Source organism: Blastococcus sp. SYSU D00813 (genome assembly GCF_054050735.1).
In genome coordinates this window covers 1-55,949 of record NZ_JBJGZX010000022.1, presented here as the reverse complement: position 1 = coordinate 55,949, position 55,949 = coordinate 1, and the positions used below count along the sequence as shown (strand labels likewise).

Sequence of the window (55,949 nt, the reverse complement as noted above, 5' to 3'; positions counted from 1 at the left end):
TCGTCAAGCGGCTGCTCGACACCGGCGTCTCCCTGCAGAACATCCGCAAGGCCGTGGACCACCTGCGCAACCGCGGGATCAAGGACCTGGCCAACGTCACGCTCTTCTCCGACGGCGCCACGGTCTACGAGTGCACCTCCGCCGAGGAGGTCGTCGACCTCCTCGCCGGCGGTCAGGGCGTCTTCGGCATCGCCGTCTCCGGCGCGCTGCGGGAGCTGTCCGGCGAGCTCGCCGAGCTGCCCGCCGAGCGCGTCGACGGCGCACCGGTGCACACCGACGACGAGCTGTCGCTGCGCCGCCGCCGCAAGGCGGTCTAGGGACCCTCGGGCTCCCGCCCGGCGGGACGCCCGCTGGTAGCGTTCCCTCAGTGATCGACCCTGGGTCTGCGTCCACCGATCCCCAGCCGCTGCCGTCGCTGCGGGCGTTGAGCCCGGCCGGCTCCTTCGCCGCCCGGCACATCGGCCCCCGGCCGGCCGAGACCGCCGAGATGCTCGCCGCCGTCGGGTACGACTCGCTGCAGTCACTGGTCGACGCGACCGTGCCCGAGGCCGTGCGCGACCGCCGCCCGCTGGACCTCCCGGCCGCCGCCGACGAGTCCGCCGTCCTCGCCGCGCTGCGCGAGCGGGCCGCCGACAACGAGGTCTTCACCTCGATGATCGGGCTGGGCTACTCCGGCACCGTCACCCCGGCCGTCATCCAGCGGGTCATCCTCGAGAACCCCGCCTGGTACACCGCCTACACGCCCTACCAGCCGGAGATCAGCCAGGGCCGGCTCGAGGCGCTGCTCAACTTCCAGACGATGGTCGCCGACCTGACCGGACTGCCGGTCGCGGGCGCCTCGATGCTCGACGAGGCCACCGCGGCCGCCGAGGCGATGACGCTGGTCCGCCGGGCCGGCCGGGCCAAGGCCGACGCGGTGTTCGTCGTCGACGCCGACACGCTCCCGCAGACCCTCGCCGTGCTGGAGACCCGCGCCGAGCCGCTGGGCATCCGGCTGCACGTCGCCGACCTCTCCGCCGGCTGGCCCACCGACCTGCCCGAGGCCGGCGCCTTCGGCGTCCTGCTGAGCTTCCCCGGCGCCAGCGGCGCGGTGCGCGACCACCGGGCCCTGGCCGCCGCGGCGCACGAGGCCGGCGCGGCCGTCGTCGTCGCCGCCGACCTGCTCGCCCTGACGCTGCTCGAGGCGCCGGGGGAGTGGGGCGCCGACGTCGCCTGCGGCAGCAGCCAGCGCTTCGGCGTCCCGCTCGGCTTCGGCGGCCCGCACGCCGGCTACCTGTCGGTCCGCGAGGGCCTGGCCCGGCAGCTGCCCGGCCGGCTGGTCGGCGTCTCCGTGGACGCCGACGGCGACGTCGCCTACCGGCTGGCGCTGCAGACCCGCGAGCAGCACATCCGCCGGGAGAAGGCGACCAGCAACATCTGCACCGCCCAGGTGCTGCTCGCCGTCATGGCCGGCGCCTACGCCGTCTACCACGGACCCGAGGGGCTGGCCGCCATCGCCGCCCGCGTGCACCGCAGCGCGGTCGCGCTGGCCGGCTGGCTGCGCGCCGGCGGGCTCGAGGTCGTCCACGAGGCCTACTTCGACACCGTGACCGTCGCCGTCCCCGGCCGGGCCGCCGACGTCGTCCGCGCCGCCGCCGAGCGGCGGGTGAACCTGCGCGAGGTCGACGCCGACACCGTGGCCGTCGCCTGCGACGAGACGACCACGCCCGAGGTGCTGCGGCTGGTGGCCGAGGCCTTCGGCGTGGCGGCCGACGAGTCGCTGCTCGACGACGACGGCGCCGACGCCCTGCCCGCCGACCTGCGCCGCCGCACGCCCTACCTGACCCACCCGGTCTTCTCCGCGCACCGCTCGGAGACCGCGCTGCTGCGCTACCTGCGGTCGCTGTCGGACAAGGACCTCGCGCTGGACCGCACGATGATCCCGCTGGGCTCGTGCACCATGAAGCTCAACTCGGCCGTCGAGATGGCCGCGATCAGCTGGCCGGAGTTCGCCGGCATCCACCCGTTCGCCCCGGCCGGGCAGACCCGCGGCTACCGCCGGCTGATCGACGAGCTGTGCGAGGGCCTGGCCGAGATCACCGGCTACGCCGCGGTCAGCGTGCAGCCCAACGCCGGCTCGCAGGGCGAGTTCGCCGGCCTGCTGGCCATCCGCGAGTACCACCGGTCGCGCGGGGAGGAGCACCGCGACGTCTGCCTGATCCCCAGCTCCGCGCACGGCACGAACGCCGCCAGCGCGGTGATGGCGGGCATGCGCGTGGTGGTCGTGGCGTGCGACGAGGCCGGCAACGTCGACCTCGCCGACCTGCGGGCCAAGGTCGACCAGCACGCCGGCCGGCTGGCCGCGATCATGATCACCTACCCGTCGACGCACGGGGTGTTCGAGACCGACGTGCAGGACATCTGCGCCGCGGTGCACGACGCCGGCGGGCAGGTGTACGTCGACGGCGCGAACCTCAACGCGATGGTCGGCCTGGCCCGCCCGGGCCGCTTCGGCTCCGACGTCAGCCACCTCAACCTGCACAAGACCTTCTGCATCCCGCACGGCGGCGGCGGGCCCGGCGTCGGGCCGATCGGCGTGCGCGAGCACCTGGTGCCGTTCCTGCCGGGCCACCCGCTGGCCGACACCGGCGGGCAGGGGCCGACGGTCTCGGCCGCGCCGTGGGGGTCGGCGGGCATCCTGCCGATCTCGTGGGCGTACCTGCGGCTCATGGGCCCCGACGGGCTGCAGCGCGCCACCGAGCACGCCATCCTCGGCGCCAACTACCTCGCCACCCGGCTGCGCGAGCACTTCCCGGTGCTCTACACCGGCCGCGACGGGCTGGTCGCCCACGAGTGCATCCTCGACATCCGGCCGCTCACCAAGGCCACCGGCATCACCAACGACGACATCGCCAAGCGGCTGGTCGACTTCGGCTTCCACGCGCCGACGATGAGCTTCCCGGTCGCCGGCACGCTGATGGTCGAGCCGACCGAGAGCGAGGACAAGGGCGAGCTCGACCGGTTCGTCGACGCGATGGTCGCCATCCGCGCGGAGATCGAGAAGGTCGCCACCGGCGAGTACGACCGGGAGGACAACCCGCTGCGCAACGCGCCGCACACCCTGGCGATGGTGGCGGGGGAGTGGGGCCGCCCGTACCCGCGCTCGACGGCGGTGTACCCGGTGCCCGGCCTGGTGGGCCGCGGCTACCTCAGCCCGGTGCGGCGGATCGACCAGGCCTACGGCGACCGCAACCTGGTGTGCTCCTGCCCGCCGCCGGAGGCGTTCGCGGAGATCGAGGCCGACGCCGCGCCGGCGGCTGCGCCGGCCGGCCGCGTGCCCGGCCGGGGCGAGGGCGCCCCGGACGACCTGGGCACCGCCGCCGACGTGGTCGGGGCCGGCCAGGCCTGACGGAGGACCCCCCTGCGGGGGCCCGCCACCGGCACGCCCGCGGCGGGACCCTGCAGGGGGCCTGGCTCAGGCGCCGGCGAGCACCGGCACGAAGTCGCGGTGGTGCGCCACCGCCCGCCCGTCGGGCAGCAGTTCGCCGTCGTCGTCGAAGAGGACGACGCCGTTGCACAGCAGGCTCCACCCCTGCTCGGGGTGGCTGCTCACCACCGCGGCGAGGTCACGGGTGTCGTCGTCGGCGGCGGGGCAGGGGACTACGTGAGAGCACATGGGGGATCACTCCCGGTCGGCGGCGGGTGGGCCGAGTGGTGACGGTTCGTGCCCGGTCGGTCACCGGACGGGACGAGTGTGCTCCCGATCACGTCATGTGTCAGGGGTGACGACGACGGAGTCACCCCTCCGGGTCGTCGAGACCTGCCATGGCGCGCCCCGGCCGCACGCGCGGACCATGCCGGCCGGCGCCCCCGGCTCACGACTCGACCGTTATCCCCAACAATGTCGCCGCGGAGCGGCCGCGGGGAACGCCATGGGGGAGGGAGCGGCGAGGGTGGGGTCAGATCTTGCGGAGGAGCACCCGGCGCACCGAGTGGTCGGCGGCCTTCTGCAGCACCGCGCGGGCCCGGGAGCGCGTCGGCACGATGTTCTCGCGCAGGTTGGGCACGTTGACCGACCGCCAGATCTCCAGCGCGGTCTGCCGGGCCTGCTCGTCGCTGAGGTCGGCGAAGCGGTGGAAGTAGGCGCCGGTGTCGGCGAACGCCGTGCGGCGCAGCGCGAGGAAGCGCTCGACGTACCACTCCTGGATGTCGCTCTCCGCGGCGTCGACGTACACGGAGAAGTCGAAGTAGTCGGAGAGGAACACCTCGGGCGCGCGGCCGTCGGCCCGCCGGCCGGCCTGCAGCACGTTGAGCCCCTCGAGCACGAGGATGTCGGGCCGGTCGACGTCCTGGGTGGCGCCGGGGACGACGTCGTAGGACTGGTGGGAGTACAGCGGGGCGCTCACCCGGCCGCGGCCGCTCTTCACCTCGGCGAGGAAGCGGACGAGCGCCCGCCGGTCGTAGCTCTCGGGGAAGCCCTTGCGGCCGAGCAGGCCGCGGGCCTCCAGGACGGCGTTGGGCAGCAGGAACCCGTCGGTGGTGACCAGGTCGACCCGGGGTGCGCCCGGTCCGGCGGCGAGCAGCGCCTGCAGGAGCCGGGCGGTGGTGCTCTTGCCGACGGCGACGCTGCCCGCGACGGCGATGACGTAGGGGACCTTGGCGCTGGTGTCCCCGAGGAAGCGGTTCTGGGCCGCCCACAGCCCGCGGCTGGCCTCCACGTGCAGGTTCAGCAGGCCGGCGAGGGGGAGGTAGACGGTCGCGACCTCGTCGAGGTCGATGCGGTCGCCGAGGCTCTTGAGCCCGGCGAGGTCCTGCTCGTCCAGCGGCAGCGCCGAGCCGGCGGCGAGCGCGCGCCACGAGGCGCGGTCGAACACCGCGTAGGGCGAGATGGCCCGGGTCCCTGCCGTCACGCGGCCCATCGTGCCGTCCACCTGCACGGTGTCCGCGCGCCGGGTCACCCGACGGGGGTGCGCGGGTGCCGGGACGCGGGCGGAGGGCGGACGTGGCGCCGGGCGGCGTCTACTGTCGGCCGCGTGGCGGACTCCGGGTTGTTCGACTGCATCGAGCGGTACCACGCCGCCGCTCCGCTGCCGGACGGCCGCGTCGAGCCCGTCGGCGGGCTCGACGTCCCCGTCGTCCCGCCCGCCTGGCCGTACCCGGCCCGGCCGCGGCCCGGCGGCGGGCCGGTGACCGCCGACGACGTCCGGGGCGCCGTCGCGCTGCAGGAGACCGAGGGCCTGCCGGTGGCGCTGGAGTGGATCTGGGAGCGGTCCGCCGGCACCGCGGCCGCCGCACGGGGCGCCGGCCTGACCGTCGAGTACATGCCTCTGCTGGTGCTCGACACCGCGGTCGAGCTGCTGCTGCCCTGGGGCGTCCGCCTGTACCTGGTGGGCGCCGAGGACCCGCAGCTGCCGCGCTACCAGCGGCTGGCGGAGCTGGCCTTCGCCACGCCCGCCGGCAGCGCCGGGGGCGCCACCGCCGTCGAGGAGCGGGTCGCGGCCGGTCCGCGCACCGAGGTGCTGCGCGAGCGGATCGCGACCGGGCGCACCGTGATGATGGTGGCCGTCGAGGACGGCGAGCCGGTGGCCGTGGGCTCGCACCACCCGCTCGACGTCGACGGCCGCGAGGTCAGCGAGATCACCGGGGTGGCCACGCTGCCCCGGCTGCGCGGCCGCGGTCTCGGGGCGGGCCTGACCTCGGCGCTGGCCGAGCACGCCCGCGAGACCGCCGACCTGGTCTTCCTCACCGCCGGCGACGACGACGTCGCCCGCGTCTACGAGCGGGTGGGCTTCGCCTGGATCGGCACCACCGGCGTCGCCGACCTGCCGTCCTGAGCGGCTACTGCTCCTCGTAGGTCACGACGAGCGTGGCCCGCGCGAGCGTGTGCCCGAAGAGGTTGAACCCGTGGAACGCCGGGGAGGCGTCCGCCGGCACGCCCATGTCCTCGGTGTCGAGCGCGTGCACGACGACGAAGTAGCGGTGCGGCCCGTGGCCCGACGGGGGAGCGGCCCCGACGTACCCGGGGAAGCCGGCGTCGTTGCGCAGCTGGACCGCGCCCTCCGGCAGACCGGCGCCGTCCTGGCTCCCGGCGCCCGAGGGCAGCGAGGTGACCGAGGCGGGGATCGCGGTGACGACCCAGTGCCAGAAGCCGCTGCCGGTCGGGGCGTCGGGGTCGAACACCGTGACGGCGAAGCCGCGGGTCTCCTCGGGGAAGCCCGACCACGACAGCTGCGGGGACCGGTCCTCGCCGCCGGCGCCCATGACGCCGCTGACGTGCGGCACCGGCATGGTCCCGCCGTCGCGCAGGTCGGTGCTGGTGACCTCGAACGAGGGGACGGGCGGCAGGAAGTCGTAGGGGCTGGGCGGCACCGGGCGGTCGGGCACGGGGAGGCTCCTCGCAGGTCGTGGGCGGGATCGCAGGCGACCCTAAGCAGGGGAGCGCCCGTCGCGCACCCCGCCGGTCTCGACCCGTCACGGGGCGGCCCGCGCCGGTAGCGTCGCAGCGTGCTCGGACTCCCCGACGGCATCCGTGCCTGCCTCTTCGACATGGACGGCGTCCTCACCCGGACGGCGACGGTCCACATGGCCGCCTGGAAGCGGACGTTCGACGAGTTCCTGCGCGCCCGGGACCCGGGGGCGGCCGAGTTCACGCAGCAGGACTACAACCGCTACGTCGACGGCAAGCCGCGGGCCGACGGCGTCCGCGACTTCCTCGCCAGCCGGCGCATCACGCTGCCGGAGGGGACACCCGACGACGGCCCCGAGGCCGCGACCGTGCACGGGGTCGGCCAGCGCAAGAACGTGCTGCTGCTGCGCGAGCTCGAGGAGCACGGCGTCGAGGTGTACCCCGGCTCCATCCGCTACCTGGAGGCGGCGCGGGCGGCCGGCCTGGCCACCGCGGTGGTCACGGCCTCGGCCAACGGCGAGCAGGTGGTCACCGCCGGCGGCTTCGGGCACCTGATCGACGCCCGCGTCGACGGGGTGGCCGCCGCCCGGGACGGGCTGCGCGGCAAGCCGGCACCGGACACGTTCCTCGCCGGCGCCCGCGCGCTGGGCGTGGAGCCCGCGCAGGCCGTCGTCTTCGAGGACGCCCTGGCCGGGGTCGCCGCAGGGCGGGCCGGGCGGTTCGGGTACGTGGTGGGCGTGGACCGGGTCGGGCAGGCCGACGCGCTGCGGGAGAACGGCGCCGACGTCGTCGTCGACGACCTCGCCGACCTGCTGGACGGCGGCGCGACGACGGGGGAGCGGTCGTGACCGAGGGCCGGGCCACCTTCCCCGTCGAGCCGTGGTCGCTCACCGAGATCGGGCTCGACCACTCGGCGCTGGGCACGCACGAGTCGGTGTTCGCGCTGGCCAACGGGCACATCGGCATGCGCGGGTCGTTCGAGGAGGGCGAGCCGATCGTCGTCCCGGGCACCTACCTCAACGGCTTCTTCGAGGAGCGGCCGCTGCCCTACGCCGAGGCCGGCTACGGGTTCCCCGAGCAGGGCCAGACCGTGGTCAACGTGACCGACGGCAAGCTGATCCGGCTGCTGGTCGGCGACACCCCGCTGGACCTCGACTACGGCCAGGTCGTCGACCACCGGCGCACCCTCGACCTGCGCCGCGGCACGCTGCGCCGGGTCACCGAGTGGCGCTCGCCGGCCGGCCGCACCGTCACCGTGACCAGCACCCGGCTGGTGTCGCTGAGCCGCCGGTCGATCGCCGCCATCGAGTACACGGTCGAGTGCACCGACGGCCGCGGCGACCTGTACGTGGCGCTGCAGTCGGACCTGCTGGCCAACGAGCCGACCGACAGCGGCACGGAGTCCGACGACCCCCGGGCCGCGGCCGCGCTGCGCCGCCCGCTGCTCAGCGAGCTCGCCGTCGCCCGCGGCCAGCGCGCCGTCCTCGTGCACCGCACCGCACGCAGCGGCCTGCGGGTCGCCGCGGGGATGGACCACGTGGTCGACGTCCCCGACACCGCCACCGAGGACATCGAGTCGGGGGAGGACCTCGCCCGCTTCACCCTGGCCGCCCGGCTGCCCCAGCGCCGCGGGCTGAAGCTGGTCAAGTACCTGGCCTACGGCTGGTCCTCGCGCCGGTCGGCGCCGGCGCTGCGCGACCAGGTGGAAGGCGCCCTGGCCACGGCCAAGCTGGCCGGGTTCGAGCGGCTGGTCAGCGAGCAGAAGTCGGTCCTCGACGAGTTCTGGGCCCAGGCCGACGTCGAGCTCGAGGGGGACGACGAGCTGCAGCAGGCCGTCCGCGTCGGGCTCTTCCACGTGCTGCAGGCCGGCCTGCGCGCCGAGCGGCAGCCGATCCCGGCGAAGGGGCTGACCGGCCCCGGCTACGACGGGCACACCTTCTGGGACACCGAGACCTACGTGCTCCCGGTGCTCACCTACACCGCCCCGCACGCGGCGCGCGACGCCCTGCGCTGGCGGCACTCCACCCTCGACCTCGCCAAGGACCGGGCGCGCGAGCTCGGCCGCCGCGGCGCGGCCTTCCCGTGGCGGACCATCCGCGGCGAGGAGACCTCCGGCTACTGGCCGGCCGGGACGGCGGCCTTCCACATCAACGCCGACATCGCCGACGCCGTCGTCCGGTACTGGCACGCCACCCAGGACGACGAGTTCGACCGCGACTTCGGCGCCGAGCTGCTGGTGGAGACCGCCCGGCTGTGGGCCTCGCTCGGGCACTTCGACACCGAGGACGGGTTCCGGATCGACGGGGTGACCGGGCCGGACGAGTACACGGCCGTGGTGGACAACAACGTCTACACCAACCTCATGGCGCAGCGGAACCTGCGCGAGGCGGCCAGGGCGGTGGCCCGCCAGCCCGACGTCGCCGGCCGGCTGCAGGTGACCGACGACGAGGTGGCGCTGTGGGAGCGCGCCGCCCGGCTGATGCGGGTGCCGTTCGACGCGCGGCTGGGCGTGCACATGCAGTCGGAGAACTTCACCCACCACGAGGAGTGGGACTTCGAGGCGACGCCGCCGTCGTGCTACCCGCTGCTGCTGCACTACCCGTACTTCGAGATCTACCGCAAGCAGGTGATCAAGCAGGCCGACCTGGTGATGGCGCTGCACCTGCGCGGGGACGCCTTCACCCAGGAGGAGAAGGCCGCCGACTTCGCCTACTACGAGGCCCGGACGGTGCGCGACTCCTCGCTGTCGGCGGCGCAGCAGGCGGTCGTCGCCGCCGAGACCGGTCACCTGGAGCTGGCCTACGACTACTGGGCCGAGGCCACCCTCACCGACGTGCAGAACCTGCACGGGAACTCCGGCCACGGCCTGCACATCGCCTCGATGGCCGGCGGCTGGACCGTCGCCGTCGCCGGGTTCGGGGGGATGCGCGACCACGACGGGCGGCTGCTCTTCGCTCCCCGCCTGCCGCCGCGGCTGAGCCGGCTGCGGTTCCGCGTGGTCTACCAGGGGCGGATCCTCGAGGTGGAGATCGGCCGCGAGCAGGCCACCTACCGGCTGGTCGAGGGCGAGCCGCTCGACGTCCACCACCACGGCCGGCGGATCACGGTGGGGGAGCGGGACCAGACCCTCGACATCCCGCCGGCCCCGAAGGTGGAGCCGGTGCGCCAGCCGCACGGCGCGGCCCCCCGCCGCCGCGCCCGCGCCTGAGCGGCCCCGTCCAGAGGCTCGTCCCGAGCCTGCGAGGGGTGAGGAGGACGGAATCCTTCACCACGTCACCAGCCAGGAGCCGCCGAGCGCCAGGCAGCCCAGGTCGACGGCGAGCATGACGCCGACCCACACCAGCGCGGGCACGCCGGTGAGGCGGGCCAGCTGGTCGGCGTCGGAGTCGCGGGCGGCCCGGCGGCGCCGGGCCCGCTGCAGCTCGACGACCGCCTTGGGCGCGGCCAGCAGCAGGAACCAGGTCAGGCCCGCGGCGAACAGCGCCTGACCGGAGGGCGGCAGCCACCAGGTGGCCGCGAAGACGACGGCGCTGGTGGCCAGGACCGACCACAGCCCGAACCAGTTGCGGATCTGCACGAGCAGCAGCGCGAGCAGGGCGAGCAGCGCCCAGAGCAGTCCCACCGCGTGCCCGGCGGCGTACAGGGCGGCCGCGCCCAGGCCGAACAGGGCCGGGCCGGTGTAGCCGGCCGCGCAGGTCAGGACCATGCCGGGGCCGGTGGGCCGCCCCGCGGACACGGTGAGCCCGGAGGTGTCCGAGTGCAGCCGGATGCCGGCCAGCCGACGGCCGGCCGCGAGCGCCACCAGCCCGTGCGCGCCCTCGTGGGCGATCGTGACCACGTTGCGCGCCGGGCGCCACAGCGCCGGGACGAGGACGACGAGCAGCGCGGCCGCCGCCGCGGCGAGCAGCCACTCCCGCGGCGGGGCGTCGACCGGGGTGGTGACCCGCGCCCAGAACCGGCCGAGGACGTCCACGGTCGGCTCCCTCCCGGTCGGGTCGGCGGGGACCCAGCCTCGCAGACGGACCTGGGAGCCGGCTGGCAGCACGACCGTTATCCCCAACAACTCCGCCGTCTCGGCGACGAGACGTACGACCGCGACGACGAGCGGGGTCCCCGGCCGGCGAGAACCGCGCTCGTACCCTCGGTCGGGGCGGCCGTCCGGGGGTCGCCGGAGCGGGGGCGGCGTGTCGGGGGCGAGCAGTGGCGGCGAGGTGTCGCGGCGGTCGTTCCTGGCCGCGCTGTCGGCCGGCGCCGGCGTCCTGCTCGTGGGGTGCGGCTCCTCCGGCTCGGGTCCGGGCGGTGCGACGACCGGCTCCGCCGCGCCGCGCACGCCCGGGTACGGGCCGCTGGTCGACGACCCGCAGGGCCTGCTGTCGCTGCCCGACGGCTTCCGGTACCGCGTGCTGGCCCGGCAGGGGGAGACCCGGCTCGACAGCGGCGAGCCCGCCCCCTCGGACCCCGACGGCGCCGCGGCGTTCGCCCGCGACGGCGGCGGCAGCGTGCTGGTGCTCAACCACGAGATCAGCGGCGACGAGCCGTTCCGCGTCCCGCACTCCGAGGGGCTGGTCTACGACCCGGCCGCGCACGGCGGCACGACGACCCTCACCGTCGGCCCGGACGGCGAGGTCCTGGGCCACGCGGTGAGCCTGGCCGGCACGCTGAACAACTGCGCCGGCGGCCGGACGCCGTGGGAGACCTGGCTGACCTGCGAGGAGACCGAGGAGGTGCGGGACCGGCCGCACGGCTACGTCTTCGAGGTCGACCCGCACGACCCGGCGGCCAACCGCGACCCGCAGCCGGTCCGGGCACTGGGGCGCTTCGCCCACGAGGCCGTCGCCGTCGACCCCGACGAAGACGCCGTGTACCTGACCGAGGACGCCATGGAGCCGAACGGGTCGCTGTACCGCTGGCGCGCCCCGGACGCCGCCCGGCCGCTGGGACGCGGCTCGCTGCGGGCGCTGGCCGCCGACGCGGGCACCCTGGAGGCGCTGCGCGCCACGACGTCCGACGGCCGGCACGTGCCCGACCTCTCCGCCGCCACCGAGCCCGGCACCACCTACCGCGTGGAGTGGGTGCCGGTGCCCGACCGGGACGCGACGACCACCCCGGTGCGCCGCCAGCTGCCCGACGACCGCATCACCCGCGCCCGCAAGCTCGAGGGCGCGTGGTGGGGCGACGGCGGCGCGTACGTCGTCTCCTCCTACGCGCGGGCCGACGACGGCAGCGCGGTCGAGCACGACGGCCAGGTCTGGTTCCTCGACCCGCGGGCCGGCACCCTGACCCTGCGGCTGCGCTTCGGCGTCGCGGCCGACCCGGACGCCCCGGGGGAGGGGCCGGACAACATCACCGTGTCCCCGCACGGCGGGGTCATCGTGGCCGAGGACGGCCTGGGCGCCGTCCACCTGCTCGGCGCCACCGACGACGGCGAGACCTACCCCCTGGCCCGCTGCGACGTCGGCGACGAGGCGGCGGAGTTCTGCGGGCCGGTGTTCTCCGCCGACGGCCGGGACCTGTTCGCCAGCCTGCAGGGCCCCGGGTGCACCTTCCTCGTGCAGGGACCGTTCGACGCGCTCGCCCGGGGCGGCGGTCCGGCCGGATAGTCGGTCGACGCGCGTCGCCGGCCGCGCCACCCTGGCCGCGTGGAGCTCGTCGGCACCCTGCCCGCCTTCCTCGCCGCGGTGCTGCTCATCGCCGCCTCGCCGGGACCGGCGATGGCGCTGGTCGTGCGGCGGGCCGCGCTGCGCGGGCTGCCCGGTGCGGTGCCCACCGTGCTGGGCGTCGAGGCGGGCCTCTTCCTGTGGGCGCTGCTGGCCGGCGCCGGGCTCGCCGCCCTCGTCGCCGCCTCCGAGGTGGCCTACCTGGTGCTGCGGGTCGCCGGGGCGTGCGTCCTGCTGTACCTCGGCGGCCGGGCGCTGCTGGGGGTGTGGCGCGAGCGCCGAGCCGGGGTGCCCGCCGACCCGCCGGTGGTCGCCGCGCCGACGGGGCGGGGCTGGTGGACGGCGTTCGGCGAGGGCGTCGTCGTCCAGCTGGCCAACCCCAAGCTCGCCGTCTTCATGGTGGCGTTCTACCCGCAGTTCGTGCCGGCCTCGGGCTCGCCGTTCGCGGCGACGGTCGTGCTGGCGAGCCTGCAGGTCGTCGTGGAGACGTTGCTCTACCTGGGGCTGGCCGCCGGGGTCGCGCGGGCGGGGGAGTGGTTCCGCCGGCCGCGGGTCCGGCGCCGGCTGGAGGTGGCGAGCGGCACCGTGCTGGTGGCGCTCGGCCTGCGGGTGGCCGCCGCCGGCCGCTGACTCACCGGCGCCAGTGCGGGTCGCGGCCGGACAGCCGCAGCGCCCGCTCGAGCGGGGGCGTGTCGTCGTCGGCGGGCAGCGGCGCGGCGAAGCCGTCGTACTGCCGCATCATCTCCGCGCACTGCTCGACGGCCGCGAGCACGCTGCGGGCGGTGGCCTCGCCGACCTCGATCGACTGCCCGGTCGCGGCGGCGACGTCCCAGCCGTGCAGCACGATCTCCGCCAGGTTCATGGCGGCGACCGCCTCGACCGGCATGGTCGTCCCCCCACCGAGGTCGACCTCGCCGCGCCAGGCGGCGGGGTCGCGCCAGGCGGCCAGGGCCCGGTCCAGCTGCTCGGCGTAGCGCTGCGGCCAGTCCGGCTCCGCGGCGAAGTCGCGGCCGACGAGCTCCTCGGGCAGCTCCCTGCCGAGGGCCCGGTGCTCGAGGCCGTGGCCGGTGTAGAGCACCCAGTGGTCGACCAGGGTGCGCAGGTCCCAGCCGGTGGCGGGGGTGGGGGAGTCCAGGGGCGTCCCGGCCGCGCCGCGGGCGACGGCGGCGGCTGCGCGGGCGGCGTCGGCGAGGTCGGCGTACAGGGGTGGCAGGGTCGGCTGCTCGGCAGGGGCGGTGCTCATGGCCCCATGCTCGGCGCCGTGCCCTGCGGGGTCTTGGAGAAAGACGACGCAGTCGCGGCCTCCCGCGCGTAGCGCCCGGGCGGTGTGCCGACGGCGGCGGTGAAGTCGCGCACCAGGTGGGCCTGGTCGGCGTAGCCGAGGTCCGCGGCGACGGCGGCCCAGTCCACGTCCCCGGTCAGCGCCCGCTCGGCGACCTCGCGCAGCCGCGCCATCCGGATCACCTGCTTGACCGGCAGGCCCACCGCGTCGGCGAAGGCGCGCTGCAGCCACCGCACCGACCGGCCGCAGCGGTCGGCGAGCTGGTCGACCCGGGTGAGCTCCCGGTCGCGCTCGACCAGGTCGACCGCCGCGTAGAGCTCCGCCTGCTCCGGCGTCTGCCGCCGGGGGAGGGTCCGCAGCCAGTCCTCGACCACGGGGCGGGCGGTGGCGAGGTCGGGGGACTCCCGCACCCGGCGGACGAGGTCGTCGTCCAGCGCGACCAGGTCGCGGGCGGGCAGCACCCGGTCCCGCAGGTGGGACACCGGCCGCTCGACCAGTGACCGGAAGGCCGCCGGGCGGAAGCGCACGGCGCACACGGCGGCGCGGCCGGTCAGCTCCCGGCGGTAGGTGCCCGAGACGGGTCCGGTCACCCAGGTGCCGTCGGGTTCGAAGGAGACGTTGACCGCGGGATAGGAGAGCACCAGCGACTCGTGCCGCTGCCCGGGCGGGAGGTCCCACGCCACCCGCCAGTGGACGGCGGCGAGGTCGGCCAGGTCGTCCGACGGCGGCAGCCGGTCGAGGGTGAAGACCTCCGGCACGGCGGAGGGCCGGAGGATGCCGCGCGTCCCGTCGGCGGTCACGCCCGGACGATACGGCGCTGCGCGTCCGCTCAGGTCGACGTCGTCAGGTTCACCGCGTTGCCGTCGGGGTCGCGGACGTGGGCCACCCGCTGACCCCACGGCATGTCGTTCGGCGGGCCCTGCGTCGCGCCGCCGAGCTGCTCCACCCGTGCCAGCGCGGCGTCGACGTCGGGCACCTCGATGCTCAGCAGCACCCGCCCGGGCTCGACCGGGGCGTCGGCCTCGGCGACCACCCCGAGGTCGGCGTCGCCGATGCGCAGCCCCTGGTAGAACACCGGGCCCTCCGGCGGCTGGCGGTCGGTGACCTCGGCGCCGGCGACCCCGGCGTAGAAGCGCACCAGGCGGTCGAGGTCGGCGGTCAGCAGGATCGGCTGGACGGTGCTGGGCACGGCGGTCCTCCACGGGTCGGGTGTCCGGAGTCCTGACCGTCTGCGGGGTCGGGACTCATCGGCCGGGACGGCGCTCCGCGCAGGACGGCCGGCGCCGCCACGACGGCGAGCCCGCCGGCGACCGCCCAGGCCGGGCGCGGCCCCGCGGCGGTGGCGACCAGCAGGACCAGGGCGGTGCCGACGGCGGTGCCCAGTTGAGCGGCGGTGTTGAGCAACCCCGAGGCGGTGCCGGCCAGGTGCTCGGGCACCGCGATCCCCATGTCGTTCGCCGCCACGGAGGCGACCCCGAGGCCGAGGCCGCAGAGTCCGGCCGCCACGCCGATGCCCGGCGCGCCGGGCACGACGACCAGCACCGCACAGGCGACGGCGACGACGGCCAGCCCGGCAGCCAGCGCAGCCGCCCACCCGAGCCGGGCCACGACCCTCGGGGCGACGGCCGACCCGACGACCACGAGCAGGCTCGCGCTCAGCAGCAGCGCACCCGAGGCCAGCGGCGAGAGCCCGAGCGGCCCCTGCAGGTGCAGCGTGGCCACGGTGAGAGCCGAGCTCGTCGTCGCGGTGTTGGCGGCCGAGCCGATGACGCCCCAGCGCAGCTGCGGGACCGCCCCGGCCCCCCGCGGCACCAGGGGGTGCTCCGCCCGGCGCTCCACGACCCGGAACACCACGCCGGCCGCGACACCGACGGCGGCGATCCCCGCGCCGACGGCCACCGTCCCGGACTCGCCGAGCAGCGCCGCGCCCGTGACGACGCCCCCGGCGGCCAGCACCAGCGCGCCGGCCGAGGCCAGGCCGATCCCGCCGGCGGGCGCCGGCAGCCGGCCGCCGTCCACTGCGGCACGGACGGCGACGAGCAGCAGGGCGGCGGCCGCGAACTGGAGCCAGAACACCGCCCGCCAGGTGACCAGCTCGGTCGCCAGCCCGCCGACGAGGAAACCCGCCGCACCTGCCACGGCCCCGGCGGCGCTCCACGCGGCCAGCGCGCGCCGCCGGACGGCAGGGCCGGGCGTGGCGGCCGTGAGCAGGCGCAGGGCCGCCGGCACCGACGCCGCCGCGGCCAGCCCCTGCAGGCCGCGCGAGGCGGCCAGCAGCTCCGGCGTCCCGGCGGCGGCTCCCAGCGCGGAGGCGGCGCCGAACACCGCCAGCGCGGCCAGCAGCACCCGCCGGTGGCCCACCCGGTCGCCCAGGCGCGCCCCGATCAGGAGCAGGCCCCCGAACGCCGTGGCGTACGCGGTGACCACGGCGGTGGCCTCCGCCGGCCCGGCCGCGAGGTCCGCGCTCATCCGGGGCAGCGCGGTGACGACCACGGTCACCCCGAGGACGTCCACGAACTGGACCAGGCACAACGTGGCGACCGTCCGCCAGGTGTTACCGGTGTCAGGGCTCATGGCGGGAACGTGCCCACCGGCACACCAGGTGATGCCGGTACAACTGGATCCGATGGCAACGAACCCGCGTCCGCTGCCGGTCCTGGGGGGCCACCTGGCGCTCGACTTCGCCAACACGGTCGACGACCCGCTGGGCCCGGCCCGGCACGACCACGTCGCCGACGCCGCCGGTCTCATCGCCTGGTCCCGGCGTCTCGGCGTGCTGGACGGGGCCCAGGCCGCCCGGCTGGACGCGGCGGCCGCCGAGCACCCCCGGGCGGCCGCCGGCACCGTGCGCCGGGCGCACCGGCTGCGCGACGCGCTGAACGACGTCTTCGGCGCCGTCGTCGACGGCGGCCCCGTCGAGGAGCCGTGGCAGCGACTGCGTCCGTTCGTCGCCGAGTCCCTCGCCGCCGCCGGGCTCGAGCCACCCGCCGGCGGCGCCGCGACCTGGCGCTGGACGCCCGGCGAGGACCTCGCCGTCGTCCTGCACCCGGTCGCCGCGGCCGCCGCCGAGCTGCTGCGCAGCCCGGACCTGGCACGGCTGAGCCGGTGCGCCCGGTGCCCCTGGCTGTTCCTGGACCGGTCCCGCAACCACAGCCGCCGGTGGTGCGACATGGGCGACTGCGGTCAGGCGCAGAAGATCGAGCGGATCCAAACCAAGCGGCGCCGGCGCGCCGGTGTCAGCCGCTCGTCAGGATGACCAGCTGCTGCGTCGCCCGGGTCATCGCGACGTAGCGGTCCACCGCACCGGGCACGCCGTCGCCGAGGCCGTCGGGGTCCACGAGGACGACGAGGTCGAACTCCAGCCCCTTGGCCAGCACCGGCGTCAGCGACCGTACCCGCGGCCGCTCGCGGGCCGGCGCCGCCCCGATGACGCAGGCGACCCCCTCGGCGTGCGCGGCCAGCCACGCGTCGAGCACCGCGTCGAGCTCGGCCACCCGCCCGTGCCGCACCGGGACGCCGCCGCGGCGGATCGACGTCGGCACGTTGGCGTCCGGCAGCACCGCCCGGATCACCGGCTCGGCCTCGGCCATGACCTCCGCCGGCGTCCGGTAGTTGACCGTCAGCGAGGCGAGCCGGACGTCCCGGAGGCCGACGCGCGCCAGCCGCTCCTCCCACGTCTCAGCGAAGCCGCGCCGCGCCTGCGCCCGGTCGCCGACGACGGTCAGGCTGCCCGACGGGCAGCGGCGCAGGAGCATCGACCACTCCGCGTCGGTCAGCTCCTGCGCCTCGTCCACCACGACGTGCGCGAACGGCCCGGCGAGCCGGTCGGGCCGGGTAGCGGGCAGCGCGGCCTGGTCGACCAGGGCGTCGCGCAGGTCGGCGTGGCGCAGGCTGGTCATCAGCAGCAGCTCGGAGTCGTCCGCGGCGATCAGCTCGTCGATGACCTGGGACAGGCGCGCCACCTCGGCCGCCACGGTCGCTGCCTGCTGCTGCCGTCGCCGCGCCGCCCCGGGGTCGCCGACTCGCAGCCGGGCGGCGTCCAGCAGGGGCAGGTCCGACACCGTCCACGCCGTGGCGTCGGCGCGCTGCAGCCGCCGCACCTGGTCGGCGGTGAGGCCCGGCGCGCACCGGCGCAGGTAGGCCGGGACCGTCCAGAGGTCGCCCAGCACGTCGGCCGCGTCGAGCAGCGGCCAGGCCCGCTCGAGGGTCTCCCGCAGCTCGCGGTCGCGTCCCACCACGGCGCGGACCTGCCCGGGCTCGACGTCGGCGTCGGCGTCCACCACGAGGTCCACCACGACGTCGAGCAGCGCGTCCCACACCTGCTCGCGGGCCTCGTCGTGCGGGGCGCCGGGCCCCGGGGCCGCGAACGCCTCGGCCCAGTCGTCGGCGGTGATCCGGACGTCGGCCCACGGCGTCGGCACGGTCGTGCCGCGGGCGGGCGGCTCCTCGTGGAAGCGGACGGCGGCCTCCACGGCGTCGACGAGGTGGAGCGACGCCTTGAGCGCCGCGGCCTCGGCGTCGTCCTCCGGGGGCGCCGTCGCGCCGCCGGGGACCAGGTCGCGCAGGGTGCAGGTCCGCACTCCCTCCTCGCCCAGGCCGGGCAGCACGTCGGCGACGTAGGCCAGGTAGGGCTCGTGCGGGCCGACGAAGAGCACGCCGCCGCGCGAGGCCAGCGAGGGCTCGGAGTACAGCAGGTAGGCCGCACGGTGCAGGGCGACCACGGTCTTGCCGGTGCCGGGGCCGCCGTCGACGACCAGCGCGCCGCTGGAGCCGGCGCGGATGATGGCGTCCTGGTCGGCCTGGATGGTGCCGAGGACGTCGCGCATCCGCTCCGACCGGTTCGTCCCCAGGCCGGCGATGAACGCGGACTGGTCGTCGAGCGCCGCGTGCCCCTCGAGCCCGTCGGGGGTGAACACCTCGTCCCAGTAGTCGGTGACCCGGCCGCGCGTCCAGCGGTACCGGCGGCGGCTGGCCAGGCCCATGGGGTTCGCGTGGGTCGCGCCGAAGAACGGCTCGGCGGCGGGGGAGCGCCAGTCCACCAGCAGCCGGGAGCCCGCGTCGTCGGTCAGCCCCAGCCGGCCCACGTAGACCGGGTCCCCGCCGTCGGCGCCCACCATCCGGCCCAGGCACAGGTCCGGGCCGAAGCGACGCAGGGTGCGCAGCCGCGCGGTCAGCCGGTGCACCTCGAGGTCGCGCTCGAGCGCGGCCTGGCCGTGCCGGCCGGTGGCCCGCCGCTCCGCGTCGAGCCGGTCGGACAGCTGGGCGACGGTCTGCCGGAGGCTCTCGGCGACGGCCGCCAGGTGCCGCTCGTCCGCGGCGACCAGGGCCGGGTCGGCCTTGGGGGAGAGGTGGCCGGGGAGGTCGAACACGCTGCTGGTGCCGGTGGTCACGGGAGCGGCTCCGGGGTCCGGGTGGCGGAGGGGGCGGGCTGCGGGGAGGGGGACGCCGTGTCGCGCAGGCCGGCGAGGGCGACCAGGCCCGCGGCGGCCATGAGGGCGACGGGAAACCAGAAGGCGGCGCGGAAGGCGCCGGCCACGTCGGGCGCCAGCGCGGCGAGGTCGGCCGCCGGCAGGGCGGCGAGCGACCCCACGCCGTCGCCGGCGACCCCGGGCAGCCGGTCGGCGAGCCCGGTGGCGAGGAGGACGGAGAAGACGGCGGTGCCCGTCGCGGCCGACACCTGGGCCAGGACGGCCAGGATCGAGGTGCCCGAGGGGATGGCCGCGGGCTCGAGCGAGCGGGTGGCGACCGTCGTCGTCGGCATGATCGTGAGGCCCGCACCGATCGCGCCCACCATCGACGTGGCCACCAGCTGCCAGGGCGGGGTGCCGGCGCGCAGCTGCAGGGTCAGCGCGGCGTACGCGAGGACGGCGACGGCGATACCCGGGACGACGACGCGGACCGGCCGCAGCCGGTCGATCAGCCGCCCGGCGATCTGCACGGTGACACCGGCGGCGATCCCGACCGGGGCCAGGTACAGGCCGGCGGTCGTGGCGCTCTGGCCGCGCACCACCTGCCAGTAGAGCGGCACGAGGAGCATGGCGACGCCGAACCCGGCGCCGAAGAGGGCCAGGACGGCGGCGCCGGTGCCCGTGGCGCGGCGGCCCAGCAGGCGGACGTCGAGCAGCGGGTCGGGGACCCGCAGCGCGTGCCGCACGAACGCGGCCGCGAGGACCAGTCCGGCGCCCATGGTCAGCACCACTTCCGGCGTGACGAAACTACGGTCGGCGAGCGAGGCGCCGAGGACCAGGAGGGCGGTGGCCGGCGGGAGGAGCGCGAGCCCGCGGACGTCCAGCCGCGGGCTCGCGCCGGCCGGTGGCCGCGGCAGGTTGCGCAGACCGGCGGCGAGGCAGAGGGCACCCAGCGGCAGGTTGACGAGGAACATCCAGCGCCACGAGAGGCTGTCCAGCAGCCAGCCGCCGAGGACCGGGCCCAGCACCGGGCCGACGAGCACCGGGAGGCCCATCAGCGCCATGAGCCGGCCGCGCCGGTCGGCCGGCGCGGCCGTGAGGACCAGTGTCAGGGCCGCCGGGTGCACGAAGCCGCCGGCGAGGCCCTGCAGCACCCGCGAGGCGATGAGGCTCTCCACGTCCCAGGACGCGGCGACCAGCGCCGAGCCGAGGGTGAACAGCGCAATGGCGCCGAGGAACACCCGGCGGGCGCCGAAGCGGCCGATGGCCCAGGCAGCCGCCGGGATGACCGCGGCGAGGCCGAGGGCGTAGCCGGTGGTCACCCACTGGATCACCGGCAGCGAGGCACCGGTCTCCGCGGAGAGCTGGGTGATCGCGACGGCCACGATGGTCATGTCGATGGGGATCACCACGGTGCCGACCACCACGGTGAGGACGACGGTCAGGGGACTGGGGCGGGCGTGCGGCAAGGTCGCGCTTCTTCCGGGATGCGAGGGTGGGAGCCGGGCCGTCGGAGTCGGGGACCGCGGTGTTTCCGCAGGTCAGCGGCTCGGCCGGGCGAGTGTGCGGCACGGACCGGGTCTTGCCGCAAGCCCCCCGGTGCGCTATACGTTGAAGTGGGAGGAGACGAGGTCGTCGCTCCGCCGTCCGTGAGCACGCCGGACGCATCCCACCAGCGATCCAGCCAGGCGCCCGCAGCGGCGTGCACCCGAGGCCGTGCTGGTGCGTCACGGCCGACAGGCCGCCTGCGCCGCCGTGGCTCCGGCTGTCGCCGGTCCCGTGACGTCGTGGGCCCGGGTGGAGTTCCGTCGTCGTTGCTCGGTCGGTGCCCACCGAGGCAGGGCAGTGGCGGAGGATCGGCGGGCGTCGGGTGTCAGGCGCGGAGCGGTCGACTAGTTGACATAATGTGAATTATCGGCGCCGGAGATCGGCGCGGGTCGACGGGTGAGGTGATCGCTGGAGTGTCCAGGTCCTGGGACGTCCAGGTCCTGCGACGCGTGTCCACGGACGACCATCCGACGCGGACGTCGTGCCCGCGCCCGCGCCGCGACCCGTCACCCGTCGTCCCGCACCTGCGACGTCCGGCCCGTGGCTCCCGGGCGCCGGCTCGGCGTCCCGGTCGCGCCGGCGGCCGGCGCCTGCCGACCGGTCCCGACGGGCCGGCGACTCCCCTCGGGTCGATCTTGTTCGACCGGCCACCCGTCCGGCCTGCCGATGGCCGCATCTCCGGTGACCCACGTCGACCGACGGCGTCCTCGCGCGTCCCGCCCGCCTCGATGACCGCTTCCCCACCACCCAGGGACACCACCCCAGTAACGTCACTGTGACGCAATAACGGCGGTCCGCCGGGCCCCGACGCGCGGCCCGACGGTGATCTCTCTAGGGTCGGGGGCATGCACCTCCGTCGTCCCGTCGCCGCCGTCCTGACCGCCCTCGCGCTGTTCGGTGGCAGCGCCACGCTGACCGCCTGCGGTGACCCCTCGGGCTCGGACACCAACCGCAACGACGGGACGACCGACGACGAGGTCAACAACGACCCGGGCCCCGGCCCGAACTACTCCGACCCCGAGCGCGAGGTCGAGGAGGGCGAGGACAACCAGGACCCGGACTGACCGGCGACGGCCCTGCCGGGTCAGCCGGCGCGCTCGGAGACCCAGAGCCGGTCGAGCCGGCCGGTCGACCGCACGAGCTCGGCGATGGACCGCTCGAGCTCGGCCTTGGTCGGGCGCTCGCCGAGCAGGGTCTGCACGTCCTCCAGGGCGCAGCGCAGCTGGTACAGCCGGTCCTGCAGGCCGTCGAGCTCGGCGCGGGTCACGAGGACCACGTCACCGGACAGACCCGCCTTGGCGGTGGCGTTGCGCTGCTCGTAGGCGCGCTGCCGGCAGGCCTGGCCGCAGTACAGCCGCGGACGACCGACCGACCCCTGCTGCGGCAGCACCCGGCGGCACCACCCGCACCGACGCTGCGCCGCGCTCCCCCGATCGTCGTCCGCCTCCCGGTCGTCCCCCCGGTGGTCGCCCTCGAGCGCGACGACGGACCCCTGCTGCTCTGCCACGGGAGGCACCGTAGACGCCGCCACCGACAGGTCCGGGCGAACACGCCCGACACCCTGCAGCCGACGTGTCGCACGCCATCGGCGTGCCCCGCGAGGGCCTGACCAGCGTGTCGGCGCGTCGCACTAGCGTGTCGGGCGTGTCCCCGGCCCGCTTCGCGTACCTCGACGCGCCGACCCCGCTGGCGATGGCGCACCGGGGCGGGGCGATCGAGCACGTGGAGAACACGATGCCGGCCTTCCAGGCCTGCGTGGACATGGGCTACCGCTACCTGGAGACCGACGTCCAGGTGACCGCCGACGGCGTCCCGGTCGTCTTCCACGACCCGACGCTGGACCGGGTCACCGACCGCAGCGGCCGGCTGGACCAGCTGCCGTGGTCGGAGGTGTCCACCGCGCTGATCGGCGGGCGCGAACCGATCCTGCGGCTGGAGGACCTGCTGGACGCCTGGCCCGACATCCGTTTCAACCTCGACATCAAGGCCGCCGGAGTCCTCGCCCCGCTCGTGCGGCTGGTCCGCCGGATGCGCGTGACCGACCGCATCTGCCTGGGCTCCTTCTCCGACGCCCGCATCGCCGCCGCGCGGCGGTTGTTCGGCCCGACGGTGTGCACGTCGCTGGGCCCGCGCGGGGTCGCGGCCCTGCGGCTGTCGTCCTACTCCCCGCGCGCGGCCGGGCTGGTCCGCATCGAAGCCGGGTGCGCGCAGGTGCCGCTGCGGCTGGGCGGGCGCGCCCTGGTCGACGAGCGGTTCATCGCCGCGGCGCACGACCGCGGGCTGCAGGTGCACGTGTGGACCGTCGACACCGAGGAGGAGGCCGAGGCGATGCTCGACCTCGGGGTGGACGGGATCATGACCGACCGCCCGTCGATGCTGCGCGCCGTCCTGGAGAAGCGCGGGCAGTGGGTGCCGCGGTGAGCTGGCGCGACTGGCGGCCGGCCACCCCGCCCCTGCCCGACCACCTGGAGCAGGTCCTCCGGCCCGACGACCCGGACTGGTTCGCCCGCGAGCTGGCCATCGCCGCTGCGCCCCCGTGGTGGTTCTGGCGCTTCGTGCTGCGCCGGTTCTCCTGGCTGGTCGGGCTGTTCGGCCGCGTCGAGGTCACCGGCGGCATCCCCGAGGAGCTCCGCCGCGGACCCCTGCTGCTGGCCGCCAACCACATCGGCGACTTCGACCCGTTCGTCGTCGCCGTCGCGCTGCACCGCCTCGGCGTGGTCCCGCGGATCATGGCCACGGGCGGGATCCTGCGGGCCCCGGTCGCCGGTCCCCTGCTGGAGCGCACCGGCGCCATCCGCGTCGAGCGCGGCACCGAGCTGGCCCGGCACGCCGTCCGGGTCACCGAGGTGGCGCTCGTCCACGGCGGGCACGTGGTCGCCTACCCGGAGGGCCGGGTGGGGCTGGCCGCCGACGGCTGGCCCGAGCGCGGCCGCACCGGCATGGCGCGCATGGCGCTGGGCATGGGCGTCCCCGTGATCCCGGTCAGCCAGTGGGGCGCCCACGAGGTGCTGCAGTACGGCAACGACTGGGGCAAGCTGCGCACGCTGCTGCGCGCCGCCGTCCGCCGTCCCGCCCTCCGGGTGCACGTCGGCCCGCCGGTGCGGCTGGACGACCTGCGGATGGGCCGCACCGGCGACGCCAACCGCGCCCGGTACCGCATCGCCGCGGCGATCACCCGCGGGCTGGTCCCGCTGCGCGCCGACGAGCCCGACCGGCCGGCCTTCCTCGACCCGACCCGCCCGACCACCGCGGTCGCGGCGTACCCGGGCGGCGTCGTCCCGGACAGCGTCCCGTGAGCACCGTCCCGTGAGCACCGTCCCGTGAGCACCGTCCCGTGAGCACGGCCGCGGCCGCCGATCCGGCGCTGCGGCGGGAGCGGGGCGGGTGGTACTCCTACGACTGGGCGATGTCGGTCTTCAACACCTCGGTCACGACCGTCTTCCTCGGCCCGTACCTGAAGGAGATCGCCGACGAGGCCGTCGGCGAGGACGGCGACCTGCGCCTGCTCGGCCTCACCGTCCCGACCGGCAGCTGGTTCTCCTACGTGCTGTCGGCGTCGGTGCTGCTCCAGGTGCTCGTCCTGCCGCTCACCGGGGCGGTGGCCGACCGCAGCGGCCGCAAGCGGGAGCTGCTCGGCGGCTTCGCGCTGCTGGGGGCGCTGGCCACCACCGGCCTGTTCTTCGTCGCCGACGGGCGGTGGCTGCTGGGCGGCGTGCTGTTCGTCGTCGCCAACATCAGCTTCGGCGCCGCCACCGTCGTCTACTACTCCTGGCTGCCCGACCTCGCCGGCCCCGACGAGCGGGACGCCGTCTCCAGCCGTGGCTGGGCCGTCGGCTACGTCGGCGGGGCGCTGCTGCTCGCCGTCCACCTCGGGCTGTTCCTGGGCGCGGGGTCGCTCGGCCTGACCGAGGGGCAGGCGGTGCGGATCTGCCTGGCCAGCGCGGGGCTGTGGTGGGGCACCTTCGCGCTGCTCTCGGTGAGCCGGCTGCGCAACCGCCCGGTCCGGGAGGCCGGGGTCGTGCCGGGCAGCGGCTTCCGCCAGCTCGCCACGACCCTGCGCGGCATGCGCGCCTTCCCGCTGACGCTGTGGTTCCTCGGCGCCTACCTGCTGTTCAACGACGGCGTCCAGACGGTGATCTCGCTGTCGGCCACCTACGCCAGCGAGGAGCTGGACCTGGGGCAGGACGTGCTCACCGGGGCGATCCTCATGGTCCAGGTCGTGGCGGTCGCCGGTGCCCTGGGCCTGGGCCGGCTCGCCGCCCGGTACGGCGCGAAGCGGGTCGTGCTCGGCGCGCTCGTGGCCTGGATCGGGGTGCTGCTGGCCGCGTTCTGGCTGCAGGCCGGTGCCGTCGCTCAGTTCTACGCGCTGGCCGCCGTCATCGGCCTGGTCCAGGGCGGCACCCAGGCGCTGTCCCGGTCCCTGTTCAGCCAGCTCATCCCGGCCGGCAAGGAGGCCGAGTACTACGGCTTCTACGAGATCAGCGACCGCGGCACCAGCTGGCTCGGACCCCTGGCGTTCGGGCTGACCTACCAGCTCACCGGCTCCTACCGGTACGCGATCGTCAGCCTCGTGGTCTTCTTCGTGGCGGGCTTCGTGCTGCTGGCCCTCCTCCCGATGCGCCGCGCCGTCCTGGCGGCGGGCAACACACCCCCGGAGCGGTTGTGACTCCTCCCGACGACGCGGTCGCCATGACCGTGCCCGACCCCGACCGGCGCGCCCGCCAGCGGCCGACCGCCGTCCCGGCCGCCGGGAACCGCCGCAGCCACCCGGCACCGGCGCACCTGCGCTTCTTCCACGGGCCGATGGACTGCGGGAAGTCCACGCTGGCCCTGCAGGTCGACCACAACCAGGCCCGGCAGGGTCGCTCGGGGCTCCTGCTCACCCAGGGCGACCGGTCGGGACGGCCGCGGATCAGCTCGCGGGTCGGGCTCAGCCAGGACGCCGTGGAGGTCGACGCCGGCACCGACCTGCGCCTGCTGGTGCGCAGCCACTGGGCCGAGGGACGGCGGGTGGACTACCTGATCGTCGACGAGGCGCAGTTCCTCTCACCGGCGCAGGTCGACCAGCTGGCCGAGCTCGTCGACGAGTCGCACGTCGACGTCTGGGCCTTCGGCCTCACCACCGACTTCCGCACCCGGCTGTTCCCCGGCACCCAGCGGCTGCTGGAGGTCGCCGACGACGTCCAGCGGGTGCAGGTCGAGGTGCTGTGCTGGTGCGGCCTGCCCGGGCTGCTCAACGCCCGCGTCGTCGACGGCGCGATGGTCCGCCACGGCGCGACCGTCGTGGTCGCCGACACCGCGCCCACCCCGGCCCCGGGGGAGCCCACCAGCGGGCCGGCGGACGCCGACGTGCACTACCAGGTGCTGTGCCGGCGGCACCACGTGCTGGGGCAGCTCGGCCCGACCGCCGCCGGACCGGGGCAGCTCGCCCTCCCCTGATCCCCCGGGCGGGGGACGCCGGGGGGCCGCCGGGCGCCCGGATCTCCCCCCATGCGATGATGAGCGGCCGACAGAGCGGAATCTCTTCCAGAGTTCTGCCGTTGGTCCTTTCGAATCCGCCGTCCAGTGGGTATGGCCCGCTGGACGGATCGGGTCGTGACCGAGACACCACCAGCACGAGAGGACGGTGTGCCATGGGCGAGCGTTCCCTGCGGGGTAGCCGACTGGGCAGCGTGAGCTACGAGACCGAGCGGAACACCGCACCGATCGAGCGCCAGTACGTCGAGTACAAGTGCGCGTCGGGTCACCTGTTCTCGGTGCCCTTCGCCGACGACGCCGAGGTCCCCGAGACGTGGGAGTGCAAGTTCGACGGCGGCGCGGCGAAGCTGGTCGGTGGTGCCGAGCCGGCTCCCAAGAAGGTCAAGCCCCCGCGCACGCACTGGGACATGCTGCTCGAGCGTCGCTCCGTCGAGGACCTCGAGGAGGTGCTCGCCGAGCGCCTCGAGGTGCTCCGCGGGCGGCGCACCCGCGCCAGCTGAGCGCACCTGCGCACGGAGGACGGCCCCGGTGGGATCTCCCACCGGGGCCGTTCCGCGTCTGCAGTCCCTCGGTCAGCGCTGCGGCTCGTCCCGCAGGACCTCCCCCTCGATCACCAGCGGCCGGCCGTGCGCGGACGCCGTGTGCTCCGCGGGGCCGGGGACGCCCTCCGCGCGGGCGCTGCGCACGTGCACCGGACCGCGCAGGTGCACCGGCAGCCGGGAGACGAACAGCCGCCCGAGCAGCCCCCGCACCAGCGGCCGGGTGGGCGGCAGCAGGCACAGCAGCCCGACCACGTCGCCCAGGAAGCCCGGCAGCAGCATGAGCAGCCCGCCGACGGCGACCAGGCCCGCGTCGCCCAGGGCGCGGCCGGCCGGCCGGCGCTCCTCGGCCCGCTGCCGCAGCTCCGTCAGCGCCCGAGTGCCCTGCCGGCCGAGCAGCAGCAGGCCCAGGGCGCTGGTCGCCAGGGTGAGCAGGATCGTCGCTCCCAGCCCGATCCAGTTGGCCACCAGCACGAAGACGACGACCTCGGCCAGTGCGAGCACACCGGCCGCCGTCCGCACACGACGTCCCACGACTTCCCTCCTCGGTGCGGGCCCGAGGAGGACCCGCACCCAGAGCAACGCCCGAGCGGGCCGTCTTGCTCCTGACCTCAGGTGCGGCGTGCGCGCCGGGCCCGGTGGCGGCGCAGGGACCCGGGGACGGCGACCGACGCCAGCGCCCCCACGCCCAGCGCCGTCAGCAGCCACTCGGGACCCGCGCCCAGCCGCTCGGCGAGGGTCGTGGAGTCCCTCTGGGCGACGTCCTCGACGAACGTCGCGGGCACGAACAGGTCCGAGCGGCGCACCAGCGACCCGTCGGGCGCCACCACCGCCGAGATCCCGCTGGTCGCCGCCACGACCACCGTGCGGCCGTACTCGACGGCCCGCAGCCGGCTGGCGGCCAGCTGCTGCTCGCTCTCGTCGGTGAAGCCGAAGGTCGCGTTGTTCGTCTGGACGACGAGCATCCCGGCGCCGGCCTCGACGGTGTCGTGCACCAGCCCGTCGTAGACGACCTCGAAGCAGATGACGTCGCCGATGCGGGCGCCGGCGATGTCCAGGACCCCGACCTCCTCGCCGGCGCGGAAGTCGCGGCGCACGAGGTCGACCTTGTCGGTGAAGAAGCGGAAGAACGACCGGGCCGGCACGTACTCCGCCAGCGGGACGGGGTGCCGCTTGACGTAGGTCTCCCCCGGACCGGTCTCCGGGTCCCAGACGATGCCGGTGTTGCTCAGGAACCGGCCGGGGCCCTCGACGACCGCACCGACGAGGATCGGTGCGCCGATCGCCTGCGCGGCCCGGTCGATGGCGCGTGCGGCGTCGTCGTTGGTGTAGGGGTCGATGTCGGAGCTGTTCTCGGGCCAGACGACGAGGTCCGGCTGCTGCTCCTCCCCCCGCTCCACGGCGGCGGCGAGCTCCAGGGTCTGCTGCACGTGGTTGTCGAGCACCGCGCGGCGCTGGGCGTTGAAGTCCAGGCCGGCCCGCGGCACGTTGCCCTGGATCACCGCGACGGTCTGCGTGGGGCCGCCCTCGGTCAGCGACCGGCCGGGCAGCGGCAGCCAGGCCAGCGCGCCGACCAGCGGCACCGCGAGCACGGCCACGACTGCGAGCACCCCGGCCCGCAGCGCGGCGGGCCGCTCCCCCGCGTCCCCGTGGGAGTCCCGCCAGGCCCGCGCCAGCGCCAGGACGGCGGCGGCCAGCAGCGCGCCGGTGAGGGCGACGGCGAAGCCGACCAGCGGCACCCCGCCGTAGGCGGCCAGGGCGAGGAAGGGGCCGTCGGTCTGGCTGAGCCCCAGCCGGCCCCACGGGAAGCCGCCCAGGAACCAGCGGCCGCGCAGCGCCTCGTCGGCGACCCACAGCGCCGCCGTCCACAGCGGCCAGAACCGCAGGGTCGAGGTGACCGCGGTCGCGGCGCCGAGCAGCGCGAGGTAGGTGGACTGGAAGACGGCCAGCGCCAGCCAGGGGAAGGCACCGACGTAGACGCCGGTCCACGACAGCAGCGGCGTGAAGAACGCCAGGCCGAACGCGAACCCGAGCCAGGCCCCCGAGCGGGCCCGCTGCCCTCGGACGGCCAGCGCCAGGGCCATCGGGCCGAGGACGGCGAGACCGTGCAGCGAGTAGCCGGGGAACGCCAGCAGCAGGGCCAGCCCGCCCGCCACGGCGAGAGCGGTGCGCCACGGCCACCGGCGGCGGCCGCCGCGCGGGGGCGCCGGCTCGGGACGGTCGGCGGTCGCCGGTGCGCTGGTCGCGGCTGCCGACACCGTCGCCTCCCGGGAGCTGGGCCCGGTGCTCCGGGCGGTGGTGCCGGCGGCGGGTGCCGGCCCGGACCGCGGCGGATCGCCGCGGTCCCGGGCCAGCATCCCACTCCGCGCCCGGCGGCCGGTCCGCGATCGGTCGGTCGCGGCGCCGGAGCCGCCGTCCGGGTGCGCCTCGGCGGGGCCGGCAGGACGGCGGCGCACCCCCAGTCCGTCCCGGCCGGCCGCGGGGTGCGGTCGCCGGGGCGTTGTCCGGGGTCGTGCGGGCCGTGCCGGTCCTCGCCGGGGAGCCGCTGCGCGCTCCCCTCCCGGCCCGGCGTCCCCTCCGCGGCCCGGCTGGCGCGGGCAGGACCCGCGCGGCCGGGAGGGGCGCGCACCGACCGGGAGGAGCACGCGACGGTGCCCCGGGACGGAACTGCAGCGACTGTAGGAACCGCGGCCGGGTCCGCGGGCGGCTGCGGGCGACCTGTGCCGGACCGTGACGCGATCGTTACCGCGGCTGTGCCGCCCCGGCCGGCTCGCCCGCGACGAGGAGCTCCCGGCACTCCGGGCGGGCGCGGTCGGCCAGCACCGCCGACAGCGTCCGGTCGGTGGCCCACAGCGCCAGGTCGGCGGGCGCGCCGGCGCCCAGCGGCCCGGCGCCGTGCTCACCGCGGGCGGCGTACCAGCCGCCGTGCGTGGCCGCGTCGAAGGCGTCGAAGGGGCGCAGGCCCGAGCCGGGCGTGTGGTGGTCGACCGCCGCGTGCACGCCGCCCCAGGGGTCCATCGGCGTGACCGGGGCGTCGCTGCCGAGGGCGAGCACGACGCCGGCGTCGGCGAGGTCGGCGAACGGGTTGCACGCCAGGGCCCGCTCGGTGCCCAGCCGCTCGGCGTACATGCCCGCGGTCCCGCCCCAGGCGGCGTCGAAGGCCGGCTGCACGCTGGCCACGACGTCCCACGCGCGCATCCGCCCGGCGATCCCGGGTCCGACCATCTCCACGTGCTCGAGGCGGTGCCGGCAGGCGCGGACGGCGGCGACCCCGAGCTCCTCGACGACCGCGCCGATCGCGTCGAGCACCTGGCCGACCGCGGCGTCGCCGATGCAGTGGAAGCCGGCCTGGACACCGGCCAGCGTGCACGCCCGCACGTGCTCGACCAGCGACGCCGTCTCGAACCGGAGGGCCCCGGCGGTGTCGGGCCGGTCGGTGTAGGGGGCGCCGAGCGCGGCGGTGTGCGAGCCCAGCGCGCCGTCGCAGAAGAGGTCGCCCCCGGCGCCGGTCAGGCCCAGCTCGCGGACCAGGTCCAGGCCGCCGCGCTCGGAGAGCTCGCCCCAGTAGCCCAGCACCCGGGGACCGGGCGCCTCGGCGGCGAGTCCGAGCAGGCCGGCGAGGTCGTCGGCGCCGGACACCTCGGGCCCGGCCATCTCGTGCAGGCTGCCGATGCCCAGCGCCGCGGCGGCCGCCAGCGTCGCCTGCTGGGCGACCCGGCGCTGCGCCGCCGGCACGGCCCCGTAGGCGGCCTGCCGCGCGGCGTGGTGGGCGTCGAGCCGGAGCCGCCCGTCGGCGCCGAAGCCAGGCAGCTCGGCGATGCCGGGCACCAGGTCGAGCAGCGCGGTCGAGACCGTGGCCGAGTGGACGTCGACGCGGGCCAGGTACACCGGCCGGTCCCCCGCGACGGCGTCGAGGTCCGCGCGGGTCAGGCCCCGCCCCTCCGGCCAGCCGGTCTCGTCCCACCCGGTGCCCAGGACGACGCCGCCGGGCGTGCGGCGCACGTGCTCGGCCACGGACGCCACGGCGTCGGCGAGGCTCGACCTCCCGTGGAGGTCGAGTCCGCTCAGCGCCAGGCCGGTCGCGGTCGCGTGCACGTGCGCGTCGACGAACGCCGGCGTGAGCAGGGCCCCCTCCCCCGCCAGCGTGCGGTCGGCCCGGGGCGCGTCCGCGGCGTCCCCCACCCAGGCGATCCGGCCGTCGACGACGTGCACGGCGCGGCCGGGGCGGTCGCCGACGGTCACGTCGGTCAGCAGCAGGCTCATGGCGACGAGCATGACCGCCCACCCCGGGTGGCCCGGCACGGCCCCTCCGGGTAGGCATCCAGGATGGTGTCGCCCGAGCCTCCCCCGGAGCCGTTGCCGTGCACCGACCGGCTCCGGGTGCGGCCGTGGACGACCCGGCGCGACGACCTGAGCCGGTTGACCGACCTCTACGGCCGCGACGAGGTGACGCGCTGGCTGGGCGGCGGGCCGTCGGTGACGCCGGTGGAGCTGGTGGAGCGCTGGCACCGGGTGAGCGAGGTCGACCCCCGCCACGGCTGCTGGGCCGTCGAGGTCTTCGACCCTCCCCGCATCGCCGGCACGGTCCTGCTCAAGCCGCTCCCCGACGGCCTCGGCGAGGTGGAGGTGGGCTGGCACCTCCACCCGGACTCCTGGGGGCACGGTTACGCCACCGAGGCCGCGCGGGCGGTGATCGGGCGGGCCTTCTGCGCCGGGGTGCCGGAGGTCTACGCCGTCGTCCGGCCCGGCAACGAGGCGTCGATGGCGGTGTGCCGCCGCCTGGGCATGGAGCCGCTCGGCCGGCTGCGGCGCTGGTACGACGTCGAGCTGGAGGCCTTCCGGCTGATGGCGCCGGCCGTCGTGGAGTGAGGCGTCAGCGCCGGCGCGCCGGCCCGCGCAGCCGGGCCAGCGGGTGGGGCCGCTTCGTCTTCTTGCGGGTGCCGGTGTAGTCGGCGACGTCGAGCCGCTTGGCCTCCTCCGGTGTCGGCGCCGTGCCGCCGAGGTGGGCCGGCTGCCACCACAGGTCGTCGGGACCGGCCGGCTGCTGCGGGTAGGTGCGCTGCGCGCGGTCGAGCAGCTCCTCCATCGCCGTGCGGGTGCGGCCGAGGAGCGCCTCCACCGTCTCCCCGGGGGCGGGGACGACCGGCTCGCCCAGCAGGACGGTGACGGCGACGCCGCGTCGCAGCTGCGGCTTGTGGTGCTTGGTGGTGATCCGCTGCCCGCCCCAGACCGCGGCCGGCACGATCGGGACGCCGGCGTCGATGGCCATCCGGGCCGCGCCGGCCTTGAGGTCCTTCACGGTGAAGCTGCTGCTGATGGTCGCCTCGGGGAAGATGCCGACCACCTCGCCGTCCTTGAGCGCCCGGACCGCCGCCTCGAAGGCGGCCGCTCCCGCGCGCCGGTCGACCGGGATGTGGCCCATCGCCCGCATGAACGGTCCGGCGAACCAGTGCCCGAAGACAGAGGCCTTGGCCATGAAGCGCACCAGCCGCCGCGCCGGCAGCGCGCCGAGGCCGAGGAACGTGAAGTCGAGGTAGCTCACGTGGTTGCTGCAGATGATCGCGCCACCGGCCGCCGGCACGTGCTCGGCGCCGCGGACGTCGAACCGGAAGCGGAAGAGCCGGAAGACGACCAGCGCCAGGCGGACGACGAACCGGTAGGGCCGGTCCCGCCGGTCCGGCCGCGGCCCGTACAGGTCGGACCGGACGACGTCGGGCCAGCGAGCGGTCTGCATGCGCCGGACCCTAACCGCGCGGGCCGGACGCCGCCTGGGACCGGTCAGTCCGCTGTGGTGACCTCGATCGCGGCCCGGACGACGGCGGTCAGGTCGCCGCTGTCCCGGTGCACCCGGCGCTGCTGCTCGGCACCGGTGCCGCGGTCCAGGATGGTGGCCACCCCGGCGGAGACCCGCTCCTCGTCGCCGGCGTCGGACAGGGCAGGGCGCACGTGCTCGAGCAGCGCGGCGACGACGTCGGCCGCCGGCGCGGGCCGCCCGTCGATCGGCGACACCAGTTCCCCGCCCAGGCCCGAGCGGGCGGCCCGCCACCCCGCCACGCGGACCACCTCACTGCGGACGTCGGGCGCCGGGACACCCGCGCGCCACTCGCGCGCCGCGGTCTCCACGAGGCCGCGGACCAGGCCTGCGTGGGTGACCGCGTCCTCCACGTGGAGCGCGACGTCGGCGATGCGGACCTCGACGGTGGGCCACCGCTCCGACAGCCGGGCGTCGAAGTACACCATCCCGGTGTCGACGATCGTCCGGGTCGCGACGAGCTCGGCGACCACCCGGGCGTAGTCGGCGGCGTCGGCGAACAGCTCGGTCGGCCCGGACGACGGCCACCGGTTCCACGACTGCGACCGGAAGCTGGCGTAGCCGCTGTCCCGGCCCAGCCAGTACGGCGAGTTGCTGGTCAGCGCGGTCAGCACCGGCAGCCAGACGCGGATCCGGTTGAGGACGGCAACGCCCTCCTCCTCGTCGCCCACCGAGACGTGCACGTGGCAGCCGCAGGTGAGCTGCTCGAGCGCGGTCAGGCCGAAGGTCTGGGTCATGTCGGCGTACCGCTCCCCCGGCGTCGTCACCGGCTCGACGCGCACCGGCGAGCTGGCCAGCGCCGCCACCCGGGCGCCGACCGCCCGGGCCGCGGCGTCCGCCCGGCCCCGCCAGTGCCGCAGCTCCGCGGTGACCTCGGCCAGGTCGGTGCACACCCGGGTGCCGAGCTCGATCTGCTGGGCCTTGAGCTCCGGGACCAGGTGACCGACCGGGTCCCCGCCGCCGTCGTCCCCTCCCCCGCCGTGGTCCCGGGTCTCGCGGTCGTGCTCGCCGACCGTCTCCGCCTCGCCCCACCGCGCGGCGGCCTCCAGGGCCTCGGGCCCCAGCGGGACCGGGACCCCGGACGGGTCCACGACCAGCAGTTCCTCCTCGACGCCCAGGGTCCGCACGGGCGCATCGTCCCCACCCGCAGCCCCCGGCATGCGGAGGTCGCCCGATCGGTGCTCCGGCGCCGGAGGCGCCGTGGGTGTCAACGGCGATCCGCGACGACGAAATCGTGCCCGTTTGTTGGGGATAACGGTAGACTTCCGCCATGGCACGTGAGTGGCAGCTCCCCCTGCCCGCGATGCCGGCGCCTCCGCCCGAGCGGGCGTGGCGGCGGCTGACGGCGCCCGAGGGCTACGAACCGCAGTGGCGGAGGCTGGTCGACGCCGCCCTGGAACTGGGGCTGGGCCCCGACGACCTGGCCGAGGACGGCCTCGAACCGGTGGCCGTGGCGCGCGGCTGGCGCCCGGCGACCGTGACGCTCTACAGCAAGGTCGCCCGCTACGGCGGCGTCGCGCTGCCGGTCCCGAAGACGCCGGAGCCCGACCCCGAGACGCTCGACCTGCGGCCGCTGACCGAGATCCGCAGCGAGGACCCCGAGCACCTGCGTGCGGTGACCTGGTGCGCGCTGGCCCTGGGCTGGCCGGCCGCCGTGGGCCAGTTCCGGTCGCTGCGCCGCGAGCAGGTGCACCCGTCGGCCGGGCGGCTGGTGGTGCGCACCGACGACGGCGAGTGGTCGGTGCCGGGCGCCACGACGGCGTGGCACGCCTGGGAGACCGTGCGCGGCCGCTTCCCGGCGCTGGCCTCGAGCCCGTGGGTGCTGCCGGCGCTGCGCCGCGGCCCCGGCCTGGACTCCCGGGTCGGCGGGCGGCTGTCCAACCAGGCACTGCAAGTGACCTTCACCAAGCACGCCGTCGGCACCGGGCACCACCTGCGGGCCACGGCCGGGCCCCGGCGCCGCGAGCGGGCCGCCGCGCTGGCGGAGGCCTACCGGGAGCTCTCCTACGACTCCTACCGGCGTCTGGCGCTCGCCGCGGGCGCGCCGCCGGTCAGCAGCCGCGGTGTGGTGCGGGCGGAGCGGGCGGTCGCGCGGGAGGCCCGCCGCGCCGGCTGATCGCTCCCTCCGGCGTCAGAGCAGCGTGAGCTGTTCGGGCACCTCGTCGACCCGGGAGGTGGCCGGCGTGGACGTCGCGCCCGCCAGGGCGACGGCAGGCTCCTCCTGGCGCTCCGGCATGCTCCCGGCCGGGAAGGCCGCCTCGTCGTCGCCCGGGACGCCGACGCCGCGCGCCTCTCCCCCGGCCTGCCGGTCCAGCCCGTGCGCCGCCAGCAGCGGCGCGACCCGGCCGGCCAGCCACTGCCGGTACTCGGCCGGCACGTAGGCGCCGCGGCCGTACAGCTGCCGGTAGCGCGGCACCAGCTGCGGGTGCTCCCGCGCCAGCCAGGCGGTGAACCACTCGCGGGCGCCGGGGCGCAGGTGCAGCGGCACCACGGTCACGCCGGTCGCGCCCGCCGCGGCGATGGCGCCGATCGCGGCGTCGAGGTCGGCGAGGCGGTCGGTGAGACCGGGCAGCACCGGGGCGAGGAAGACCCCGCAGGGCAGGCCGGCGTCGGTCAGCGCCCGGACGAGGTCGAGCCGGGCCCGCGGCGAGGGCACACCGGGCTCGAGGGCGGCGTGCAGCTCCTCGTCCCAGATCGCCATCGAGACGCCCAGGCCGACCGGCACCTCGCGCGCGGCCGCCGCGAGCAGCGGGAGGTCGCGGCGCAGCAGCGTGCCCTTGGTGAGGATCGAGAACGGCGTGCCGGAGCCGGCCAGGGCGCCGATCACCCCGGGCATCAGCCGGTAGCGGCCCTCGGCGCGCTGGTAGGGGTCGGTGTTGGTGCCCAGCGCCACGTGCTCCCGCTTCCACGAGGGCCGGGCGAGCTCCCTGCGCAGCACGTCGACGAGGTTGGTCTTGACGACGATCTGCGTGTCGAAGTCCCGCCCGCTGTCCATCTCCAGCCACTGGTGCGAGCCACGGGAGTAGCAGTAGACGCACTGGTGGGAGCACCCGCGGTACGGGTTGATCGTGTGCCGGAAGGGCATCGCCGAGTCGGCCGGGACGGCGTTGAGCGCCGACCTCGCCCGCACCTCGTGGAACGTCAGCCCCGGGAACTCCGGCACCTCGACGCTGCGCAGCAGCCCCCGGATCGACGGCATGCCCGGCAGGGTCGTGCCGTCGTCCAGGTCCAGCCGTTGGGCGTCCCACCGCACCCGACCATGCGAACACACGTTCGATGCGGTGTCCAGCGGGACACGGCGCCCCGAGTCCGTTGCCGTGGCCACGGTGCGGGCGCACCCTGGCACCACCAGCCACCAGCCACCAGCCACCAGCCACCTGGCGGGAGGCCTGTCATGCCCGACGACACCCCGGTCGTGTACTACCGGCCGGGCTGCCCGTACTCGGCCGCGCTGCGCGCTCGGCTCACGCTCCTCCGGATCCCGCACCGCTCGGTGCGCTTCCGCGACGACGAGGAGGGAGCGGCGGCCGTCCGTGCCCACCACGAGCGGGGCCACGAGATCTCGCCGACCGTGCTCGTCGGGGGCCAGTACCTGACCAACCCGTCGCCGCGGCAGGTCCGCGAGGCGATGGCCGCCGCCGGCTAGATCGGCGGGCGGTCCTCGAACACGGTGGAGAGCACGACCGTCGTCCGCGTGCTCACGTTCGCCAGCGTCCGGATCTCGCGCAGCAGGTGCTCGAGCGCCTCCGTCGTGGGCACGCGGACCTTGAGCACGTAGCTCTCCTCCCCCGCCACCGAGTGGCACGCCTCGATGGCGGCCAGGTGCGCGAGCTTGCCCGGCGCCTCCTCGGCCCGGGCCACGTCGATCGGGGTGATCGCCACGAAGGCGGTCAGGCCCAGGCCCAGCCCGGCCGCGTCCAGCGTCGCCTTGTACCCGGTGATCAGGCCGCGCTGCTCCAGCCGCCGCACCCGCTGGTGCACCGCCGACACCGACAGCCCCACCCGCTCGGCCAGCTCGGTGTAGCTGGCGCGGCCGTCCCGGGCGAGCGCGGCGAGCAGGGTGCGGTCGACGTCCGCGGGCGCCTCAGCCGGGGAGTCGGACGAGCTCACGGGGACCGTGGTTGACCGAGCGCACGCCGTCGGCGGTGCAGATGACGATGTCCTCGATGCGGGCGCCGCAGGTCCCGGCGAGGTAGATGCCCGGCTCGACCGAGAAGGCCATGCCCGGCACGAGTGCCAGGTCGTTGCCCTCGACGATGTAGGGCGCCTCGTGCGTGTCGAGGCCGATGCCGTGGCCGGTGCGGTGGATGAAGTGCTCACCCCAGCCGGCCTCGGCGATCACCCGGCGGGCGGTCGCGTCGACCTCCTCGGCCGCGACGCCCGGCCGGACGGCGGCGACCGCCGCCCCCTGCGCCTCCTGCAGGACGGCGTACCACTCGGCGGTGCGGGCGTCGGGCTCGCCGCCGACGACGTAGGTGCGGGTGCAGTCGGAGCGGTAGCCGGAGGCGATCACCCCGCCGATGTCGACGACGACGACGTCCCCGGCCACCACGACCCGGTCGGAGAGCTCGTGGTGCGGGCTCGCGCCGTTCGGACCGGAGCCGACGATGGTGAAGTCCACCCCGACGTGCCCCTCGGCGAGGATCGCGGCGGCGATGTCGGCGCCCACCTCGGCCTCCGTGCGTCCGACCCGGAGGAACTCGGCCATCCGGGCGTGCACCCGGTCGATCGCGGCGCCCGCGGTGACCAGCTCGGCCACCTCGGCGTCGGTCTTGACCATGCGCAGCCGGTCGAGGACGGGCGTCGCCAGCTCCAGCGCCGAGCCGGGCAGCGCCCGCTGCACGCCGAGAGCGTGCTCGGCCCAGGTCCGGGCACCCACGGCGACCCGTGCCGGCGCGGCGCCGAGCCGGCCGGCGGCCTCGCGGGCGAGCAGGGCGAAGGCGTCGTCGGTCTCGGCCCAGGCCAGGACCTCCAGCCCCAGCGCGCCGGCCGGGCTCGCGTCGACCATCGGCGCCTCGAGACGCGGCACCACGAGGAACGGCTCCCCGCGCCGCGGCACCGCCAGCGCGGTCAGCCGCTCCATGGCGTGCGCGTCGTAGCCGCTGAGGTAGCGCAGGTCCGACCCCGGTGTCACCACCAGCAGGTCCAGACCCAGTTCCTCGGCCACGTCCCGCGCGGCGTGCACCCGCCCGATCGTCACCAGTGCCCCCGTGTCGCTGCTCACGACCGGAGGATATCCGTGGGGCACGACCGATCCCGCCCGAGTTCCCGGGCCGTTACCGTGCCCGCTCGTGACGACGATGCTGCTGGACGCGGCCAGCCTGTACTTCCGGGCCTTCTACGGGGTGCCGACGAGCGTGACCTCGCCCGACGGCCGGCCGGTGAACGCGGTCCGCGGCTTCCTCGACATGACCGCCCGGCTGATCACCACCCACGGGCCCGACCGCTGGGTGGCCTGCTGGGACGACGACTGGCGTCCGGCCTTCCGGGTCGAGGCCCTGCCGTCGTACAAGGCGCACCGGCTGGCCCCGGAGGGCGGCGAGGAGGTCCCCGACGAGCTCGGCCCGCAGGTGCCGGTGCTCGTCGAGGTCCTGGCCGCGGCGGGGCTCGCGCGGGTCGGCGCGCCGGGCTACGAGGCCGACGACGTCATCGGCACCCTGGCCACCCGCGCCCGCGGGCCGGTCGACATCGTGACCGGCGACCGCGACCTCTTCCAGCTCGTCGACGACGCCCGCGGCATCCGGGTGCTCTACACCGCCCGCGGGATCATGGACATTGAGGTCGTGGACGAGGCGGCGGTGACGGCGAAGTACGGCATCCCCGGGCAGGCGTACGCGGACTTCGCCGTGCTGCGCGGCGACCCCAGCGACGGGCTGCCGGGGGTGGCCGGGATCGGCGCCAAGACCGCCGCGGCGCTGATCAGCGAGTTCGGCGACCTCGCGGGCATCCGGGCGGCCGCGGCGCGGACCGTCGTCCCGAAGGTGCCGCTGACCGCCGCGGTGCTGAAGAAGCTGCACGCCGGCGCGGACTACCTCGACGCCGCACCCGTCGTCGTGGCGGTGGCGAAGGACGTCGACCTGCCCGCTGTCGACGGCGACCTGCCGCGCCGGCCGGCCGACCCGCAGGCCCTGGCCGCGCTGGCCGAGGCGCACGGCATCGGCTCCTCGCTGCGCCGGCTCGGGGCGGCGCTGGGCTGGCCGGCCGACGCGCTCGACTGAGCGCGCCGGCCGGAGCCGCTCAGCTGTCGGCCGGGCCCCAGGTGTAGTCGCCGTCCTCGCTGGTGATCTCGATCGTGATCGACACCTCGCCCTGGCCCTCCTCGGTGCCGGTGCAGGTGTAGGTGTTGCCCACCTCGACCTCCATGTCGTCCGGGCAGCTCAGGTTGCTGAGCGTGGTCCCGTACTGGCTGGAGTACTGCTCGGTGACGGCCGACTGCACGGCGCCGGCCTCGAGCACGGTCTTGTCGAACACGAACAGCGGCAGGATGATCGCCGCCGCCACGACGACGAGGCCGAGGACGACGAGGCCGACGACCAGCCCGGTCTTCGACTTCTTCTGCGGCTGGCCGTACTGGCCCTGCCCGTACTGACCCTGGCCGTAGCCGGGCTGCCCGAACTGGCCGCCGGGCTGCTGGCCGTACTGGGGCTGCCCGTACTGCTGGCCCGGCTGCCCGTACTGACCCGGCTGACCGCCCTGCTGGCCGTACTGGGGCTGGCCGTACTGCTGACCGGGCTGCCCGTACTGTCCGGGCTGGCCGTACCCACCGGGCGCCGGCTGGCCGTACTGGGGCTGCCCGTACTGCTGGCCCGGCTGCCCGTACTGGCCCGGCTGGTTGCCACCCTGCGGTGGGTTGGTCATCGTCGCTCCCGGTCGGACGGTCTTCTGCTGCTCCGTGGCGCCCCCGGTGGGGGCGGTCCGCATTGTGCACCACAGCCGTCCCGACCACGGGCTCCCGACGCGCAGGTCACCCGCCCGCGGCGACCGCCACCACGCCGCGGCGCACGCGCGGGACCGCCGCGCGCGCGGTCGCGGCGACCGCGTCGTCGGCGGTCTTGCCGAGCTGGTCGAGCAGGTCGAGCAGCTGTCGCGCCCAGCGGACGAAGTCGCCGCCGGACAGCTCCGTGCCCGCCTGCTCGGCGCCGGCGAGCACCCGGTCGAGGTCCTGCCCGTCGGCCCAGCGGTAGGCGGCCCAGGCGAAACCGAGGTCCAGGTCGCGGGTGTGCGGCACGCCGTGGTCGGCCTCGACGTCGACCAGCCGGGCGCGGATGCGGCGCATCTCGGCGATCGCGGCGGACACCTTCCCGGCGGGGACCGCCGGCTGGGCCGGCGTGTCCCGGCGCGCCTCGAAGACCACCGTGGAGACGACGGCGGCGAGCTCCGCCGGGGTCAGGCCGCGCCAGGCGCCGGCGCGCAGGCACTCGGCGACCAGCAGGTCGGCCTCGGACCAGATGCGCGACAGCCGGCGGCCCTCCTCGGTGACGACCGGGAGGTCGTCGGTCGCCGGCACGACGGCGGTGTCGGCCGGCACCAGCGGCACGGTCTCCGGCACGAGGTAGCCCAGCTCCTCCAGCACGTCGCAGGTGCGGTCGAACTGGCGGGTCAGCGAGCCGGTGCGCTCGGCCATGCGCCGCTGCAGCGCGTCGGCCTCCGAGACGGCGCGCAGCCACCGGTCGGCGGCGCGCACCCGCTCCTCGCGGTCGGGCAGCGAGTGCACCGGGTGCGCCTTCAGCGCGCGCCGCAGGTCGTGCAGGACCGGGTCGTCGGCGGCGGCCGAGCGGTGCTTGACCCGCCGTGCGCCGAGGTCGTGCTCGACGCGGGCGTTGCGCAGCGTGGCGGCGAGGTCCCGGCGGGCGTGCGGGCTGCGGTGGTTGAAGTTCCGCGGCACGCGGACCCGGGCCAGCGGGGTCACCGGCGTCGGGAAGTCGACGGCGGCCAGCCGGCCGGCCCACTTGTCCTCGGTGACCACCAGCGGGCGCGGCTCGCCGTCCCCGCTCAGCCCGGCGTCGGGCACCCCGGGGTCCAGGACGACGGCGAGCCCCTGCCGCCGGCCCGAGGGGACCCGGATGACGTCGCCGGGCCGCAGCGCAGCCAGCGCCTCGGCGGCCTCGAGCCGGCGCTTGGCCTGGGAGTCCCGGGAGAGCTCCTTCTCCCGGTCGGAGATCTGCCGGCGCAGCCGCACGTACTCGGCGACGTCGCCGCCCTCGCTCGACATCTCCGCGGCGAACCGCTCGGCGTCGCGCTCGTGCCGCGCCGCCGACCGGGCCAGGCCGACGACCGAGCGGTCGGCCTGGAACTGCGCGAACGACGACGCCAGCAGCTCCCGGGCGCGGGCCCGGCCGAAGCTGCCGACCAGGTTGACGGCCATGTTGTAGCTGGGCCGGAACGACGAGCGCAGCGGGTAGGTGCGGGTGCTGGCCAGGCCGGCCACGACCGAGGGGTCCATGCCCGGCGCCCAGACGACGACCGCGTGCCCCTCGACGTCGATGCCGCGGCGGCCGGCGCGCCCGGTGAGCTGGGTGTACTCCCCCGGCGTCACGTCGACGTGCGCCTCGCCGTTCCACTTGACCAGCCGCTCCAGGACGACGGTGCGGGCGGGCATGTTGATGCCCAGCGCCAGGGTCTCGGTGGCGAACACGGCCTTGACCAGACCGCGGACGAAGCACTCCTCGACCGTCTCCTTGAAGGCGGGGACCAGGCCGGCGTGGTGGGCGGCGAGCCCGGCGAGCAGGCCCTCGCGCCACTCCCAGAACCCCAGCACGTGCAGGTCCTGCTCGGGCAGCGAGCCGGTGTGCTCGTCGATGATCGCGGCGATCTCCGCGCGTTCGGCCTCGTCGGTCAGCCGCAGCCCGGCCCGGAGGCACTGGTCGACGGCGGCGTCGCAGCCGTTGCGGCTGAACACGAAGGTGATGGCCGGCAACAGCCCGGCGCGGTCCAGCCGCTCGACGACCTCGGGCCGCGCCGGCGGGCGGAAGCGCGGACGGTGCTCGAAGCCCTCCCGCCGGCGGGTGCCGCCCCCTCCCCCGCCGCCCCACGTGTCCAGCCGGCGCTCGTACTCGCGCACGAAGCGGACCAGCTCGGGGTCCACGACCGAGGCGCCCCGCTCGCGGGTGGACTGGTGGCGCGGGTCCTCCCCCTGCTCGGCGGCGTGCGCGGCCGGCCGGAGGGAGAACAGGTCGAACACGCGGTTGCCGACCAGCATGTGCTGCCACAGCGGGATCGGCCGGACCTCGCTGACCACGACCCGGGTGTGGCCGCGCACGGTGACCAGCCAGTCGGCGAACTCCTCGGCGTTGCTGACCGTGGCCGACAGCGACACCAGCGTCACCGACTGCGGGAGGTGGATGATCACCTCCTCCCAGACGGCGCCGCGGAAGCGGTCGGCGAGGTAGTGCACCTCGTCCATCACCACGTAGCCCAGGCCGGTCAGCGCCGGGGACTCGGCGTAGAGCATGTTGCGCAGCACCTCGGTGGTCATGACCACCACGGGCGCGTCCCCGTTGATCGCGTTGTCGCCGGTCAGCAGCCCGACCCGGGACTCGCCGTAGCGCTCCACCAGGTCGGCGTACTTCTGGTTCGACAGGGCCTTGATCGGCGTCGTGTAGAAGGCCTTGCGGCCCTCGGTCAGCGCCTTGTGGACGGCGAACTCGCCGACGACGGTCTTGCCGGCGCCGGTCGGGGCGCAGACGAGGACGCCCGCGCCCTCGTCGAGGGCCTCGCACGCCTCCACCTGGAACGGGTCGAGGGAGAACCCGAGCTCCGCCGTGAAGTCGGCGAGGGCCGGGTGCGCGCTCCGCCGCCGGGCAGCCGCGTACCGCTCAGCGGGGCTGGACATGGCCCCCACGGTAGGCGCTCGGCGCCGGTCCCTCAGCCGGGACTGCGTACGGGGGCTCCTCCTCGGTGCTCCTCCCCCTTGCCGGCGCGCCCGGCCGCCTTCCGCGGCGACGTTGTTGGGGATAACGGTCGAGTGACCGGCCGTGGGGCAGGGCGCGCGGCGGGCGTGCGAGCCGCAGCGGGTAGCCGGGTCCTCCGTCAGTCCTGGGGCGGGCCGCCGAGGACGGGCCCGCCGTCGACGGCGAACGTCTGGCCGGAGACGTAGGCCGAGGCGTCCGAGGCGAGGAAGAGGACCGCCCGCGCGACGTCGGCCGGGACGCCGATCCGGCCCAGCGCCGTGCCGCGGCCCATCTGCTCCGGGTCCAGCCCCGCGACCTCCCACGCGGCCGAGGCCCGCTCGGAGGCGATGCCGCCGACGGCGATGCAGTTGGCGCGGACGCCATGACGCCCCCACTCCGCGGCCGTCACCCGGGTGAACATCTGCAGCGCGGCCTTCGCGGCGCTGTACCCGGCGCCGTACCGGACGCCGGTGACCCCGGCGCCGGAGGAGAGGTTGACGATGGCGCCGCGGCCGGCGGCGATCATGTGCCGACCGGCCTCGCGGGTGCACAGGAACGGGCCCTTGGCGTTGAGGTCGAACACCGAGTCCCACGCCCGGGCCGGAGTGTCCTCGAGCGGGCCCATGCGGGTGCCGCCGGCGTTGTTGACCAGGACGTCGACCCGGCCGAAGGCCGCCACGGTCGCCTCCACCATGGCGACGACCGACTCCTCCCGCTTGACGTCGGTGGGCACCGCGAGGACCCGGACGCCGGGGTTGCCCACCCGGGGCCCCAGCTCCTCCAGCTCGGCCCGCACCCGCTGCAGGTCGGCCTCGGTGCGCGCGGCGAGGACGACACCCTCGGCGCCGTGCCGGACGAAGAGCCGTGCGGTCTCGGCGCCGATGCCGGTGCCGCCGCCGGTGACGATCGCGGTCCTCCCGCGGAGGCTCAGGAGGTCGGCGGGCGGGTCGACGGGCGGGTCGGCGGGCGTGTCGGCGGGCACGGTCACGGGGCCTCCTCGTCCGGGGCCGGCGTCCCTCCGCCGGGCTGCCGCACGCTAGCCGCCCGGCGACGCCCCGTCCCGGCCGCGGCCGGCGCCCACGACCCGCAGCGCCCCGGCGACGCACTCGGCCACGGCGGGCAGCGGCGCCACCCGCTCGCCGTCGGCGTACGTGGTGAGCCCCGGTGCGTGCAGCTCCACGCGGGAGGCGCGGTGCACGGTGACCGCAGGGTGCTCGACGTGGGTCCCGGCGGTCAGCCGCGGCCGGGTACGCACGAGCTCCCGGCGGGTCACCGGACCGACCACGGTCACGTCGAACGAGCCGTCGGCGGGGTCGGCCGCCGGGCAGACGCGCATGCCGCCGCCGTACCAGGCGGTGTTGCCGACGGCGACGAGCGTCACCGGCACCGTGGTCGCCTCGCCGTCGAGCGTGAGCCGCACCTCCCGCGGCCGCAGCCGGGCCAGCTCGGCGAGGATGGCGACGTCGTAGCGGCGGGGGCCGCGGGGCCAGCGCAGCCGGTTGGCCCGGTCGGTGACGGCCGAGTCGAAGCCGCAGCAGAGCACGGTGGCCCACCACCGCTCCCCCGTCCGGCCGGCGTCCACGGTGGTGCCGGCGCCGGCCAGGAGGTCCTCGGCCGCCGCGGCGGCGGCCGCCAGCGGGTCGGCGGGGACGCCGAGGGCCAGGGCGAGGTCGTTGCCGGTGCCGGCGGGGACGACGGCCAGCGGGGTCGCCGTCCCGGCCACGGCCTGCAGCCCGGCGTGCGCGGCGCCGTCCCCGCCGACGGCGACCACGGCGGCGGCCCCGTCGGCGACGGCCGCGGTGGCCTGCCGCTCCGCCTCGTCGCGGGTGGTGGCGGGCAGCACCCGCGGGACCACCCCACCGGCGCGCAGGGCGTCGAGGACCCCGGCGGCCGCGGACCGCGCCCGGCCGCGCCCGGCGGCGGGGCTGACGAGGACGGCCGCGGTGGGCCCGGGGCGCACCGCGGGGTCAGCGCGCGGTCGGGGCGCGGCGGCCGGGGACCGCCTGCTCGTCCAGCGCGGAGGGGCTCGCGTCGAGGGCGGAGGGGCTGGCGTCCAGCGGCGAGGCCTCGTCGTCGTCCAGGTCGTGGAAGTGTTCGGCGGCGGCCCGCTTGGCCCGCCGCCGGTCGACGAAGCGGGCGATCTGGATGGCCAGCTCGAACAGCACGCACATGGGCGCGGCCATCAGCAGCATCGTGAACGGGTCCTGCGTGGGCGTGATGAACGCCGCGAACACGATGGTGAGGAAGTAGATCCAGCGCCGGCCCTTGCGCAGCGCCTCGTAGCTCAGGACGCCGATGAGGTTGAGCACCACGGCGATGAGCGGCAGCTCGAAGCTCACGCCGAAGGCGAGCAGCAGCGCGATCACGAAGCCGATGTAGTCCTGGGCCGTCAGCGCGATGGCCACCCCGTCACCGGCCAGCCCGAGCAGGAGCTCCAGGCCCTTGGCCAGCGAGATGTAGGCCAGCGCCGCGCCGAGGGCGAACAGCGACGACGAGGCGGCGACGAACGAGACGCCGTAGCGCTTCTCGTTCCGCTTCAGGCCCGGGGTGATGAACGCCCAGAGCTGGTAGAGCCAGAACGGCGCCGACAGGACGATCCCGACGATGAACGAGATCTTGAGCCGGATCAGGGCTCCGCCGATCACGTCGGTGACCAGCAGGTCGCAGTCCTCGGCCGTCCCGCCGGTGCCCAGCGCGCGCAGGTCGCTGTCGAGCCCGCAGTAGGGCGCCCGGATGAACTCGCCGAGCCCGTGCTCGTACCACCAGAACGCGACGGCGGTCGCGATGAGGACGAAGAAGAGCGCCTTGCCGATGCGGTTGCGCAGCTCGGTCAGGTGCGCGATGAGCGACATCGTCGCCGCCGGGTCCCGCGGCGGCCGGCGCCGCCGGCGTCTCTGGGGAGGAGCGGCCTCGCTCACCGTCGTCGTGCCGGGGCCGGGGGTCAGCGCTGGGTGTCGGCGGAGTTCGCCGCCGCGGCGCGCGCCCGGAGGGCGGCGGCCTGCGCCTCGGCCGCGCGGGCCTCGGCCTCGAGCTGGGCGGCGTGCGCCTGGGCCGCGGTGGTCTCACCGGCCGGCGCGACGATCTCCCCGCGCACCGGCGCCGAGGTCTGCGCCGGCTCCTTGCCGCGCACCTCGGTGGCCTTGTCGGCGCGGTCGTCGTCCTTCATGCCCTTCATCTCGCCCTTGAAGATCCGCAGCGAGCGGCCGAGGGAGCGGGAGGCGTCGGGCAGCTTCTTGTACCCGAAGAGCAGCAGGACAGCCAGGATGATCAGACCGATCTCCAGCGGGCCGAGGTTCATCGGGGTTTCCTCCAGGGGTGGGCGGTGTCCCGATCCTACGCCGGGGTCCGGCCCCGGCCATCCCCCTCAGCTGGGGGTAACCCGCTGTTCACCGGAGGGCACGGCGCTCCGGTCCGCGGCCCGCGCCTGCACGGCCTGGGCCTGGGCGAGCAGCGGCGCGACCTCCCGCTCGAGGGCCTGCGCCTCGCGGCCCAGCCGCTGCAGCGCGCCGAGGACGCCGTACGCCAGCCCGGCCAGGACGACCAGGCACAGCACCGGGACGGCGATCCACACGACCAACAGCACGCGGTCGACCCTAGCCGCCGGTGGCGGTGCCGGTGCCGTACCGGGCCAGCGCGGCCCGGGCGTCGGCGGCGACGGCGGCGGCGAGCTCCGCCGGCTCGTCCACCACGGCGCCACCGCCCAGGGTGGCCACCAGGCGGCGGGCCCAGGCGAGGTCGGCGGTGCGGACGGCGACGGCGAGCCCGCCGGGCGGGTCGTCGACCTCGCGGACCTCCTCCACCGGGTAGTACTCGGCGACCCAGCGGGCGCTGCCGGCCAGCCGCAGCCGCACCAGCGGGGCCTCGGGGCCGGGCCGGTAGACGCCGCCCTCGACGTCGCGCTCGTGCGCCTCGGGCGGCGGGGCGGCGGGCTCGTCGAGCACCACCACGTCGTCCACCCGGTCCAGGCGGAACAGCCGCACGCCCTCGGCCCGGCGGCACCACGCCTCCAGGTAGGTGTGGCCGTCGACCAGGAGCAGCCGCATCGGGTCGACGGTGCGCTCGGTCCGCTCGTCGCGGGTGGGGACGTAGTAGTGCAGGTGCAGCGCGCGGCCGCGCTCGAGCCCCTCCCGGACGACGGCCAGGGCCTGCTCGCGGGCGTCGACCGACAGCGCGACCGGGGTGACCCGCTCCCCGGCGTGCCCGGCGACCGCGGAGACCTTGGCCAGCGCCCGGCTCACGGCCTCCCGCTCGGCCAGGCCCGGCGACTCCAGCAGCGCCCGCAGCGCGACGACCAGCGCCACCGCCTCGTCGGTGGTCAGCCGCAGCGGCCGGACCATGCCCGCGGTGAAGGTGACCCGCACCCGGTCGCCCTCGAACGAGAGGTCGATCAGGTCGCCCGGGCCGTAGCCGGGCAGGCCGCACATCCAGAGCAGCTCGAGGTCGCGGCGCAGCTGCTTCTCGGGGACGCCGAAGTCGCGGGCGGCCTCGGCCAGCGGGACGCCGTCGGGCCGGGCGGTCAGGTACGGGACGAGCGACAGCAGCCGCGTCATCCGCTCGGTCGTGCCGGGCGCGCTCATCTCGCGGTCCCGGCGCGGACGTGGAGCGCCGGCGGAGCGTCTCCGTGGGGTGAGCTCATGCGGTGCCCCCGATCGCGGCCAGCCGGGTCAGGCGCTCGACGACCGCGTCGCGGACCGCCTGCGGGGACTCGACCAGCACGTCGGCGCCGTAGGCGGCCAGCTCGTCGGCCAGCCGCCACGGCTCGGTGGTGCGCAGCTGCAGCAGGTCGTCCCCGTCGGCGGCCGGGCCCAGCGGGGTCGCCCGGCGGCGCAGGCCCACCGCCGTCCCGGGGCGGGCCCGGACGACGACGAGCTGCTCCTCTCCCCCGTCCTGCCGGGCCACCAGGGCGGCGAGGTCGAGGTCGGCCGGGGGCTCGAAGGCGCCGGCCGGACCGGTCACCCGCGGCGCCCCGACCACGCGGGAGAGCCGGAAGACCCGCGGCGCCTGCCGGTCGAGGTCGTGGCCGACGAGGTACCACCGGCCGTGCCAGGCCACCACGCCCCAGGGCTGCACCCGGCGGCGGGCCGGGGCGCCCTCGTCGGGCCGCCGGTAGTCGAACTCGACCTGCCGCCGGTCGCGGGCGGCGGTGTAGCAGGGCTCGAAGGCCGGCTCGTCGGAGTCCAGCCGCGGCCGCACCGGCAGTGCCCGGGCCGGGTCGACGTCCACCCCGGCGGCCTTGAGCTTGACCAGGGCGCTCTGCGCGGCGCCGGCCAGCTGCGCGGACTCCCACAGCCGCAGCGCGAGGCCGACGGCGGCGGCCTCCTCACCGGTGAGCGTCAGCTCGGGCAGCTCGTAGTCGGCGCGGGCGATGCGGTAGCCGTCCTCGGTGTCGAAGGCGCTGGTCCGGCCGGTCTCCAGCGGGACGCCCATCTCCCGCAGGTCGGCCTTGTCGCGCTCGAACATCCGCTTGAAGGCCTCGTCGGCCCGCTCGGTGCCGTCGTCGGCCTCGTACCCGGGCACGGTGGCCCGGATCTTCGCCGCGCTGACGTACTGCCGGGTGCCGAGGAGGGCGATGACCAGGTTGACCAGTCGTTCCGCCCGCTTCGCCGCCACGCGTCCAAGACTAGGGCCCCGTCCCGTTCCGCCACCCGGAGCGGCCCCGGTGCAGGGGCCCGCGGCGGGCTCGCGAGGCGTGGCCAGCACCGGGGTCCTTAGTCTGCTGGCCGTGGGGGACGACCAGACGACCGTGAGCCGCATCCGCTGGCGGCGGGGCACCGTGACCGACGTCGGCCGCGCGTGGCGCGACGCCGTGGAGCTGACCGTGGAGGTGCCCGGGGACGGCGCCGTCCGCTCGCTGGCGCACCCGTCGATCGTCGGGCGCCCCGAGGTGGGCGACGACGTGCTGCTCAACACGACGGCGTGGGCGCAGCGGCTGGGCACCGGCGGGTACGCGCTCGTGGTCGCGGTCCCCGACCGGCTCCCGCCGGACCCGACCGGCCCCGGGCACCTGGTCAAGGCGAGGTACACGCCGCTGCAGGTGAGCGTGCAGGGCGTCGACGAGCAGGACACCGAGCACCACGCGGCGATCGCCGAGGCCGACGACCTCGACGGCATGCCCGTGGTCGTCGCCGACCTGCACTCGGCGCTCCCGGCGGTGCTGATCGGCGTCCTGGCCACCGACCCCGACCTGAAGGTCGCCTACGTGATGACCGACGGCGGGGCGCTGCCGGCCGGCTTCTCCCGGACGCTGTCGGCGCTGCGGCCGTCGCTGGCCGGGGTCGTGACCGTCGGGCAGGCCTTCGGCGGCGACCTCGAGGCCGTCACCGTGCACACCGGCCTGCTCGCCGCCCGGCACGTGCTCGGCGCCGACGTGGCGATCGTCAGCCAGGGCCCGGGCAACCTCGGCACCGGCACGCCGTGGGGCTTCTCCGGGGTGGCCGCCGGCGAGGCCTGCAACGCCGTTGCCGTGCTCGGCGGTCAGCCGGTGGGGGCGCTGCGGATCTCCGACGCCGACCCCCGGCCACGCCACCGCGGCGTCTCGCACCACTCGCTGACCGCGTTCGGCCGGGTCGCCCTGGGCGGGGTGACCCTCGTGGCGCCGCGCGGCCTCGGGTCCGAGCTGGGCCGGCAGGTCGAGGAGGACCTGGCCGGGCAGCCCGAGCGCAACCCGGTCGTGTGGATGGACGTCGACGGGCTGGAGGAGGCGCTGGGCCTCTCCCCCGTGCCGCTGTCGACGATGGGCCGCGGCTACGACGAGGAGCGCCCGTACTTCCTGGCCGCGGCCGCCGCCGGCCGCTACGCCGCCCTCCGGGTCCCCCTGCCGGCCCGCACCGAGGCGGAGCCGGCCCCCGAGGACTCGGCGGCCGGGTGACCGGACGGCGGGTGGCCCTCCCGCAGGGGCCCGCCGCGGGCCCGCGGGCGGCGGGGGCAGGCGGGCCCTTCCTCACATCGAGGCGATCAGCTTGTCCACGCGCTCGTCGACGGACTTGAACGGGTCCTTGCACAGCACGGTGCGCTGGGCCTGGTCGTTGAGCTTGAGGTGCACCCAGTCGACGGTGAAGTCGCGCCGCTTCTCCTGCGCCCGGCGGATGAACTCGCCGCGCAGCTTCGCGCGGGTTGTCTGCGGCGGGACGTTCTTCGCCTCGAAGACGCGGGGCTCGTGCGCAACCCGCTCGACCGCGCCGTTGCGCTCGAGGAGGTAGTACAGGCCCCGACGCCGGCTGATGTCGTGGTAGGCGAGGTCCATCTGGGCGATGCGGGGGTGCGACAGCGGCAGGTCGTTCTTGGCCCGGTAGCGCTCGATGAGCTGGAACTTCGTCGCCCAGTCGATCTCCCGCTCGATCAGCGAGAGGTCCCCGCCGTCGACGGCCTTGATCACCCGGCCCCACAGCTCGAGCATCTGCCGGTGCACCGGGCCGAAGCCCTCCCGGTCGACGAACTCGGTGGCGCGGGCGTGGTACTCGCTCTGGATCTCCAGCGCCGACATCTCCCGGCCGTTGGCCAGCCGGACCTTGCGGCGGCCGGTCATGTCATGGCTGATCTCGCGGATGGCGCGGATCGGGTTCTCCAGGGCCATGTCCCGGATCGGCACGCCGGCCTCGATCATCCGCAGCACCAGGTCGGTGGCGGCGACCTTGAGCAGGGTCGTCGTCTCGTTCATGTTCGAGTCGCCGACGATGACGTGCAGCCGGCGGTAGCGCTCGGCGTCGGCGTGCGGCTCGTCGCGGGTGTTGATGATGGGCCGCGAGCGGGTGGTGGCGCTGGAGACGCCCTCCCAGATGTGCTCGGCGCGCTGGCTGACGCAGTAGATGGCCCCGCGCGGGGTCTGCAGCACCTTGCCGGCGCCGACGATGATCTGCCGGCTGACCAGGAACGGGATGAGGACGTCGGCCAGGCGGCTGAACTCCCCGTGCCGGCCGACGAGGTAGTTCTCGTGGCAGCCGTAGCTGTTGCCGGCGGAGTCGGTGTTGTTCTTGAACAGGTAGATGTCGCCGGTGACGCCCTCCTCGGCCAGCCGCTGCTCGGCGTCGACCAGCAGGCCCTCGAGGATCCGCTCGCCGGCCTTGTCGTGGACGACGAGCTCGGTGATGTCGTCGCACTCGGCGGTGGCGTACTCGGGGTGGCTGCCGACGTCGAGGTAGAGCCGGGAGCCGTTGCGGAGGAACACGTTGGAGCTGCGGCCCCAGGACACCACGCGGCGGAACAGGTAGCGCGCGACCTCGTCCGGGGACAGCCGGCGCTGCCCCCGGAAGGTGCAGGTGACGCCGTACTCGGTCTCGATCCCGAAGATCCGTCGGTCCACGTCCCGAGACTAGGCGTCGGCGGCCACATCGGCCGGTCCCGGCGCGACGGATCGTGGCCCCGTCCAGAGGCTCACCGCGAACGTGCGAGCGGTGAGGGGACGGGGCCCTGCTACTGGCCCGTGTCGGACGGGCTGCCGTCCGTGCCGTCCTGCGGCCCCGGCTGGGGCCCGGCGCCCTCGCCGCCGCCCTCGGTCCCGCCGGCGGTGTCGGGGGCGGCGGGGTCGCCGAGGCCGGGCGGGGTGCCCGGCGCCGGGGTGCTGGGCGCGTGGGCCGCCGTCGTCCCCTCCCGGGCGTCCTCGCCGTCGCCGTTGCCGAGCAGCGAGTGCAGCGCCGCGCCCACGACGCGCCGGAAGGCGCGCTTGGGGCGCCGCCGGTCGAGGACGGCCACCTCCAGCTGGGTGGCCGGCAGCAGCTCCCCGTCGCCGCCGTTCTGGTTGACGGCGGGGCTGACGGCCGACAGGGCGCGGACGCCGACCATCAGCGCGTCGGCCAGGCCCATGCCCGGGGTGAAGTGCTCGCGCAGGTGCCCGGCGACGGCCTCGGCCTGGCCTCCCATGACGACGAAGTCGGACTCGTCGACGATCGACCCGTCGAAGGTGAGCCGGTAGAGCTGGTCGGACTCGCGGCTGTCGCCGACCTCGGCCACGCACAGCTCCACCTCGAAGGGCTTCATCTGCTCGGTGAAGACGGTGCCGAGGGTCTGCGCGTAGGCGTTGGCGATGACCCGGCCGGTGACGTCGCGGCGGTTGTAGGAGTAGCCGCGGACGTCGGCCAGGCGGACGCCGGCGACCCGCAGGCTCTCGAACTCGGAGTACCGGCCGACGGCGGCGAAGCCGATGCGGTCGTAGAGCTCGCTGACCTTGTGCAGCGTGGCGCTTGGGTTCTCGGCGATGAACAGGACGCCGTCGGCGTAGGTGAGGACGGCGACGCTGCGGCCGCGGGAGATGCCCTTGCGGGCGTACTCCGAGCGGTCGCGCATCAGCTGCTCGGGGGACGCGTAGTACGGCATGGTCATGGCGGTCAGGCTCCCGTCGCGTCGCGGTCGGCGGCGGTCCGCTCGGTGACGATCGTGTCGGCGACGGCGGCGACCTCGTCGTCGGTCAGCCGGACGGCCCCCTCGGCGTCCACCCGGTAGACGATCGGGTACAGCCGGCGCACCGGGTCGGGCCCGCCGGTGGCCGAGTCGTCGTCGGCGGCGTCGTACAGGGCCTCGACCACGGTGCGGGTGGCGGCGTCGGCGGAGAGGTCCTGCCGCCAGGTCTTCTTCAGCGAGCTGCGGGCGAACAGCGAGCCGGAGCCGACGGCGGCGTAGCCGCGCTCCTCGTAGTTCCCGCCGGTGACGTCGTAGCTGAAGATCCGGCCGGGGGTGGCCCCGGGGGCGGCGTCGAGGTCGTAGCCGGCGAACAGCGGGACGACGGCGAGACCCTGCAGGGCGGCGCCGAGGTTGCCGCGGATCATGCCGGCCAGCCGGTTGGCCTTGCCGTCGAGGGAGAGGGTGAGGCCCTCGATCTTCTCGTAGTGCTCGAGTTCCACCTGGTAGAGGCGGACCATCTCGATCGCGATGCCCGCGGCGCCGGCGATGCCGATCACCGACCAGGAGTCGGCCGGGTAGACCTTCTCGATGTCGCGGCTGGAGATGAGGTTGCCCATCGTGGCGCGGCGGTCGCCGCCCATGAGGACGCCGCCGGCGTAGGTGACGGCGACGATCGTCGTGCCGTGCGGGGTCAGGTCACCGGCGGGGAGCTGCGGGAGCGACCGGCGGCCGGGGAGCAGATCGGGGGCGGTGGTCGCGAGGAAGTCGGTGAAGGACGAGCCCACCCGGTCCAGGTACGCGGCCGGGAACCCGGTCCGATCGGTCGGCCACTGGCTCAACCCGTCCACCTCTCTCACACCCCTCGAGAGGGGCTGCCGATCGCTGGTCCGCGCGCCGACCGGCACGCCCGTCCGACCCTACCGGCGGGGTCGGACGGCGGCTGTCCGCGCCTCCGGGCCCGCGACGGGGCCGGGCGGGGCCGACGGTCAGCCGGCCGGCGGCCGGTGCACCTCGGCCGTCACCGCCGCCAGCCGCGCGCGGGCGATCGCGGCGGTCGAGCGTAGGCCACCCCGGCGGCGGACCTCGCGCCAGCCGAGATCGCGGAGCGGGCGACGCCGGCTCGGCCGTGGCGCCGCTCCACCCACCGCTCCTGCGCGGTGGCGCTCGACGTAGGAGGCGGCGGCGCGCAGGGCCACCGGGTCGTCCCTGAACTGGCCCAGGCCGCCGTTGCAGTTGAAGCACAGCAACCGGCGGACCTGGCCCGTCACGTGGTCGTGGTCGACGTGATCGGCCGGCGCTTTCCGGCAGATGGCGCAGTGGCCGCGCTGCTCCACGAGCAGAGCGTCGAATTCCTCGGCGGTGATGCCGTACCGACGACGGAGGTGGTAGCTCCGCTCGCCGCCGACCTTCTCCTTGGACGCTCGGCCGCGCGTGTCGTGACAGGGCTTGCAGTAGGAGTTGATTCCGCTACGTGTCGCCGAATTGCGTCCGACGGCCTCGAGGGGCAGGACGCTGTCGCAGTCCGGACACCACTTGTGCCCTTCGGGCACCGGAACGTCGTTGCGGTAGCGACGCTGCGGAGCCCCCCGCCTCTGCGTCTTGGCCGCTCGGTGCCGTCGACGCGCATGGGCCCGGCAGTAGAAGGCGTAGCCGTCCCTCGAATTCCGATTCCTCGTGAACTCGCTTATCGGCTGGTCGCTACCGCAGTCGCGGCAGAACGTGAACTCCATTCCGAGAAACGGAACGCAGGAGTCCTACTGACCCCCTTTTTGAACATACTGCCTGACGAATTCCTCCGAGTTCTCCTCGAGCACCTCGTCGATCTCGTCGAGGATCGAGTCGATGTCCTCGGTGACCTCCTTGTGGCGCTCGGCGGTCTCGGTGTCGACCGACGCCTCGACCTCCTCGGTCTCCTCGCGCGACCGCGTCGCCCGCTGCTGACCGCCGGTGTCCCTCGTGGCCATGCCGACCTCCCGTACAAGAGTCGAAGTGCCTGCTGAGGAGAACGCTACCCGCCGGGGGTGACATCCGAGCGGTCCGCGCGATCAGCCACCCGTGATGGTGTCGACCAGCTCCTGGGCGCTCGACGTCGACTCGAACAGGGCGCCCACGTGGTCCCGCGTGCCGCGCAGCGGCTCCATGGTCGGGATCCGCACGAGGTTCTCCCGGCCGAGGTCGAACACCACCGAGTCCCACGACGCCGCGGCGATCTGCGACGGGTAGCGCCGCAGGCACTCGCCCCGGAAGAACGCCCGGGTGTCCGACGGCGGCGTGACCATCGCCCGGTCCACCTCGTCGTCGGTCAGCAGCCGCTGCATCGAGCCCCGGGCGACCAGCCGGTGGTACAGGCCCTTCTCCGGCCGGACGTCGCTGTACTGCAGGTCGACCAGCTTCAGCCGCGAGTCCCCCCACGCCAGCCCGTCCCGCGACCGGTAGCCCTCCAGCAGCCGCAGCTTCGCCGGCCAGTCCAGCCGGTCGGCCAGCCGCATCGGGTCGTCGGCGAGGGCCTCGAGCACCTCGCCCCACTGCCGCAGCACGTCGGCGGTCTGCGCGTCGCCGTCCCCGCGCTGGTCGACGAAGCGCTGCGCCTGCTCGAGGTAGGCCTCCTGCACCTCCAGCGCGGTCATCTGCTGGCCGGTGCGCAGCCGCACCTTGTGGGTCAGCGACGGGTCGTGGCTGATCGCCTGCAGGGCCGCCACCGGCTCCTCGATCGTCAGGTCCCGGGTCAGCGCCCGCGCCTCGATGAGGGCCAGCACGAGCGACGTCGTCCCCACCTTCAGGTAGGTCGACAGCTCGGCGAGGTTGGCGTCGCCGATGATCACGTGCAGCCGGCGGTACTCGTCGGGGTTGGCGTGCGGCTCGTCGCGGGTGTTGATGATCGGCCGCTTCAGCGTCGTCTCCAGGCCGACCTCGACCTCGAAGAAGTCGGCGCGCTGGGAGAGCTGGAAGCCCTGGGTGCGGCCCTCCGTGCCGATGCCGACCCGCCCGGAGCCCGCCACCACCTGCCGCGTCACGAAGAACGGGATCAGCCCGCGGATGATCTCGACGAACGGCGTCCGGCGGTCCATCAGGTAGTTCTCGTGCGCGCCGTAGGAGGCGCCCTTGCCGTCGGTGTTGTTCTTGTACAGCTGGATGGGCTGCGTGCCCGGGACCCGCGCGGCCCGCCGCGCCGCCTCGGCCATGACCCGCTCCCCCGCCTTGTCCCACAGGACGACGTCGCGCGGGTTGGTCACCTCGGGCGTCGAGTACTCCGGGTGCGCGTGGTCGACGTACAGCCGGGCGCCGTTGGTGAGGATGACGTTGGCCATCCCGGCGTCCTCGTCCAGGTCGTTGTGGTCCAGCGCCTGCGCCGGGGACAGGTCGAAGCCGCGGGCGTCGCGCAGCGGCGACTCCTCCTCGAAGTCCCAGCGGGCCCGGCGCGGCGCCGGCGCCTCGGCCACCGACCAGGCGTTGACCACCTGGCTCGACAGCGTCGTCGGGTTCGCCGACGGCGACCCGGGCACCGAGATGCCGTACTCGACCTCGGTGCCCATGACCCGCCGCACGCTCATGCACCAACCCTAGGCCGCGGGCTGCCCGCCCCGGCGGACCCGTCGGGCGGCGGTCAGGGCCGCACGCTGCCGGTGCTCTGCCCCCCGCCCGCGGGCACGACCACGCACCGCGGTTCGGGGCCGGCGTTCCAGCCCTCCGCGGTGCCCACCCACACGTCGGCGGCGTACCCGAGGGGCAGCGGCCCGCCCAGGTACTCCTGCACCGCGCCGGCGCAGCTGCCCACCAGCCCCAGCCGGGTGGGCTCGTCGGGGTACGGCGCGCCCTCGGGCACGTCGGCCAGCCGGAACCCGGTCGGCTCGGCCTGGTGCGGCTCCGAGCACGGGACGACGTCGTAGGAGGTGGGCGTGCCGGCGAAGCAGACCCGGTAGGCGGCCCGGTCCGGCCCGGTCAGGGCGCGCGCCATCACGCCCGGGGCGGTCTCGGGGCTGGTGTAGCCGTAGAAGACGTCGCAGCGCATCCAGCGGGCGCCGGCCTCCCACTGCTCCTCGTCGGGCAGGAAGACGGCGTAGAAGGCGTAGGGGTCCTCCGGGTCCTCGCCGCCGAGGTAGGCCACCACGTCGTCCAGGTCGCACAGCTCGTCGACCTCGTCGGCCAGGTCGCCGTCGTCGGTGAGGTCGTCCTCGACCGGGCGCTCGTCCCCCTCGCCGAGCCCGGTGTCGCCGACCACCGCCGTCTCCGCGCTGTGCTCGCTGCCGCAGGACACCGGGGCCGGCGGGTCCAGCGGGCGGTCCTCCTGCCCGTCCTCGAGCAGGTAGCAGGTGCCCACCACGGGCGGGGCCGCCGGGTCGGCGTCGCCGGGACCGGCCACGGGCACCGTCGGCTTCGCGGCGCCGAGGTCGGCCGGTCGCGCGTCGCCGTCGACCGTGCTCGAGCAGCCGGCGAGCAGCACCAGCGCGCCCAGCGCGGTGAGCACCCACGCCGGGCTGGCGCGGTCGGCGGCACCCATGTCGAGCGGGCTCCCTCCACCCGGACGCCGGGGCCCGGCGCCGGGGGGGGGGGGGGGGGGGGGGGGGGGGGGGGGGGGGGGGGGGGGGGGGGGGGGGGGGGGGGGGGGGGGGGGGGGGG

Annotated in this window: 54 protein-coding genes (1 of these 54 running past the window's edge); 19 read left to right on the top strand and 35 right to left on the bottom strand. The window is 75.9% G+C overall.

All coding sequences use genetic code 11. The features are described from left to right. Together ACI8AX_RS15560 and gcvP are read left to right on the top strand one after the other, a co-directional pair. Window positions 1–317, top strand: partial view of a MerR family transcriptional regulator gene (locus ACI8AX_RS15560; protein ID WP_456550741.1) — the 3' portion only. Its footprint begins 250 nt before the window's first position; the window shows 317 of its 567 coding nt (coding positions 251–567); the start codon falls outside the window, past its left edge; the stop codon is at window positions 315–317. 50 nt (window positions 318–367) lie between these two features. Beyond that, on the top strand, window positions 368–3,388 hold the full coding sequence (gcvP, locus tag ACI8AX_RS15555; protein WP_456550740.1) for an aminomethyl-transferring glycine dehydrogenase: 3,021 nt from the start codon (window positions 368–370) through the stop codon (window positions 3,386–3,388). A 66-nt stretch (window positions 3,389–3,454) separates the two neighbouring features. On the opposite strand, the gene ACI8AX_RS15550 is transcribed toward gcvP, so the two are convergent. Together ACI8AX_RS15550 and coaA are read right to left on the bottom strand one after the other, a co-directional pair. Then, on the bottom strand, window positions 3,455–3,655 hold the full coding sequence (locus ACI8AX_RS15550) for a DUF5999 family protein (RefSeq protein WP_456550739.1): 201 nt from the start codon (window positions 3,653–3,655) through the stop codon (window positions 3,455–3,457). 283 nt (window positions 3,656–3,938) lie between these two features. Beyond that, window positions 3,939–4,898, bottom strand: coding sequence for a type I pantothenate kinase (gene coaA / locus ACI8AX_RS15545; RefSeq protein ID WP_456550759.1), 960 nt, complete (start codon window positions 4,896–4,898; stop codon window positions 3,939–3,941). Window positions 4,899–5,012: 114 nt separating this feature from the next. Here coaA and ACI8AX_RS15540 point away from each other — a divergent pair, with 114 nt between their 5' ends. Further along, a complete protein-coding gene (locus tag ACI8AX_RS15540) occupies window positions 5,013–5,813 on the top strand; it encodes a GNAT family N-acetyltransferase (RefSeq protein ID WP_456550738.1) in 801 nt (266 codons plus the stop codon). Between the two features lie 4 nt (window positions 5,814–5,817). Here ACI8AX_RS15540 and ACI8AX_RS15535 read toward each other — a convergent pair whose 3' ends face one another. Further along, window positions 5,818–6,363 carry a YbhB/YbcL family Raf kinase inhibitor-like protein gene (locus tag ACI8AX_RS15535; protein WP_456550737.1) on the bottom strand — a complete coding sequence of 182 codons (546 nt, stop codon included), beginning with the start codon at window positions 6,361–6,363 and terminating at the stop codon, window positions 5,818–5,820. 120 nt (window positions 6,364–6,483) lie between these two features. Here ACI8AX_RS15535 and ACI8AX_RS15530 point away from each other — a divergent pair, with 120 nt between their 5' ends. Then, a complete protein-coding gene (locus ACI8AX_RS15530; RefSeq protein ID WP_456550736.1) occupies window positions 6,484–7,233 on the top strand; it encodes an HAD family hydrolase in 750 nt (249 codons plus the stop codon). Next, a complete protein-coding gene (locus ACI8AX_RS15525) occupies window positions 7,230–9,593 on the top strand; it encodes a glycoside hydrolase family 65 protein (RefSeq protein ID WP_456550735.1) in 2,364 nt (787 codons plus the stop codon). The genes ACI8AX_RS15530 and ACI8AX_RS15525 overlap by 4 nt, the downstream gene beginning before the upstream one ends. Before the next feature lie 57 nt (window positions 9,594–9,650). Here ACI8AX_RS15525 and ACI8AX_RS15520 read toward each other — a convergent pair whose 3' ends face one another. Next, on the bottom strand, window positions 9,651–10,358 hold the full coding sequence (locus tag ACI8AX_RS15520) for a M50 family metallopeptidase (protein WP_456550734.1): 708 nt from the start codon (window positions 10,356–10,358) through the stop codon (window positions 9,651–9,653). 238 nt (window positions 10,359–10,596) lie between these two features. Between ACI8AX_RS15520 and ACI8AX_RS15515 the strand changes: the two genes are divergently transcribed. After that, window positions 10,597–11,985: an alkaline phosphatase PhoX gene (locus ACI8AX_RS15515; protein ID WP_456550733.1), complete on the top strand. Its 1,389-nt coding sequence runs from the start codon at window positions 10,597–10,599 to the stop codon at window positions 11,983–11,985. A gap of 39 nt (window positions 11,986–12,024) precedes the next feature. Continuing rightward, entirely contained in the window at window positions 12,025–12,672 is a 648-nt protein-coding gene (locus tag ACI8AX_RS15510) for a LysE family translocator (RefSeq protein ID WP_456550732.1), read from the top strand. Window position 12,673: 1 nt separating this feature from the next. Here the strand turns inward: ACI8AX_RS15510 and ACI8AX_RS15505 are convergent, their stop codons facing one another. Genes ACI8AX_RS15505 through ACI8AX_RS15490 form a run of 4 tightly spaced genes read right to left on the bottom strand, consistent with a single transcriptional unit; the run spans window position 12,674 to window position 15,898 of the window. Beyond that, entirely contained in the window at window positions 12,674–13,285 is a 612-nt protein-coding gene (locus tag ACI8AX_RS15505; RefSeq protein WP_456550731.1) for a TIGR03086 family metal-binding protein, read from the bottom strand. Next, on the bottom strand, window positions 13,282–14,124 hold the full coding sequence (locus tag ACI8AX_RS15500) for a helix-turn-helix domain-containing protein (RefSeq protein ID WP_456550730.1): 843 nt from the start codon (window positions 14,122–14,124) through the stop codon (window positions 13,282–13,284). The genes ACI8AX_RS15505 and ACI8AX_RS15500 overlap by 4 nt, the downstream gene beginning before the upstream one ends. A gap of 29 nt (window positions 14,125–14,153) precedes the next feature. Beyond that, window positions 14,154–14,513 (bottom strand): VOC family protein, encoded by a 360-nt coding sequence (locus ACI8AX_RS15495; protein WP_456550729.1) that lies wholly within the window; start codon window positions 14,511–14,513, stop codon window positions 14,154–14,156. After that, window positions 14,483–15,898, bottom strand: a complete 1,416-nt coding sequence (locus ACI8AX_RS15490) for an MFS transporter (RefSeq protein ID WP_456550728.1) — start codon at window positions 15,896–15,898, stop codon at window positions 14,483–14,485. The genes ACI8AX_RS15495 and ACI8AX_RS15490 overlap by 31 nt, the downstream gene beginning before the upstream one ends. Window positions 15,899–15,950: 52 nt before the next feature. On the opposite strand from ACI8AX_RS15490, the gene ACI8AX_RS15485 reads away from it, so the two are divergent. Further along, window positions 15,951–16,580, top strand: a complete 630-nt coding sequence (locus ACI8AX_RS15485) for a CGNR zinc finger domain-containing protein (RefSeq protein WP_456550727.1) — start codon at window positions 15,951–15,953, stop codon at window positions 16,578–16,580. Here ACI8AX_RS15485 and helR read toward each other — a convergent pair. Next, window positions 16,561–18,714 carry an RNA polymerase recycling motor ATPase HelR gene (helR, locus tag ACI8AX_RS15480; protein WP_456550726.1) on the bottom strand — a complete coding sequence of 718 codons (2,154 nt, stop codon included), beginning with the start codon at window positions 18,712–18,714 and terminating at the stop codon, window positions 16,561–16,563. The two genes, ACI8AX_RS15485 and helR, sit on opposite strands and share 20 nt — an antisense overlap. Beyond that, window positions 18,711–20,201 carry a DHA2 family efflux MFS transporter permease subunit gene (locus ACI8AX_RS15475; RefSeq protein ID WP_456550725.1) on the bottom strand — a complete coding sequence of 497 codons (1,491 nt, stop codon included), beginning with the start codon at window positions 20,199–20,201 and terminating at the stop codon, window positions 18,711–18,713. The genes helR and ACI8AX_RS15475 overlap by 4 nt, the downstream gene beginning before the upstream one ends. Before the next feature lie 924 nt (window positions 20,202–21,125). On the opposite strand from ACI8AX_RS15475, the gene ACI8AX_RS15470 reads away from it, so the two are divergent. Then, window positions 21,126–21,344, top strand: coding sequence for a hypothetical protein (locus ACI8AX_RS15470; RefSeq protein ID WP_456550724.1), 219 nt, complete (start codon window positions 21,126–21,128; stop codon window positions 21,342–21,344). A gap of 20 nt (window positions 21,345–21,364) precedes the next feature. Here ACI8AX_RS15470 and ACI8AX_RS15465 read toward each other — a convergent pair whose 3' ends face one another. Then, entirely contained in the window at window positions 21,365–21,787 is a 423-nt protein-coding gene (locus tag ACI8AX_RS15465; protein WP_456550723.1) for a hypothetical protein, read from the bottom strand. 137 nt (window positions 21,788–21,924) lie between these two features. On the opposite strand from ACI8AX_RS15465, the gene ACI8AX_RS15460 reads away from it, so the two are divergent. From ACI8AX_RS15460 to ACI8AX_RS15440, 5 genes are all read left to right on the top strand, one after another. Further along, window positions 21,925–22,701, top strand: a complete 777-nt coding sequence (locus tag ACI8AX_RS15460) for a glycerophosphodiester phosphodiesterase (RefSeq protein ID WP_456550722.1) — start codon at window positions 21,925–21,927, stop codon at window positions 22,699–22,701. Next, entirely contained in the window at window positions 22,698–23,576 is an 879-nt protein-coding gene (locus ACI8AX_RS15455) for a lysophospholipid acyltransferase family protein (protein ID WP_456550721.1), read from the top strand. The genes ACI8AX_RS15460 and ACI8AX_RS15455 overlap by 4 nt, the downstream gene beginning before the upstream one ends. 38 nt (window positions 23,577–23,614) lie before the next feature. Beyond that, window positions 23,615–24,946, top strand: coding sequence for an MFS transporter (locus ACI8AX_RS15450; RefSeq protein ID WP_456550720.1), 1,332 nt, complete (start codon window positions 23,615–23,617; stop codon window positions 24,944–24,946). Next, window positions 24,943–25,719 (top strand): thymidine kinase, encoded by a 777-nt coding sequence (locus tag ACI8AX_RS15445; protein ID WP_456550719.1) that lies wholly within the window; start codon window positions 24,943–24,945, stop codon window positions 25,717–25,719. The genes ACI8AX_RS15450 and ACI8AX_RS15445 overlap by 4 nt, the downstream gene beginning before the upstream one ends. Before the next feature lie 194 nt (window positions 25,720–25,913). Then, window positions 25,914–26,258 (top strand): RNA polymerase-binding protein RbpA, encoded by a 345-nt coding sequence (locus tag ACI8AX_RS15440; RefSeq protein WP_409329924.1) that lies wholly within the window; start codon window positions 25,914–25,916, stop codon window positions 26,256–26,258. A gap of 72 nt (window positions 26,259–26,330) precedes the next feature. On the opposite strand, the gene ACI8AX_RS15435 is transcribed toward ACI8AX_RS15440, so the two are convergent. The 3 genes from ACI8AX_RS15435 to ACI8AX_RS15425 all read right to left on the bottom strand — a co-directional run bounded on the left by ACI8AX_RS15435 (window position 26,331) and on the right by ACI8AX_RS15425 (window position 30,560). Next, window positions 26,331–26,831 carry an FxsA family protein gene (locus ACI8AX_RS15435; protein WP_456550718.1) on the bottom strand — a complete coding sequence of 167 codons (501 nt, stop codon included), beginning with the start codon at window positions 26,829–26,831 and terminating at the stop codon, window positions 26,331–26,333. Window positions 26,832–26,908: 77 nt separating this feature from the next. Then, on the bottom strand, window positions 26,909–28,555 hold the full coding sequence (gene lnt / locus ACI8AX_RS15430; RefSeq protein WP_456550717.1) for an apolipoprotein N-acyltransferase: 1,647 nt from the start codon (window positions 28,553–28,555) through the stop codon (window positions 26,909–26,911). A gap of 484 nt (window positions 28,556–29,039) precedes the next feature. Then, window positions 29,040–30,560, bottom strand: a complete 1,521-nt coding sequence (locus tag ACI8AX_RS15425) for an amidohydrolase (RefSeq protein WP_456550716.1) — start codon at window positions 30,558–30,560, stop codon at window positions 29,040–29,042. A gap of 63 nt (window positions 30,561–30,623) precedes the next feature. On the opposite strand from ACI8AX_RS15425, the gene ACI8AX_RS15420 reads away from it, so the two are divergent. After that, entirely contained in the window at window positions 30,624–31,166 is a 543-nt protein-coding gene (locus ACI8AX_RS15420) for a GNAT family N-acetyltransferase (RefSeq protein WP_456550715.1), read from the top strand. A 4-nt stretch (window positions 31,167–31,170) separates the two neighbouring features. On the opposite strand, the gene ACI8AX_RS15415 is transcribed toward ACI8AX_RS15420, so the two are convergent. Together ACI8AX_RS15415 and ACI8AX_RS15410 are read right to left on the bottom strand one after the other, a co-directional pair. Then, window positions 31,171–32,031 carry a lysophospholipid acyltransferase family protein gene (locus tag ACI8AX_RS15415; RefSeq protein ID WP_456550714.1) on the bottom strand — a complete coding sequence of 287 codons (861 nt, stop codon included), beginning with the start codon at window positions 32,029–32,031 and terminating at the stop codon, window positions 31,171–31,173. 44 nt (window positions 32,032–32,075) lie between these two features. Then, entirely contained in the window at window positions 32,076–33,236 is a 1,161-nt protein-coding gene (locus tag ACI8AX_RS15410; RefSeq protein ID WP_456550713.1) for a carboxylate-amine ligase, read from the bottom strand. Window positions 33,237–33,379: 143 nt separating this feature from the next. Between ACI8AX_RS15410 and ACI8AX_RS15405 the strand changes: the two genes are divergently transcribed. After that, window positions 33,380–34,225: a hypothetical protein gene (locus tag ACI8AX_RS15405; protein ID WP_456550712.1), complete on the top strand. Its 846-nt coding sequence runs from the start codon at window positions 33,380–33,382 to the stop codon at window positions 34,223–34,225. Between the two features lie 15 nt (window positions 34,226–34,240). Here ACI8AX_RS15405 and ACI8AX_RS15400 read toward each other — a convergent pair whose 3' ends face one another. Then, a complete protein-coding gene (locus ACI8AX_RS15400) occupies window positions 34,241–35,362 on the bottom strand; it encodes an Rv2578c family radical SAM protein (protein WP_456550711.1) in 1,122 nt (373 codons plus the stop codon). A gap of 141 nt (window positions 35,363–35,503) precedes the next feature. Between ACI8AX_RS15400 and ACI8AX_RS15395 the strand changes: the two genes are divergently transcribed. Then, window positions 35,504–35,755, top strand: a complete 252-nt coding sequence (locus ACI8AX_RS15395) for a glutaredoxin family protein (protein WP_456550710.1) — start codon at window positions 35,504–35,506, stop codon at window positions 35,753–35,755. Here ACI8AX_RS15395 and ACI8AX_RS15390 read toward each other — a convergent pair. Next, window positions 35,752–36,219, bottom strand: a complete 468-nt coding sequence (locus tag ACI8AX_RS15390) for an Lrp/AsnC family transcriptional regulator (protein WP_456550709.1) — start codon at window positions 36,217–36,219, stop codon at window positions 35,752–35,754. The genes ACI8AX_RS15395 and ACI8AX_RS15390 overlap by 4 nt on opposite strands. Continuing rightward, entirely contained in the window at window positions 36,194–37,333 is a 1,140-nt protein-coding gene (locus ACI8AX_RS15385) for a M24 family metallopeptidase (RefSeq protein WP_456550708.1), read from the bottom strand. Before ACI8AX_RS15385 ends, ACI8AX_RS15390 begins: the two co-directional genes overlap by 26 nt. 76 nt (window positions 37,334–37,409) lie before the next feature. Between ACI8AX_RS15385 and ACI8AX_RS15380 the strand changes: the two genes are divergently transcribed. Next, window positions 37,410–38,327: a 5'-3' exonuclease gene (locus tag ACI8AX_RS15380; protein WP_456550758.1), complete on the top strand. Its 918-nt coding sequence runs from the start codon at window positions 37,410–37,412 to the stop codon at window positions 38,325–38,327. Between the two features lie 19 nt (window positions 38,328–38,346). On the opposite strand, the gene ACI8AX_RS15375 is transcribed toward ACI8AX_RS15380, so the two are convergent. From ACI8AX_RS15375 to ACI8AX_RS15335, 9 genes are all read right to left on the bottom strand, one after another. Next, the gene (locus tag ACI8AX_RS15375) at window positions 38,347–38,967 is read right to left on the bottom strand and encodes a DUF4333 domain-containing protein (protein ID WP_456550707.1); all 621 of its coding nucleotides are present in this window, start codon (window positions 38,965–38,967) and stop codon (window positions 38,347–38,349) included. A gap of 106 nt (window positions 38,968–39,073) precedes the next feature. Continuing rightward, complete coding sequence (locus ACI8AX_RS15370; RefSeq protein ID WP_456550706.1) at window positions 39,074–41,941, bottom strand: DEAD/DEAH box helicase; 2,868 nt, start codon at window positions 41,939–41,941, stop codon at window positions 39,074–39,076. A 197-nt stretch (window positions 41,942–42,138) separates the two neighbouring features. Then, on the bottom strand, window positions 42,139–42,987 hold the full coding sequence (locus tag ACI8AX_RS15365; RefSeq protein WP_456550705.1) for an SDR family NAD(P)-dependent oxidoreductase: 849 nt from the start codon (window positions 42,985–42,987) through the stop codon (window positions 42,139–42,141). A gap of 48 nt (window positions 42,988–43,035) precedes the next feature. Continuing rightward, entirely contained in the window at window positions 43,036–43,959 is a 924-nt protein-coding gene (locus ACI8AX_RS15360; protein ID WP_456550704.1) for a diacylglycerol kinase family protein, read from the bottom strand. A 7-nt stretch (window positions 43,960–43,966) separates the two neighbouring features. Beyond that, window positions 43,967–44,851, bottom strand: coding sequence for a twin-arginine translocase subunit TatC (gene tatC / locus ACI8AX_RS15355; protein ID WP_456550703.1), 885 nt, complete (start codon window positions 44,849–44,851; stop codon window positions 43,967–43,969). An 89-nt stretch (window positions 44,852–44,940) separates the two neighbouring features. Continuing rightward, on the bottom strand, window positions 44,941–45,297 hold the full coding sequence (tatA, locus tag ACI8AX_RS15350; RefSeq protein WP_456550702.1) for a Sec-independent protein translocase subunit TatA: 357 nt from the start codon (window positions 45,295–45,297) through the stop codon (window positions 44,941–44,943). Between the two features lie 66 nt (window positions 45,298–45,363). Beyond that, window positions 45,364–45,582, bottom strand: a complete 219-nt coding sequence (locus ACI8AX_RS15345; RefSeq protein WP_456550701.1) for a hypothetical protein — start codon at window positions 45,580–45,582, stop codon at window positions 45,364–45,366. Window positions 45,583–45,592: 10 nt separating this feature from the next. Further along, the gene (locus ACI8AX_RS15340) at window positions 45,593–46,576 is read right to left on the bottom strand and encodes a helix-turn-helix transcriptional regulator (RefSeq protein ID WP_456550700.1); all 984 of its coding nucleotides are present in this window, start codon (window positions 46,574–46,576) and stop codon (window positions 45,593–45,595) included. 55 nt (window positions 46,577–46,631) lie between these two features. Further along, window positions 46,632–47,609 (bottom strand): helix-turn-helix transcriptional regulator, encoded by a 978-nt coding sequence (locus ACI8AX_RS15335; protein WP_456550699.1) that lies wholly within the window; start codon window positions 47,607–47,609, stop codon window positions 46,632–46,634. A gap of 112 nt (window positions 47,610–47,721) precedes the next feature. Here ACI8AX_RS15335 and ACI8AX_RS15330 point away from each other — a divergent pair, with 112 nt between their 5' ends. Continuing rightward, window positions 47,722–48,867 (top strand): DUF3866 family protein, encoded by a 1,146-nt coding sequence (locus ACI8AX_RS15330; RefSeq protein WP_456550698.1) that lies wholly within the window; start codon window positions 47,722–47,724, stop codon window positions 48,865–48,867. A 72-nt stretch (window positions 48,868–48,939) separates the two neighbouring features. Here the strand turns inward: ACI8AX_RS15330 and pafA are convergent, their stop codons facing one another. The 7 genes from pafA to ACI8AX_RS15295 all read right to left on the bottom strand — a co-directional run bounded on the left by pafA (window position 48,940) and on the right by ACI8AX_RS15295 (window position 55,830). Next, a complete protein-coding gene (gene pafA / locus ACI8AX_RS15325; protein ID WP_456550697.1) occupies window positions 48,940–50,298 on the bottom strand; it encodes a Pup--protein ligase in 1,359 nt (452 codons plus the stop codon). A 110-nt stretch (window positions 50,299–50,408) separates the two neighbouring features. Beyond that, window positions 50,409–51,314 carry a proteasome subunit alpha gene (gene prcA, locus ACI8AX_RS15320; RefSeq protein WP_456550696.1) on the bottom strand — a complete coding sequence of 302 codons (906 nt, stop codon included), beginning with the start codon at window positions 51,312–51,314 and terminating at the stop codon, window positions 50,409–50,411. A 5-nt stretch (window positions 51,315–51,319) separates the two neighbouring features. Further along, entirely contained in the window at window positions 51,320–52,171 is an 852-nt protein-coding gene (gene prcB / locus ACI8AX_RS15315; RefSeq protein ID WP_456550695.1) for a proteasome subunit beta, read from the bottom strand. Window positions 52,172–52,318: 147 nt separating this feature from the next. After that, a complete protein-coding gene (locus ACI8AX_RS15310) occupies window positions 52,319–53,062 on the bottom strand; it encodes an endonuclease VII domain-containing protein (protein WP_456550694.1) in 744 nt (247 codons plus the stop codon). A 24-nt stretch (window positions 53,063–53,086) separates the two neighbouring features. Then, window positions 53,087–53,296, bottom strand: coding sequence for a ubiquitin-like protein Pup (locus tag ACI8AX_RS15305; RefSeq protein WP_456550693.1), 210 nt, complete (start codon window positions 53,294–53,296; stop codon window positions 53,087–53,089). A gap of 81 nt (window positions 53,297–53,377) precedes the next feature. Continuing rightward, window positions 53,378–54,883, bottom strand: coding sequence for a depupylase/deamidase Dop (gene dop, locus ACI8AX_RS15300; protein WP_456550692.1), 1,506 nt, complete (start codon window positions 54,881–54,883; stop codon window positions 53,378–53,380). 53 nt (window positions 54,884–54,936) lie between these two features. Beyond that, window positions 54,937–55,830 carry a septum formation family protein gene (locus ACI8AX_RS15295; protein ID WP_456550691.1) on the bottom strand — a complete coding sequence of 298 codons (894 nt, stop codon included), beginning with the start codon at window positions 55,828–55,830 and terminating at the stop codon, window positions 54,937–54,939. Window positions 55,831–55,949: the final 119 nt, after the last annotated feature.

What these genes read in the sequence shown, in the direction of transcription:
- ACI8AX_RS15550 (WP_456550739.1), bottom strand. Translation starts at nt 3,655, where the DNA reads ATGTGCTCTCACGTAGTCCCCTGCCCCGCCGCCGACGACGACACCCGT.
- coaA (WP_456550759.1), bottom strand. Translation starts at nt 4,898, where the DNA reads ATGGGCCGCGTGACGGCAGGGACCCGGGCCATCTCGCCCTACGCGGTG.
- ACI8AX_RS15505 (WP_456550731.1), bottom strand. Translation starts at nt 13,285, where the DNA reads ATGAGCACCGCCCCTGCCGAGCAGCCGACCCTGCCACCCCTGTACGCC.
- ACI8AX_RS15490 (WP_456550728.1), bottom strand. Translation starts at nt 15,898, where the DNA reads ATGAGCCCTGACACCGGTAACACCTGGCGGACGGTCGCCACGTTGTGC.
- ACI8AX_RS15485 (WP_456550727.1), top strand. Translation starts at nt 15,951, where the DNA reads ATGGCAACGAACCCGCGTCCGCTGCCGGTCCTGGGGGGCCACCTGGCG.
- ACI8AX_RS15470 (WP_456550724.1), top strand. Translation starts at nt 21,126, where the DNA reads ATGCACCTCCGTCGTCCCGTCGCCGCCGTCCTGACCGCCCTCGCGCTG.
- ACI8AX_RS15440 (WP_409329924.1), top strand. Translation starts at nt 25,914, where the DNA reads ATGGGCGAGCGTTCCCTGCGGGGTAGCCGACTGGGCAGCGTGAGCTAC.
- ACI8AX_RS15425 (WP_456550716.1), bottom strand. Translation starts at nt 30,560, where the DNA reads ATGAGCCTGCTGCTGACCGACGTGACCGTCGGCGACCGCCCCGGCCGC.
- ACI8AX_RS15420 (WP_456550715.1), top strand. Translation starts at nt 30,624, where the DNA reads ATGGTGTCGCCCGAGCCTCCCCCGGAGCCGTTGCCGTGCACCGACCGG.
- ACI8AX_RS15415 (WP_456550714.1), bottom strand. Translation starts at nt 32,031, where the DNA reads ATGCAGACCGCTCGCTGGCCCGACGTCGTCCGGTCCGACCTGTACGGG.
- ACI8AX_RS15405 (WP_456550712.1), top strand. Translation starts at nt 33,380, where the DNA reads ATGGCACGTGAGTGGCAGCTCCCCCTGCCCGCGATGCCGGCGCCTCCG.
- ACI8AX_RS15395 (WP_456550710.1), top strand. Translation starts at nt 35,504, where the DNA reads ATGCCCGACGACACCCCGGTCGTGTACTACCGGCCGGGCTGCCCGTAC.
- ACI8AX_RS15380 (WP_456550758.1), top strand. Translation starts at nt 37,410, where the DNA reads ATGCTGCTGGACGCGGCCAGCCTGTACTTCCGGGCCTTCTACGGGGTG.
- ACI8AX_RS15375 (WP_456550707.1), bottom strand. Translation starts at nt 38,967, where the DNA reads ATGACCAACCCACCGCAGGGTGGCAACCAGCCGGGCCAGTACGGGCAG.
- ACI8AX_RS15370 (WP_456550706.1), bottom strand. Translation starts at nt 41,941, where the DNA reads ATGTCCAGCCCCGCTGAGCGGTACGCGGCTGCCCGGCGGCGGAGCGCG.
- tatC (WP_456550703.1), bottom strand. Translation starts at nt 44,851, where the DNA reads ATGTCGCTCATCGCGCACCTGACCGAGCTGCGCAACCGCATCGGCAAG.
- tatA (WP_456550702.1), bottom strand. Translation starts at nt 45,297, where the DNA reads ATGAACCTCGGCCCGCTGGAGATCGGTCTGATCATCCTGGCTGTCCTG.
- ACI8AX_RS15340 (WP_456550700.1), bottom strand. Translation starts at nt 46,576, where the DNA reads ATGAGCGCGCCCGGCACGACCGAGCGGATGACGCGGCTGCTGTCGCTC.
- prcA (WP_456550696.1), bottom strand. Translation starts at nt 51,314, where the DNA reads ATGACCATGCCGTACTACGCGTCCCCCGAGCAGCTGATGCGCGACCGC.
- ACI8AX_RS15310 (WP_456550694.1), bottom strand. Translation starts at nt 53,062, where the DNA reads ATGGAGTTCACGTTCTGCCGCGACTGCGGTAGCGACCAGCCGATAAGC.
- ACI8AX_RS15305 (WP_456550693.1), bottom strand. Translation starts at nt 53,296, where the DNA reads ATGGCCACGAGGGACACCGGCGGTCAGCAGCGGGCGACGCGGTCGCGC.
- dop (WP_456550692.1), bottom strand. Translation starts at nt 54,883, where the DNA reads ATGAGCGTGCGGCGGGTCATGGGCACCGAGGTCGAGTACGGCATCTCG.
- ACI8AX_RS15295 (WP_456550691.1), bottom strand. Translation starts at nt 55,830, where the DNA reads ATGGGTGCCGCCGACCGCGCCAGCCCGGCGTGGGTGCTCACCGCGCTG.